At 69.8% G+C, this 43,250-nt stretch carries 39 protein-coding genes (1 of these 39 cut by a window edge); 13 read left to right on the top strand and 26 right to left on the bottom strand.

Annotation, left to right across the window (positions count from 1 at the left end):
* Positions 1 to 1,225: glycoside hydrolase family 27 protein (locus DY245_RS24840; RefSeq protein WP_147318369.1), on the top strand; the 1,225-nt coding region annotated here is incomplete at its 5' end.
* A gap of 25 nt (positions 1,226 to 1,250) precedes the next feature.
* On the opposite strand, the gene DY245_RS24835 is transcribed toward DY245_RS24840, so the two are convergent.
* From DY245_RS24835 to DY245_RS24825, 3 genes are read right to left on the bottom strand one after another with little or no spacing between them, the layout of a single operon-like run.
* Positions 1,251 to 3,362 (bottom strand): serine/threonine-protein kinase, encoded by a 2,112-nt coding sequence (locus DY245_RS24835; protein WP_128509445.1) that lies wholly within the window; start codon positions 3,360 to 3,362, stop codon positions 1,251 to 1,253.
* Between the two features lie 39 nt (positions 3,363 to 3,401).
* Entirely contained in the window at positions 3,402 to 4,310 is a 909-nt protein-coding gene (locus DY245_RS24830; RefSeq protein ID WP_128509444.1) for an oxygenase MpaB family protein, read from the bottom strand.
* A gap of 22 nt (positions 4,311 to 4,332) precedes the next feature.
* Positions 4,333 to 5,265, bottom strand: coding sequence for a LysR family transcriptional regulator (locus DY245_RS24825; RefSeq protein WP_128509443.1), 933 nt, complete (start codon positions 5,263 to 5,265; stop codon positions 4,333 to 4,335).
* Positions 5,266 to 5,349: 84 nt separating this feature from the next.
* Here DY245_RS24825 and DY245_RS24820 point away from each other — a divergent pair, with 84 nt between their 5' ends.
* The 3 genes from DY245_RS24820 to DY245_RS24810 all read left to right on the top strand — a co-directional run bounded on the left by DY245_RS24820 (position 5,350) and on the right by DY245_RS24810 (position 6,992).
* The gene (locus DY245_RS24820) at positions 5,350 to 6,111 is read left to right on the top strand and encodes a sulfite exporter TauE/SafE family protein (protein WP_128509442.1); all 762 of its coding nucleotides are present in this window, start codon (positions 5,350 to 5,352) and stop codon (positions 6,109 to 6,111) included.
* Between the two features lie 57 nt (positions 6,112 to 6,168).
* Positions 6,169 to 6,720 (top strand): hypothetical protein, encoded by a 552-nt coding sequence (locus DY245_RS24815; protein WP_128509441.1) that lies wholly within the window; start codon positions 6,169 to 6,171, stop codon positions 6,718 to 6,720.
* A gap of 83 nt (positions 6,721 to 6,803) precedes the next feature.
* Positions 6,804 to 6,992 (top strand): hypothetical protein, encoded by a 189-nt coding sequence (locus DY245_RS24810; RefSeq protein WP_128509440.1) that lies wholly within the window; start codon positions 6,804 to 6,806, stop codon positions 6,990 to 6,992.
* 56 nt (positions 6,993 to 7,048) lie between these two features.
* Here DY245_RS24810 and DY245_RS24805 read toward each other — a convergent pair whose 3' ends face one another.
* From DY245_RS24805 to DY245_RS24730, 16 genes are all read right to left on the bottom strand, one after another.
* Positions 7,049 to 8,320 carry a cytochrome P450 gene (locus tag DY245_RS24805; protein ID WP_128509456.1) on the bottom strand — a complete coding sequence of 424 codons (1,272 nt, stop codon included), beginning with the start codon at positions 8,318 to 8,320 and terminating at the stop codon, positions 7,049 to 7,051.
* A gap of 19 nt (positions 8,321 to 8,339) precedes the next feature.
* Positions 8,340 to 9,368: a C45 family autoproteolytic acyltransferase/hydrolase gene (locus tag DY245_RS24800; RefSeq protein ID WP_128509439.1), complete on the bottom strand. Its 1,029-nt coding sequence runs from the start codon at positions 9,366 to 9,368 to the stop codon at positions 8,340 to 8,342.
* Positions 9,365 to 9,961, bottom strand: a complete 597-nt coding sequence (locus tag DY245_RS24795; protein WP_128509438.1) for a GNAT family N-acetyltransferase — start codon at positions 9,959 to 9,961, stop codon at positions 9,365 to 9,367. Before DY245_RS24795 ends, DY245_RS24800 begins: the two co-directional genes overlap by 4 nt.
* Before the next feature lies 1 nt (position 9,962).
* The gene (locus tag DY245_RS24790; RefSeq protein WP_128509437.1) at positions 9,963 to 10,220 is read right to left on the bottom strand and encodes an acyl carrier protein; all 258 of its coding nucleotides are present in this window, start codon (positions 10,218 to 10,220) and stop codon (positions 9,963 to 9,965) included.
* Positions 10,213 to 11,712 carry an AMP-binding protein gene (locus DY245_RS24785; protein WP_128509436.1) on the bottom strand — a complete coding sequence of 500 codons (1,500 nt, stop codon included), beginning with the start codon at positions 11,710 to 11,712 and terminating at the stop codon, positions 10,213 to 10,215. Before DY245_RS24785 ends, DY245_RS24790 begins: the two co-directional genes overlap by 8 nt.
* A complete protein-coding gene (locus DY245_RS24780) occupies positions 11,709 to 15,032 on the bottom strand; it encodes a non-ribosomal peptide synthetase (RefSeq protein ID WP_128509435.1) in 3,324 nt (1,107 codons plus the stop codon). The genes DY245_RS24785 and DY245_RS24780 overlap by 4 nt, the downstream gene beginning before the upstream one ends.
* Positions 15,029 to 17,287 carry a class I tRNA ligase family protein gene (locus DY245_RS24775; RefSeq protein ID WP_128509434.1) on the bottom strand — a complete coding sequence of 753 codons (2,259 nt, stop codon included), beginning with the start codon at positions 17,285 to 17,287 and terminating at the stop codon, positions 15,029 to 15,031. The genes DY245_RS24780 and DY245_RS24775 overlap by 4 nt, the downstream gene beginning before the upstream one ends.
* Positions 17,287 to 18,351, bottom strand: a complete 1,065-nt coding sequence (locus DY245_RS24770; RefSeq protein ID WP_128509433.1) for an NAD(P)/FAD-dependent oxidoreductase — start codon at positions 18,349 to 18,351, stop codon at positions 17,287 to 17,289. The genes DY245_RS24775 and DY245_RS24770 overlap by 1 nt, the downstream gene beginning before the upstream one ends.
* 1 nt (position 18,352) lies before the next feature.
* Positions 18,353 to 19,654 (bottom strand): lysine N(6)-hydroxylase/L-ornithine N(5)-oxygenase family protein, encoded by a 1,302-nt coding sequence (locus tag DY245_RS24765; RefSeq protein WP_128509432.1) that lies wholly within the window; start codon positions 19,652 to 19,654, stop codon positions 18,353 to 18,355.
* Between the two features lie 88 nt (positions 19,655 to 19,742).
* Complete coding sequence (locus DY245_RS24760) at positions 19,743 to 20,849, bottom strand: cytochrome P450 (RefSeq protein ID WP_128509431.1); 1,107 nt, start codon at positions 20,847 to 20,849, stop codon at positions 19,743 to 19,745.
* The gene (locus tag DY245_RS24755) at positions 20,846 to 22,027 is read right to left on the bottom strand and encodes an acyl-CoA dehydrogenase family protein (RefSeq protein WP_128509430.1); all 1,182 of its coding nucleotides are present in this window, start codon (positions 22,025 to 22,027) and stop codon (positions 20,846 to 20,848) included. Before DY245_RS24755 ends, DY245_RS24760 begins: the two co-directional genes overlap by 4 nt.
* The gene (locus tag DY245_RS24750) at positions 22,027 to 24,198 is read right to left on the bottom strand and encodes an iron-containing redox enzyme family protein (RefSeq protein WP_128509429.1); all 2,172 of its coding nucleotides are present in this window, start codon (positions 24,196 to 24,198) and stop codon (positions 22,027 to 22,029) included. Before DY245_RS24750 ends, DY245_RS24755 begins: the two co-directional genes overlap by 1 nt.
* A gap of 30 nt (positions 24,199 to 24,228) precedes the next feature.
* Positions 24,229 to 25,119, bottom strand: coding sequence for a 3-oxoacyl-ACP synthase (locus DY245_RS24745; protein ID WP_128509428.1), 891 nt, complete (start codon positions 25,117 to 25,119; stop codon positions 24,229 to 24,231).
* On the bottom strand, positions 25,116 to 25,952 hold the full coding sequence (locus tag DY245_RS24740) for an isocitrate lyase/PEP mutase family protein (protein WP_128509427.1): 837 nt from the start codon (positions 25,950 to 25,952) through the stop codon (positions 25,116 to 25,118). Before DY245_RS24740 ends, DY245_RS24745 begins: the two co-directional genes overlap by 4 nt.
* A 28-nt stretch (positions 25,953 to 25,980) precedes the next feature.
* Positions 25,981 to 26,700, bottom strand: coding sequence for a thioesterase II family protein (locus DY245_RS24735; RefSeq protein WP_244943234.1), 720 nt, complete (start codon positions 26,698 to 26,700; stop codon positions 25,981 to 25,983).
* A 209-nt stretch (positions 26,701 to 26,909) separates the two neighbouring features.
* Complete coding sequence (locus DY245_RS24730) at positions 26,910 to 27,170, bottom strand: hypothetical protein (RefSeq protein WP_128509426.1); 261 nt, start codon at positions 27,168 to 27,170, stop codon at positions 26,910 to 26,912.
* A 590-nt stretch (positions 27,171 to 27,760) separates the two neighbouring features.
* Here DY245_RS24730 and DY245_RS24720 point away from each other — a divergent pair.
* Positions 27,761 to 28,186 (top strand): ankyrin repeat domain-containing protein, encoded by a 426-nt coding sequence (locus tag DY245_RS24720; protein ID WP_128509425.1) that lies wholly within the window; start codon positions 27,761 to 27,763, stop codon positions 28,184 to 28,186.
* 75 nt (positions 28,187 to 28,261) lie between these two features.
* Here DY245_RS24720 and DY245_RS24715 read toward each other — a convergent pair whose 3' ends face one another.
* Positions 28,262 to 29,101 carry a patatin-like phospholipase family protein gene (locus DY245_RS24715; protein WP_128509424.1) on the bottom strand — a complete coding sequence of 280 codons (840 nt, stop codon included), beginning with the start codon at positions 29,099 to 29,101 and terminating at the stop codon, positions 28,262 to 28,264.
* A 267-nt stretch (positions 29,102 to 29,368) separates the two neighbouring features.
* Between DY245_RS24715 and DY245_RS24710 the strand changes: the two genes are divergently transcribed.
* From DY245_RS24710 to DY245_RS24700, 3 genes are all read left to right on the top strand, one after another.
* Positions 29,369 to 29,566: a hypothetical protein gene (locus DY245_RS24710; protein ID WP_128509423.1), complete on the top strand. Its 198-nt coding sequence runs from the start codon at positions 29,369 to 29,371 to the stop codon at positions 29,564 to 29,566.
* Between the two features lie 276 nt (positions 29,567 to 29,842).
* Positions 29,843 to 30,670 carry an FAD binding domain-containing protein gene (locus DY245_RS24705; RefSeq protein WP_128509422.1) on the top strand — a complete coding sequence of 276 codons (828 nt, stop codon included), beginning with the start codon at positions 29,843 to 29,845 and terminating at the stop codon, positions 30,668 to 30,670.
* Positions 30,667 to 33,384, top strand: a complete 2,718-nt coding sequence (locus DY245_RS24700) for a molybdopterin-dependent oxidoreductase (RefSeq protein ID WP_128509421.1) — start codon at positions 30,667 to 30,669, stop codon at positions 33,382 to 33,384. The genes DY245_RS24705 and DY245_RS24700 overlap by 4 nt, the downstream gene beginning before the upstream one ends.
* A gap of 5 nt (positions 33,385 to 33,389) precedes the next feature.
* On the opposite strand, the gene DY245_RS24695 is transcribed toward DY245_RS24700, so the two are convergent.
* Together DY245_RS24695 and DY245_RS24690 are read right to left on the bottom strand one after the other, a co-directional pair.
* Positions 33,390 to 34,580, bottom strand: a complete 1,191-nt coding sequence (locus DY245_RS24695) for an acyl-CoA dehydrogenase family protein (RefSeq protein WP_128509420.1) — start codon at positions 34,578 to 34,580, stop codon at positions 33,390 to 33,392.
* 179 nt (positions 34,581 to 34,759) lie between these two features.
* On the bottom strand, positions 34,760 to 35,554 hold the full coding sequence (locus tag DY245_RS24690; RefSeq protein ID WP_128509419.1) for an SDR family NAD(P)-dependent oxidoreductase: 795 nt from the start codon (positions 35,552 to 35,554) through the stop codon (positions 34,760 to 34,762).
* Positions 35,555 to 35,737: 183 nt separating this feature from the next.
* Between DY245_RS24690 and DY245_RS24685 the strand changes: the two genes are divergently transcribed.
* Positions 35,738 to 36,193 (top strand): group II truncated hemoglobin, encoded by a 456-nt coding sequence (locus DY245_RS24685; RefSeq protein WP_128509418.1) that lies wholly within the window; start codon positions 35,738 to 35,740, stop codon positions 36,191 to 36,193.
* Positions 36,194 to 36,259: 66 nt separating this feature from the next.
* Here DY245_RS24685 and DY245_RS24680 read toward each other — a convergent pair whose 3' ends face one another.
* The 4 genes from DY245_RS24680 to DY245_RS24665 form a co-directional block, all read right to left on the bottom strand.
* Positions 36,260 to 36,691 carry an SH3 domain-containing protein gene (locus tag DY245_RS24680; RefSeq protein ID WP_128509417.1) on the bottom strand — a complete coding sequence of 144 codons (432 nt, stop codon included), beginning with the start codon at positions 36,689 to 36,691 and terminating at the stop codon, positions 36,260 to 36,262.
* 175 nt (positions 36,692 to 36,866) lie between these two features.
* Positions 36,867 to 37,631, bottom strand: coding sequence for a VOC family protein (locus DY245_RS24675; RefSeq protein ID WP_128509416.1), 765 nt, complete (start codon positions 37,629 to 37,631; stop codon positions 36,867 to 36,869).
* Between the two features lie 164 nt (positions 37,632 to 37,795).
* Positions 37,796 to 38,377, bottom strand: a complete 582-nt coding sequence (locus DY245_RS24670; RefSeq protein ID WP_128509454.1) for a TetR/AcrR family transcriptional regulator — start codon at positions 38,375 to 38,377, stop codon at positions 37,796 to 37,798.
* 5 nt (positions 38,378 to 38,382) lie between these two features.
* Entirely contained in the window at positions 38,383 to 39,540 is a 1,158-nt protein-coding gene (locus DY245_RS24665) for an FAD-dependent oxidoreductase (RefSeq protein ID WP_128509415.1), read from the bottom strand.
* A gap of 252 nt (positions 39,541 to 39,792) precedes the next feature.
* Between DY245_RS24665 and DY245_RS24660 the strand changes: the two genes are divergently transcribed.
* The 4 genes from DY245_RS24660 to DY245_RS24645 all read left to right on the top strand — a co-directional run.
* A complete protein-coding gene (locus DY245_RS24660) occupies positions 39,793 to 40,803 on the top strand; it encodes a FecCD family ABC transporter permease (RefSeq protein ID WP_128509453.1) in 1,011 nt (336 codons plus the stop codon).
* Entirely contained in the window at positions 40,800 to 41,864 is a 1,065-nt protein-coding gene (locus DY245_RS24655) for a FecCD family ABC transporter permease (RefSeq protein ID WP_128509414.1), read from the top strand. The genes DY245_RS24660 and DY245_RS24655 overlap by 4 nt, the downstream gene beginning before the upstream one ends.
* The gene (locus DY245_RS24650; protein ID WP_128509413.1) at positions 41,861 to 42,673 is read left to right on the top strand and encodes an ABC transporter ATP-binding protein; all 813 of its coding nucleotides are present in this window, start codon (positions 41,861 to 41,863) and stop codon (positions 42,671 to 42,673) included. The genes DY245_RS24655 and DY245_RS24650 overlap by 4 nt, the downstream gene beginning before the upstream one ends.
* A 66-nt stretch (positions 42,674 to 42,739) precedes the next feature.
* A protein-coding gene (locus DY245_RS24645) for an ABC transporter substrate-binding protein (RefSeq protein ID WP_128509412.1) crosses the window boundary here: on the top strand, positions 42,740 to 43,250 show its 5' portion. It continues 509 nt past the right edge of the window; 511 of the gene's 1,020 nt are visible here — the first part of the coding sequence; it begins with the start codon at positions 42,740 to 42,742; its stop codon lies off the right edge, out of view.

Below are 43,250 nucleotides of genomic sequence, written 5' to 3'. Positions count from 1 at the left end.
GGCCCCCGCGCCCGCCTCCGCCGCCCCCGACCCGGCCCGCGCGCCCGGCGCCCCGCGCACCGCGGCGCGGTATCCGGATCTGGCCCCGACACCGCCGATGGGCTGGAACAACTGGTCGTACTACATGTGCAACATCAACGAGAAGGTGGTGCTCGACAATGCGCGGGCGCTGGTCCGTACGGGGCTGGCGCACAGGGGCTATGACACCGTCACGGTCGACGACTGCTGGATGAGCAAGCAGCGCGGCCCCAAGGGTGAGCTGGTGCCGGACCGGACGAAGTTCCCGCACGGCATGGCGTACCTCGGAGCGCAGCTGCACCGGATGGGGCTGAAGTTCGGCATCTACGAGGACGTCGGGACGCTCACCTGTGAGAAGTATCCGGGCACTTTCGGCCACTTCAAGCAGGACGCGGAGCTGTTCGCGCGCTGGAAGGTGGACTACGTCAAGGCGGACGGCTGCAATGTGCCCACCACCCCGGGACGCAGCAAGGAGGAGACCTACCGCGGTCTGTACGGGCAGATGAGCAGCGCCCTGCGGGCCACCGGCCGTCCGATGACCTTCTCGGTGTCCGCGCCGGCCTACTTCCAGTTCGACGGCGACAGCGTCTGGCACCGTGTCATCGGCTGGTCGGCCGAGCTCGGCAATCTGTGGCGGGGCGGGCGGGATGTGGCGCTGCAACAGAGCACACCGGCCGCGAAGTGGAACTCGATCGTCTACAACTTCCGCTACAACGCGCATCTGGCCGACCTCCAGCGGCCCGGACGCTGGAACGACCCGGACTTCCTGCTGGCCGGTGACTCGGGCCTGACGCGGCACGAGATGCAGAGCCAGATGTCGCTGTGGGCGATGATGGCGGCCCCGCTGATCTCCAGCACGGATCTCGGCAAGCTGTCCCCGGCGGCGCGCGAGATCCTCGGGAACAAGGAGGTCATCGCCGTCGACCAGGATTCCCTGGGCGTCCAGGGGCATATCGTGCAGCAGGACGCGCGCTCCGCGGTGCTGACCAAGCCGCTGAGGAACGGCGACCGGGCGATCGCCCTGTTCAACTCGGGCGACTCGCCGCGCACACTGTCCGTCACGGCGGGCGCGGCCGGGCTGCCGGAGGCCGATTCCTACCGGCTGCGCAACCTGGTCACCGGTCACCGTGGGCACAGCGACGGCGGCATCGTGGCGAAGGATGTGCCGCCGCACGGCACGGTGCTCTACCGGGTCACTCCGAGCTGATGCGGTAAACGACGGGCCGCCCCCGCTACCGCCGGCGTTCGGCGCGCTCCTGGCGCAGTGCCGCGACCCGGCGGTGCAGGGCGGCCGCCTCGCCCGCGCGGCCCAGCTGCTCCAGGCACTGGGCGAGGTCGGTGTGGCTGGCCAGCACGTCGAGATGCGACGCGCCCAGGATCCGTTCGCGGGCGTCGGCGACCTGGCGGTAGATGTCCTCCGCCTCGCTCCAGCGGCCGAGCCAGCCGAGGGCCACGGCACTCTCCCGGCGGCTGACGAGGGTGTCGGGGTGGTCGGGGCCGAGCACCCGCTCGCGCGCCGCGGCCACCTCGCGGGCCTCCACGAGCGCCTCCTGCCAGCGGTTCTGCCGCCCGAGGTTGACGCCCAGACCGTGCCGGGCGCGCAGCGTGTCCCGGTCGTCGGCGCCCTGGGCGCGGGTACGGGCCGCGACCAGGTCCCGGTAGAGGGCCAGGGCATCCGCGCTGCGGCCGAGCCGGCCGAGGCAGATGCCGACCTCGTAGCGGGCGGCGAGGGTGTCGGGGTGGTCGGGGCCGAGCGTCTCGGCGCGCGCCGCCGCGACCTCCTGATACGTCTGCAGAGCGGCCGTCCACTTGCCCAACTTGCCGAGTATGTAGGCGAGTTCGTAGCGGGTGGTGAGGGTGTCGGGGTGGTTCGCACCGAGCACCCGGGCGCGTGCCCCGGCCACCTCGCGGGCCATGGCACGGCAGTCCTCCAGCCGTCCCAGCCGGCCGAGGTTGAGCGCGACATGGTGGCGGCAGCTCAGGGTGTCGGGGTGGTCGGGGCCCAGCGCGCGTTCCCGGCCGGCCAGTACCTCGGCGTAGGTCTGGTGTGCCTCGAAGTGCCGGCCCAGGCGGCCCAGCGCACGACCGGACTCCAGGCGGCTGGTGAGGGTGTCGGGATGGTCGGGGCCGAGGAGCCGCTCGCGTTCGGCGGCGAGCGCGCGATGGGCCTCGCCCGCCTCCTCCCAGCGGCCGAGCCGGCCGAGGTTCAGCGCGGCGGTGTGCCGGCCGGCCAGCGCGGCGAGGGCGGCGCGGCGGTCGTCCGGAAGTGCCGGGCCGGCGATACCGGCTGCCGGGGAGGCGTCGCCGCGCTGCGGATCGCCGCCGCTGGTCCAGGCGTCGGTGAGGACCGTGGCGGCCCGGTCCGAGGCGTAGCGGCGCGGCCGGTCGAGGCCTGCCGGGGAGCCGAGGGTCATGCCCTGGGTCCAGGAGGGCAGCCGCCGGTCGGGGGCGGTCATCACACCGGGGCCGATCGCGGGGCCCCGGCCGGGGTACGGATGGCGGGCGTCGGCGAGGCGTTTGGCCAGCGCGTCGGCGTCCCGGGGGCGGTTGTCGGGCTCCTTGGCGAGCAGTTCGAGCATGATCCGCTCGTAGGCCTCGGGCAGGTCGGGGCGGAGCGTACGCGGCGGGGTCGGTGCGGTGTCGCGGTGGCCGATGAGCACCGCCCAGGCGTCGCCGAGGTCGAACGGCGGGACGCCGGTGGCGAGCTCGTAGAGCACACAGCCGAGCGAGTAGAGGTCGCTGCGGTGGTCTATGGCGTGTGCGCCGATCTGTTCGGGCGACATGTAGTGCGGGCTGCCCATGGCGATGCCGGTGCCGGTGAGGCGGGCGGTGAAGCCGATGTCGTGGCCGAGGCGGGCGATGCCGAAGTCGCAGATCTTGACCGTGCCGTCGGTGGTCCGGACGATGTTCGCCGGTTTCAGATCGCGGTGCACGATGGATTGTTCGTGGGTGTAGGCGAGCGCGGCGGTGACCTGTTCGGCGATCTCGATGACGTCCGGGACGGGCAGCGGCTGGCGTCGGTTGTCGTCCAGCAGCTGGCTGAGGTTACGGCCGCTGAGCAGCTCCATGACGATGAAGAGGGTGCCGTCGTCCTCGCCGAAGTCATGGACGACGGTGATACCGCGGTGCTGGAGGGCGGCCGCGACCCGGGCCTCGCGGCGGAAGCGTTCGCGCAGCACCTGGAGGAACGACGGTTCGTGCCGGGGGCCCAGCGGCTTGAGGCATTTGACGGCGACCTGCCGTCCCAGTGATTCGTCGCGGGCCCGCCACACCTCGCCCATGCCGCCCCGCCCGATGGTGTCGAGCAGCCGGTAGCGCCCCTGGATCAGTCTGTTTTCCGGCATTGTGTATCGCCGTCCCCGTCCCCGTCCCCGTTGCCGCGGTCAGCCGCGCAGCTCCCCCTGCGTGTCCTCCTGCGTGCTCTTCTGCCGGTCCAGTATGGCGGCGGAACGGCGGAGCTTGTAGGGCGCTGGGCGGGCGCCGGGGCCGAGTCGCTCGACGGCGCGCAGGATGTGCCGGGGTGGCAGCTGCCAGCGGACCGTGGGCGGAATGGCGCGAAGGAGACGGCCGGTGGCGCGGAGTCTGCGGGTGACGGTGGCGGGCGGGGGCGCGGAGCGGCCGTAGAGCTGGTGTGCGTACGCCGGGAGCGCGCCGTAGGCGAGCCGTGCCACTTGCTGCCAGAGCAGTGCGCGGGCGGGGACGAGCGGGGCGGGGGTCGGTGGCCGGCGCAGGAAGTCGTCCACCTCCCGGGCCTCGCGGGTGAGCGCCAGTTCGGGCCGTACGCGGGTGAAGTAGGCGGCGAGCGCGGCCCGGTCGCCGGGGACGTCGGCCGTGTCGAGGCCGACGAGCCGGGCGCTCTCGCATTGTTCGTGGAGGTAGGCGTCGGCCTGGGCGTCGCTGACGGGGTAGCCGGAGCGGCGCAGTACGTGCAGGTAGGAGTCGACCTCGGCGCAGTGCACCCAGAGCAGCAGCGCCGGCTCGTCGATGCCGTAGCGCTCGCCGGTGGCCGGGTCGGTGGCGGTCAGCCGGCGGTGGATGCCGCGGACCTTGGCGCCGGCCTGTTCGGCGGCCTCGGTCGTGCCGTAGGTGAGGGTGCCGACGAAGTTGGCGGTCCGCATCAGCCGGCCCCAGGCGTCTCTCCTGAAGTCAGAGTTCTGGATGACACCGCGCACCGCGCGCGGGTGCAGCGCCTGGAGGTACAGCGCGCGAATGCCCGCGATCCACATCATCGGGTCGCCGTGCATCTGCCAGGTCACCGAACGGGGCCCGAAGAGCCCGGGGTCGCCTGCCATCACCACACCTCCAGTGTGACCGTCAGCGGTACTTGGCATCCCCGATACTGCCGGGGAAGGCCGGCTCGGACAGTGCCGCTTGCCGCAGGTGTTCGGCGAGCGCCGCGGTGGCCGTCGACGAGGTCCGGTCCTTGACGCCCCAGGCCAGCAGATGGTGACGGCGTGCCCAGGGATCCTGTAGTTCACACACATCGAGTGGCCGGCCGGGGTCGATGGCGCGGCGCGGTACGAGGGCGAGCCCGACGCCGGCGGCCGCGAGGGCGACGAGGACGTTGAGGTTGGCAACGCTGGTGCGGTATCGCACGACCGGTGCGTGGGGACCGAGGTGCTTCTCGATCCAGCGTCGCAGCGAGGAGTCGGCGTCGAGCCCGACGAGAGGGTGCTCGGCGACCTCGCTGTAGGTCAACGCGGTGCGGCCGGCGAGAATCCCGCCGGCCTGGCCGATCACCACGAGGGAGTCGTCGCCGAGGGGTTCCATGTCGAGGCCGCAGTCGCGGGCCTCGTCGTCGAGAACGACCCCCAGGTCCGCCTCTCCGTCGGCGAGCATCCGCACGGTCTGTGGGGTGCGGCTTTCGGAAGCCGTGACGTCGACGTCCGGGTGGGCCCGGAGGAACGAGACCAGGGCTTGCGGCACGAGCCGGTGCATCGCGGAACCGCCGCCCAGCAGGGTCAGTGGAGCGGTCGGGGACCGGGTATAGCTCGCGACGGCGCTTTCGAGCCGCGCTGTCTGGGCGAGGACCTCGCGTGCGTGCCGGGCAAGTGTCGTCCCCGCCGGGGTGGGCCGCACTCCCCGCCGGCCGCGGATCAGCAGTGCCACGCCGGCGTGGTGCTCCAGCGAGCGCACCCTGGCGCTGGCCGAAGGCAGGCTCAGGTGCATCCGGCGAGCGCCCGCCGTGATCGACCCCTCCGCCACGATGTCGAGGAAGAGCCGCAGGTCGTCCAGGTCATAGCGCACCCTCACAAGCCTATGGCACAGCCTTAGGCTGGGTACACCGATTACGCATTGTGGGCCCACCAGACACGGGGTGATGCTCGGCAGGTGTCCGAGATATTGCTTGTCCTGTTGGCCGGTGCTGCCGCCGGAGTGCTGAACGCCTTCGGCGGTGGAGGCACGTTCGTGGCGCTGCCCGCGCTGGTCGCGGTCGGCCTGTCCCCCGTGACGGCGAACGCGTCATCGACCATCGCCCTTGTCCCCGGCGCCGTGGCCAGCGGATGGGTCTACCGACGCGAACTCACCCCGGTCGGGACGGTGTCCACGACGGCGCTCACCACGATCAGCGTGGCCGGGGGCGGCGTCGGCGCCGGCCTGCTGCTGGCGCTGCCGGCAGCGTCCTTCGACGCCGCGGTGCCGTGGCTGCTCGCTTTCGCCACGGTGATCCTCGCCTTCGGGCGCCGCCTCTCCCGTGCGTTGAGCACCGCGCTGGGCCGCCAGCTCAGCATGAGCTCCCGCACCGTCCTTATCGGCCAGTTCCTCCTCGCCATGTACGGCGGATACTTCGGCGGTGCCGTAGGCATCATGATGCTGGCCCTGTGGAGCGTCGGCCTTGGCCTCGACACCGCGGTCAGCAACCCGATGCGGGTCACCCAGCTCGCGGCCATCTATCTCAGCGCGACCGCGCTGTTCCTCATCGCTTCGGACGCACTGAACGCTCCGCTGGTCCTCGCCGGCATGCTGACCGGCGCGGTGGCCGGCGGCTTCGCCGGCGCCCACCTCGCACGCCGTCTCTCCGCGAAGCTGCTGCGGGGCATCATCCTGACCACCGCCGTGACCATGACCGTCCTCTATTTCCTCCGCAGTTGACCACGCAGGAGAGCCGCAGTGACCTTCCATCAAGCATCGGAGCCAAGGCTGACCGACATGACCGACGGCGACACCGGAGCCGCTGCTCCGTACACGGAGGCGACCCGAGCGCGACTGGTGACGGCCTACGAGGCATACGAACTGGCCGACCTGGCGCGCGCCGCCGTCCCGATCGGCGAGCACGAGCTGAACCCCGATGGCACCGTCCATTCCCCGGGCTCCGTGCTGGCCGACGCCGCCCGGGTGCTCAGGGCCGCGCACCGGTTCTTCGAAGCCGCCGCCGTGTTCGAGCGACTGGGTGGCGCAAGCTGGCAACTCATCGGCGACGCCCTGGACATAGCGCCGCAAACCGCGCGGGTGCGCTTCGCGATGGCCGAGACCCGCTTCCGGGAGGAACTGCTCTCCCCCGAGGTGACCGGCTCCACCGGAGCCGACGGCGAGGTGAGCTGGTGGCGGGCCTATATGGCCAGGGAACCGCTGGAGGCAGCGCTCGACCTCGACGACTGGGTACTGCGCCACGAGGACGGGGACAGCGACCTCGGCACCGCGCCGGTGTCCGGCGGCCTGGTCCGGATGGATCCCCGGCGCCGTGCCGAGCAGCATTCCTGATCCGTCGATCCCGTGGCGTGTCCGCCGTCGTGGGCACATGGGTACGGGGGCACATGGGCACGGGGAACACCGAGGGGAGAAACGTGGACGCATCATCATCCGACGTGGCCCGGCTTCTGCGGGCATTCGCCATGCGCGCCTTTGTCCTTGCCGTTTTCGTCGGCATCGCGGGCGAATCGGTGCTGACGGTCATTTTCGCGCTTATCGGTCTCGGGCTCCTCCTCGCACCGGCCCACGCGGCGGCGGAGCGTCGAGAGGACGTCGTTCCCTGAGCGCCCCGGATCTCGCCGCCGACCGCAGCGGCGAGATCGGGGACGTCACGCACGTCTCAGAGCACCAGTTCCTCCAACTCGGCCGACACCGGTTCGAAACGCACCGGCAGGCTGCTGATCCCGGTGAGGAGATTGGAATAGATCCGCTGGACGGGCCCGACGATCTCGAACCCCGCGGTGAAGTCACGAAGCGCGAGCAGCATCTCAGAAATCTCCAGCCTCGCCAGATACGCGCCGATGCAGAAATGCGGACCGTGCCCGAACGCTATGTGCTTGTTCGGCGACCGGTCGATGAGGAACCGGTCCGGGTCGGCGAAGACGCTCTCGTCACGGTTTCCCGAGACATTCCACACCGTCACCACCTCACCCTTCTTGATCCGGGTGCCGTGGATTTCCACGTCCCGCACCGCGGTGCGGCCGAAATGCATGGTCGGTGAGGCCCAGCGCAACACCTCTTCGGTCGCCGGCTTGACGGACACATCGCCGCGCTTGAACGACGCCCACTGGTCCGGATTGGCGCCGAAACTGTGCACGGCGTCGATCATCGCGAGGCGACTGGTCGCGTCCCCGCCGAGGATCAGGCTGTAGCAGTTGAGCACGATCTCGTCCTCACTGAGGAACTCGCCGTCGATCGTGCTGCCGGCCAGCACGCTGACCACGTCGTCCCGCGGCGCGGCTCGGCGCTCCTCGACCATGCCGACGAAGTACTGCAGGATCTCGTTGCGGGCGGCGTCGGCCGCCTCGGAGTACTCCCCCTGGTCGTCCGAACTGATCGCGGACTTGGTCAGGCTGAGCATGTACTCCCGGTCCTGGCCCGGAACTCCGAGCAGGTCACAGATCGTGGCCATCGGAATCTTGCTCGCGACATCCAGCGCGAAGTCGCCTTCACCGCGGTCGATCGCTTCCGCCAGCAGTGTCCGGGTGGTCCGGCGGACGTGCTCGCCTATCCGGCTCAGCACGCGCGGCGAGAACGCCTTCAACAGCACATTGCGCAACTCCTTGTGCCGCTGCCCGTCGGTCACCGGGACCATCTTGCCGGCCGCCGAATCACCGTCGCCGAGCAGCGTGATCAGGACGTTGCCACGCTCCGAGGTGAAGGTGGCGTTGTCCCGGTAAAGGTCGACGATGTCGGCGTACCGGCTGAGCACCCAGAAGCCGGGATTGTTCCCGACCGCCGGATGCCGGTAAAGCGGCTGGTTCGCCCGTAACGTGCGCCAGAAATCAGTCAGGTCGTAATCCGCGAACGTCTGCGGGTCCGCCAGGTTCACGCTGGCCAGATCGTCCGGAGTCGCACGGATGGGCAGGTCTTCCACAGGCTTGACCTCCATTTCGAACCGGTGAAACAGATCAGAGGCGGAAAGACTGGGTTCTCGACAGCCGGGGATCACCCGGCCGCAGATGCAGCGCTCCGTTCTTCGCATCGAGGACAACGGCGGCGACGGTGCGCTCCCTGCGGATATCGCCGTCGTCGGCAACACAGATCGGCGGCTGCGACAACACCGCGAAGTGCTCGTCGGGATCCGCGTCCGCAGGCAGCGCCCGCAGAGCGGATTTCGCCATCTGGAAGCGGCGCAGCGAGGAGTTGCGGGCGAAGACGTTCAACTCGTCCCGGCCGGTGAACTCCGGGGCGAGAAAGTGGTTGGTGTGCACCGACTCCCGCGTCGTCGTCACCCGGTACTCGTCGCCGAGGACTTCCACGCAGGCGGTCCCGGTGGCATCGGCGAGCACGATCGTGCGGGAGCTGGCGAGGGGCAGCGAGCGCAGCATGGCGATCGCCGAGTCCACCGAGGTCGCGGTGTCGAGCAGATGGCGAATGGCCAGATAGGGCGGCAGCCCCGGTCCCCAGCGCCCGCCGAGCACCAGGTTCAGACCGACCGCGAGGCCACGGGAGTTGACGCCGAGGTAGCCGAGCAGTCCGGCGAAACTCAGCACCAGGGCCTTGCGGTCGCCATGGCCGACTTCGAGCACCGCGATCTGGTCGTCCAGATTCCCGTTCAGATCCACGGTTTGCGCCAGCACCCCCGGCCGGGCGTAGGTGGTGCAGTCACCCCTGGTGGGGATCCGCTGATATCCCATGATCTCGCGGCGCAACTGGAGCAGGGTGGCCTCGTCAGGGGTCAGCCCGGCGCCGGCCGCGAGTCCGGCGATCTCGTCGGCCAGCCGCGGCGTCGACCGGGTGATCTCCGCCCGGTAGGCGGCGATGTCGCCGGCCAGGCCGGCTGCCGACACGGCGGTGGGCAGCAGGTGGTTCAGCCGGGCGACGCCATCGTCGAGGAAGGCGCGCAACCGCTTCTTCAGGGCGGTGCCATGCGCGAGGCCGAGGTCGTACGGTTCGCCATGGGCGAGTACGTGCGCCACCGCGAAGGTCGTTGTCACTCAGCGTCCGCCTTGGCCGTGAGCCGGTCGCGTACCGAGGGCCATTCGGCACGCAGGACGCTGTAGTACACGGCGTCACGGCGAGTACCGTCCGGCATCGGGTTGAAGCTGCGCAGGATTCCTTCCTCGGTCGCGCCGATGTTGCGCAGGGCGCGGCGGGCCTGCTCGTTGCGCCGGTCGGTCTTGAACTCGACGCGCTCGGCGCCGAGTTGCTCGAAGGCATGCCGTAGCAACAACAACTTGGCGTGGCGGTTGACTCCTGCGCCGCGGAAGTCCCGGCCGAGCCAGGACCAGCCGATCTCCAGCCGGCCGTCCGGTTCGGACAGGTTGCCGTAGCTCATCGACCCGGCGGTGCGGCCGGTGGCCAGGTCGGTGATGTGGAAGACGACCCGCCGACCGGCTTCGTGGTCGGCGATCATCGTGTCGAAGAAGGTCTTGAAGGATGCCTCGTCGCTGACCAGCGCCACGAAGTAGCGCCAGATGGCCGGGTCCATCGCCACTGACCGGATCGGCTCCCGGTCGGCGGCGGTGATGGGCCGCAGGCGGACAACGCCGTTGTCCAGTACGGCCGGAGCGCGCTCGGACCAGCTCATCTCAACGCACCTCCGCATGCCGGGACAGCGCCTCGACGACCTGCCCGAGCGTGCGCATCGCGGCGAGGTCGTGTTCGGTGAAGTGGTGCAGCCCGACCTGGGTCCGGTCGCACACGGACGTCAGGAACAGCACCTTGTTCAGCGATGTGAGGCCGAGGTGGTCGAGTTCCACGTCGGGATCGATGGCTTCCGGTGGCAGGCTCTGCGGCAGGACCTCGGCCAGCGCGGCGCGGGCCGTTGTCTCGATGGTGTCAGGCACGGATTCCCTCCTCGGGGTCGATGACGAGGCGGCGGTAGCGTGCCTCGATCTGTTTGCGGCGGGGCTTGAACTGGGAGCTGAGCAGCCCGTTGTCGACGGTGAACCGGTCCGCCAGGACGACCTTGGCGACCTGCTCGTCGTGGTCGAGGGCGGCGTTGGCCTGCCGCAGCGCCGCCGCGATCAGCTCGGTGTCCACCGGGTTGACCGCCGGCGAGACGATGGCGACGAGTTGCCGCTGCGACGGGTTGGTCACCACGCAGTCCTCGATCGCCGTGCAGGCCTTGAGACGTTCCTCGATCGGCCGCACGATGATCTTCTTGCCGTTCTCCAGCACGATCACGTCGTCGGCCCGGCCGCGCACGAACAGATAGCCGTCCTCATCGAGATGGCCGAGGTCACCCGTGCGCACGATCCCCCCGGGCCGGAACATCGCCTCCGACTCGCCAGGCTCCGCGTGCTCATAGCGGGTGGCCACGGGACGCTCGCCACGGACGTTGATCACACCGTCCGCGTCGATGAGCACCTCCTTTCCCGGCAGGACCCGGCCGACGCTGCCGGGCCGGTGCGCGCCGGGGTGGTTCTTGGCCACGATGCAGGTTTCGTTGAGACCGTAGCCCTCGAAGATCGGCAGGCCGGCATCGGTGAAGTAGCGCAATGTGGCCGGGTTCGCGGGCGCGGAGCCCGTCCACAGGTAGCGGATCCGGTCGCCGAAGACCTCGATGGCCACCTCGGCCGGGGAGGCCCCGGTACGGGCGGCCCTGGCCTGCAGATGGGCGCCGGTCGTCTCGTAGAAGCCGGGCACGCCCATCACCACCGTCGGCCGCGCCGTGCGCAGGGTGGCGAACGCGGCCTCGTAGGTGCTGATCGTGACGTCGTGACCGAACACCAGCGCCGAATACACCCAATACCGTTGCTGGAGCAGGGAGAGCGGCAGGAACACGAAGATGTCGTCACCGGGACCATGGGCGAACATCTCCTGCACCGCGGCGAGCGAGCTGTCGATGCTTCCCGCGCTCGCCAGCAGCGACTTGGCCGGGCCGCTGCTGCCCGAGGTGAACTTCAGCGCGGGTGTCTCGCCGGGTTCCCACACCACGTGCGGCAATACCGCGTCGGACGGCGGGAGTTCGCGCACGGCGGCGATCGGACGCACCCGGTCTGCCGTCTCGTCCTGGTCGGTGAAGAGCACCGCAAGGCCGTAACGGGCGACGAGCTCCGCCCCGGTGGCGTCGAACTTGCCGGGGTCGAATCCCGCGGTCACCGCCTTGATCCGCAGTGCGGCCAGATCGAGCAGCACCCACTCCAGCGAGTTCGCCGCGAGGATGCCGATCCGGTCACCCGGCCGGACGCCGAGGCCGAGCAGGTGCCCGGCGACCCGTCCCGACAACTCCCAGACCTCGGTGAGGTCCCAGGATTCGGCCGCGCCCAGCCGGGCGACGGACAAGCGGTTGCCCGGCCGCGGCGGACCGCTGACCACCCGGTTGATCACACTCATTTCGCACCGCCGATCCGGGCGGCCATCGCCCGTACCGTGTTCACCCGGACCAGCTCCGACAACGGGATGGTGACCTTGTACCGCTTGCGCACTCCGGCCAGGATGCGCGCCGCGGCGAGCGAGTCGGCGCCGATGTCGGTCAGCGGGGTCAGGGCGTCGACATCGGGCACTTTGAGCACACCCGCCCACAGCTCGGCGAGCTCCCGCTCGATGCCTTCCGCCGGTACGGCGTCGCCGGACGGGGCGGCCTCGGCCTCGGGCACCTCGTCCGAGGCCAGCCGCGGCCGGTCGACCTTGCCGTTGGCGGTCAGCGGCAGGCTGTCGTGCCACACCACGACGGACGGAACCATGTACTCCGGCAGTTGGTCGCGCAGCGCCGCACGGAGCTCGTCCTCCAGGCGCCGTCGCTCGCCGTCCGGCATGGGTGCCGGCTGGTCCTGTTCGCCGGGAACCAGGTGCGCGACCAGCCGGTCGCCCCGGCTGCCCGGCCGGCGGACCACCGCTGCCTGCCGCACGCCGGGCAGCGCGACCAGCCGCGTCTCCACCTCGCCGGCTTCGATCCGGTAGCCGTTGACCTTGATCTGGAAGTCCGCCCGGCCGAGGATGTCGATCTCCCCGGACGGCAGGTAGCGCCCGAGGTCGCCGGTTCGGCAGAGCCGTACGCCCCGTCGTCGGTCGAAGAAGAACTTCTCGCCGGTCGCCTGCTCGTCCTTCCAGTACCCGCGGGCCAGGCCGGTTCCCGAGGCGAAGATCTCGCCGGTCACCCAGTCCGGCAGGTCCAGCCCGTCCTCGTCGAGCACATACGCCCTGTTGTTGTCGTTCGGCCGCCCGTACGGGATGCTCCGCGAGCCGTCCTCGTCCGGACCGATCGGGTGGACGATGTTCCAGACCGTCGTCTCGGTCGGTCCGCCGAGCGAGACCACGTCGAGTCCGGGCAGGCTCGCCCGCAGGGCCGGCGGCAGTTCCGGCGGGATGCGGTCGCCGCTCATCATCACCAGCCGCAGGTCGGCGAGCGGGGTAAGACCGTCCGCGCCTGCCTGTTCGTGCAGCAGGGCAACGATCTGCGGCACCGAGTTCCACACCGTGACCCCGCCGCGCGCGCACATCTCCAGCCAGTGCGCCGGGTCGGCCGCCTTGTCGTGGTCGGGCAGCACGATCGCGGCACCGGCGGACAGCGCGCCGAACACGTCGTAGACGGACAGATCGAAGCTGAACGCGCTGATCGCGAACAGCCGGTCGCGCGGACCGACGCCGAACCGGCGGGTGCAGTCCGCGACGACGTTGGCCACGCTGCGGTGGCTGACCATGACGCCCTTCGGCGTGCCGGTCGTGCCCGAGGTGGGCAGCACATAGGCGAGGTCGTCGGGGTCCGCCCCGGCGATCGGCCCGGGCTCCGGACAGTCGTCGACTCCACTGCCGTCGAGTTCGGTGCCGCAGTCCAGCGCCAGCACCGTGCGCCGGCCGGCCGGGTCGCTCCAGCCGGAGTTGGTGAGTACGCACCGCACCTCGCCGGCGTCGAGCAGTTCCCGCTGCCGGCGGGCGGGCAGGTCCGCGTCGACCGGCAGATAGGCCGCGCCCGCCAGGAGTGTGGCCATGATCCCGACGATCTGCTCGGGGCCTCGGGTCATGACCAGCCCGACGAGCTCATCGCGGCCGGCCCCGCACGCACGCAGCCAACTCGCCGCGGCGCGGGCCCGCCGGTACAACTCGGCATAGCTCAGCTCACCGGTCGAGGTGATCACCGCCGGCGCCCCCGGACTGCGCCGCGCCTGTGCCACGAACGGTTCCTGCAACAGCTGTTGGGGCAGCGGCCGGTCGGTGTCGTTGGCGGCGCGCCTGCGGTCCCGCTGCTCGGCGGGCAGCAGGTCGAACCGGTGGTGGTGCCACTCGCTCGCGTCGGTGAGCAGATCGAGCAGGCGCTGATACCCCTGTGCCAGATCGTCCAGCAGGCCGTCCGGGAACAGTTCGTCGACGCCGTCGAGCTGGACGACGACGCCGCCGTGCTGCTCCATGGCGAACACGTTGAGCCAGGTCTGCGGTGTCTGGCTGATCGTGTGCACCTCGGGTCCGAACAGCTCCAGCGCGGAGCCGTCCACATCCGCGAGCGGATAGCCGAGGGCGCTGTTGAAGGTGAAGGGCATACGCGGCTGCCCGCCGCTGCGCAGGCCGAGTTCCCGCAGCACCTCGATGCCGGAGAAATGCCGGTTGTCGAGGTCGGTCCGCAGCCGCTCCTGCACCGCCTTGGCCCGCTCGGCGAAGGGCACGCCACGATCGAGGTCGACCGCGACGAGCATCGGGTCGCTGTACTGCCCGATCGACTCCAGGATGCGCGGGTGGATCGGCGGCCGGTTGGCCACCGTGGTGGTCAGGGTGAACCGGGGGCCGGCGCCCCAGCACGCGAGGGTTTCGGCGTACGCGGTGAACAGCAGGCCGGAGGGGGTGACACCGGCCGCGGCGGCGTGCTCCTTCAGCACCGCCCACCGCTGTGCCGGCACCCGGACCACGCGCTGGGAGAAGCGTGGTGTGGTGATCGCGGACGGGCTCTTCGCCAGCGGCAGCTCCGGATGTCCCCACAGGCTGCCGCTGTCCAGCCGCTCCAGCCAGTACGCCTTGGCCCGGGCGTACGGCTTGCGGGTGCGGGCGACCTCAAGACCGGCCACGTACGACGCGAACGAGGCCTCCTCACCGGCCGGTTGCTGCTCTCCCTCGTACCGCGCCCACCAGTCACGGAAGAACAGGAACATGCTGATCCCGTCCATGACCAGGCCGTCATGACCGACGTGCAGCACCATCCGGTCCCCGGCCAGCAGCGACACCTCGGCCGCCAGCAGCGGCGCCTGGGCGGCCGGCAGCATCCGGTGCGTCCAGCGCGCGCGTTGGGCGGCCAGCCCGGTGCCGTCGTCGTCCCGCAGGTCGACCCGGTTGATCCGGACCTCGGCCCGCGGTTCCTGTACCTGGGTCTGTGCCTGGGTGAACCGGGTACGCAGGCAGTCGTGCCGGGCGACCACGGCGTCCAGCGCGGCCTGGAGCCGGTCGACGTCCCAGTGGCCCTCGATCTCGTGGTAGACGTAGCTGGCCACGTTGCCCAGCTCGAACACCTCGTCCCGGCCGGCCAGGTAGCCCTGCTGCAACGGGGTCAGCGCGATCCCGGGGTCCGGGGTGAGGTGGGCGATGAGCTCGGACTTGACGGCCTTGATCCGGCCGACCAGCTCGGCGTCCACGCGCTCGCGCGGACCCTGCAGCCGCAGATCCGCGCCGGCGGCGACGATGCTCAGGCCCCGGGCGCTGATCTCTTCCAACACCGTCAGGTAACTGGTCATCGGGCCACCTCCTCGGTCAGCTGCCGGCTCAGCTCGGCGACGTTCCGTTCGGAGAGCAGCTCCGACATCGGCACGTCGAGATCCAGCCGCTCCAGGATCTGGTACTGCACCGCGACCGCCTGCAACGAGGAGGCGCCGAGCTCCCGCAGGGTCTTGTCCGCCACCGCCGCCTCCGCCGGCAGCCCGAGGGTGCTCCGGACCAGGTCGGCGAGCCAGGGCAGCGGGTCCGGCGCGGCTTCGTGTGGTGCGGGGACCGCCGGTTCCTGTGGTCGGTGGGTCGCCGGCTCAGAGGCGAAGAACACCTGGCCGGCCAGGTCCACCCTGGTCCCGGCGGGCACCAGGTCCACGGTGGACGGCCAGGCCGGCTCGCTCTCGCCGAGCAGGGCGGCCAGGCGACCGGCGAAGCGCGGCATGACCGGCGTGGCGACCCTGGACAGCAACCGGGCCGCCGCCACTTCCAGCGCCATCGCCGTCCGGTTCTCGGACTGCCACCCGGACGCGCCGGCGAGCACCTCCTCGCGCTCGGCGAACGCGCGCGCGTCGGTGACGATGCCCTCCAGTTCCGCGGTGGCCGCCCGTAAGGAGAACCCGTCCTGGCCGAGGTGCGCGGTCACGGCCGCCAGCCGCCCGCCCAGCCGGGCATAGAACGCGGTGTGTTCGGGGGTCCAGATTCCGGCGTCCGGAACCACGCCGCCGAACCGTGTGTTCAGCCGGCGGCCGAGGTCGTCGAGCCAGCCCTGCCAGCCGTCGATCAGCACATCGCGCACGGTCGCGGTGTAGGCCTCCCGCTCGAAATTGGTGCGCTCGCCCTCGGAGCGGGTGCGGGACAGGTAGAAGCGCACCGCGTCCACCGTCTCCGGCGCGAGGATGTCCTTGCCCCACACCGCGTGCCGCCGGCTGGTGGAGAACTTCTGGTTGTCCAGCAGGTAGAACTCGTTGACGTGGTAGTCGATGTCCGGCTCCCAGTCCGGGAACGCGAGCCCGTACAGCACCGGGTAGAGGATCGAGTGGTAGAAGCTGTTGTCGTAGCCGAAGAAATGAACGATCTTCCAGTCCTGCTCCGGCTTGTCCGCGTGCCATGTCTCGCCGATCCGGGCGCCGAGCTCGGCGATGCCGTGCAGGAAGCCGTAGGACATCTCCGGCCACACCCAGATCACCTGGTCCTCGACGCCGCGCGGCGGCACCCCCCACTGCGCGGAGTGGCTCAGCGGCAGTTCGAAGGTCTCCCGCGCGAACACCCGCTCGGCCAGTTCACGCAGTCGCGCGGGCACCCGGCCGAGCCGGTGGTGCGTGGCGACGGCCTCGCGGAACTCGTGCAACGGCAGGGCGAGCCGCGCCAGGCTGCCCGTACGGGCCGAGCCCGAGATGTTGCTGCGCGCCTCGACGAGATCGGCGACGAGGTTGGGCTCGCCGCACTCCTCGCAGATGTTGCCGCTGGTGGCGGCCGCGCAGGAGGGGCAGGTGCCGGCCACGTCGACCTCGTAGAGGTACTGGCCGGTCTCCTCGTCGAAGAGCGCGGGCAGTTCGTGCCGGGCCACCTTGCCCGACGCCTCCAGGCCGGTGAAGAAGTCGCGCAGGCCCTCGCGGTATCGGGGATCCGTGCTGGTCACGGTGAACTGGTCGGGCCGGATGTCCATCAGCTCAAGCGTTCTGGCGATCTCGGCGCTGTAGTGCGCGGCGACCTGCTCGGGCGTGCTCTGTTCCTGCGCCGCCCTGGCGACCACATAGCTCTGGTGGTCGTCGCTGCCGGTCAGGTGCCAGGCCCGCACCCCGTTCATCCGCTGGAACCGGACGAACGCGTCCGCGCCGAGATACGGCCCGGACAGATGCCCGAGGTGCAGGTCGCCATTGGGGGTCGGCGGGGTGGAGAAGACGAACACCGGCCGCTCGGCGAAGCGCCGCCGGTCGGGACGGACGGCCACCTCCCCGGCATGCCGGGGCTCACGCCAGTAGCAGGTCACGAACACGACATCGGCATCACCGGTGTTGTCGAGCACATGCGTCTCGAACGGGTCGAACTTGATGACCGTGCCCGGCCCCACCGGATGCCGCGCGCCGTCCACCACGACCTCGCCGCTGCCCGACACGATGACAAACATCTCGATCTCGTCGTGCTGGTGCGCGTCGGAGCGCTTGCCCGGCGCCACCCGGCCCCAGCCCGCCCCCAGCCCGACGACACCGGGAAGATCGATCGTGCTCATGTCGATGCCGAAGGCGTCACTGAGCGACGCGGGGTCGAAGGTGTCGATCCTCATCACACACTCCCTTTCACGCTCGTGCCCAACAACTGGACGGCCTCGGCCGCGATGGCCGGGGCGAGGCGGTAGCCGGATCCGTTGGCCGCGCCCGCGAACACCACCCGGCCATCCGGGTCGAGCCGGCGCACCAGCGGCTGCCCGGAAACGCTGTAGGCGTCGCAGAACACGCGCCCGGACGTGCAACGCAGCGCGAGCGAGGGCGCGTAACGGCTCAGGCATGCACGGGCCCGCTCCACGTCGTGCGCGACAAGATCGGCATCGACCTGGTCGGGGTCGACGTCCCAGTCCTGGCAGGTGTAGCTGAACAGCCAGTGCCCCCGGTAGGCCAGGGGAAGCAGGAAGGCGTCCTCGTCGTGGAAGACCAGCGCCCGGTCGGTCTCGTCCGCGGGCTGGTCGATGTGCAGGGCGACGATCTTCTTGATGCGCGCTCCGATCGGCGCGACCAGATCGGCCCATGCGGGCGCGTTCAGCCACGGTCCCGGCGCGAGCACCACCCGGTCGACGGTCAACCGCTCACCCGTGCTGAGCGAGAGCCCCACACCGGAGCCGCCCGGATCGAGCGCGGTGACACGGACTCCCTCGCGTACGCCGACACGCGGGCGCAGATCGGTGACGAGCGCCTGGACCAGGCGGTGCACATCGGCATACTGCGCGCCCTTGACGTCCCACACCGACAGGTGCGGCGGCACACGGACCTCGGCGCCGCAGGCATCCAGCGCGATCGGGGAATCGTCACGGCGGACCGGCTCGGTGTAGATCCTTTCCAGATCGCCCTGGCCGGCTTGCGACAGCACCGACATACCGACGGGATAGATCGGTGAAGTGGGCCGGTCGGCCTTGAGTTTTTCGTAGAACTCCTGGCTGTATCCCGACATCCGGCGCACCCGCTCGCTCGCGCCGCGCGGGAAGTGCAGTCCGGCCGAACGCCTGCTGGCGCCGCAGCCGACCGAGTCCCGTTCGAGGAGCAGCACCGTGCCGGCCGGGTGCTGATGGATGATCTGCCTGGCCACCAGGGAGCCGATGATGCCCCCACCGATCACCGCGACTGTGCCCAGATCCATCTCATACCCTCCCTTGCAGCTCGCCGTCCTCGCTGCCCTCGTTCGCCCACTCGACGAAGGAGGAGAGCTGTTCTTCCCGCTGCACACCGCGCAGGCGGTCGACGATGCGCTGGCTGCGCCACGCCAGCAGGCTCAGGTTCTTGTCGGCGAGACCACGCTGGGCGGGGGTCCCGTTCTGGATGAAGATGTTGTGGTCCTCGGGGCCGTCCCAGCGCACCGCGTAGTCCCGGTCCACCTGGTACTCGCCGTCGTACCGGTCGAGCCGGTCCGCCAACGGGGCGAGCAGTTCCAGCAGTCCGGTGCGGAAGCCGGTCGACCAGACGATCACGTCGGTCGTCACATGCTGGGGTCCGTCGGGCCGGTCCTTGTTGACCACCGTCAGCTCCCACCCCGCACCGGCCTGGGCCACGCCCGTGATCTCGCGGTTCGGGTACAGCCTGATCAGACCGGGCGAGCGCGCGATGAACCGGTGGTGGTAGGTCTGCTGGTAGATCGCGCGCAGCGTCGACTCGGAGATGCCGTCGCTGGAGAGGACGTTCTCCTGGTTGATCCGCTCACGGGTCGCTCGCTCCAGGCCGTAGAAGTACTCCGAATAGGACGGCATGTAGAAGTCATTGGTGAACGGTGAGTCGTCGATCGGCAGGAAGTTGCTGCGCCGGGAGAACCACGAGACCCGGCTGGGCAGTTCGCCGCCTTGACGGGAGATCAGATCGAGGAACGCCTCGGCGCCCGACTGCCCGCCACCCACCACCACGACGCGCTTGCCACCGAGATCGACGGCCTTGTCGACGAAGTCGCACACATGGAACTGGCTGGGCGCATGCCAGCCCTGTCCGGCCGGCGGAATCCATGGCTGGCTGCCGACGCCGAGGGAGATGTTGTCCGCGGTGAGCACCCGTTCGTCGGTGCGCACCTTGAACACGCCGTCGAAATCGACCGACCGTACTTCCTCGCCGAACACGATGTTCTTCATGCGCCAGGTTGCCCATTCCAGGTAGTTGCGGAACTCCTGCCGGGGCACGGCGTCGAACTGGGCATTGATGAAGTGATAGATCCGCCCCTGGTCGTGCAGATAGTTCAGGAACGAGAACTTGCTGGTCGGATCGGCCAGGCTGACCAGGTCCTTCAACATCGACACCTGCAGTGACGTGCTGGGGATCTGCTGGCCGTCGTGCCAGCCGAAGGCTTCCTTGCGGTCGAGGAACAGGCTGGGCAGGTCCCGGTGCGGGTACAGCAGCGCGGCCAGACTGAGATTGGCCGGACCGGCACCGATGCCGAGCACCCCGAAATGCTTGTCGGTCATTTTCCGACGCCCCCGTTTCCGGTCGAGGACAGTGTGAGTTCCGCTCTCCGTTCGGTGCCGCGCTCCTCGTACCTGAGCCGTGATCGAGTCATCCGAGTTGCCCTTTCAGGACGGGGATGCGGGCGTTGGGTGAGGGCCGGTAGCCCTTGGGTGAGGGCGCCCCGGTCACCGTGGCGGTCACGCCGATGGTGATCGCGGCGGCCACGGCATGTCCGGGACACCGGTGGGCACCCCGGCCGAAGGTGAACACCTGCGGGTCCGCCCGGCCGGGGCGGAACGCATGGGGATCGGGGTTGGCCATCGGGTCGCGGTTGGCCGCGGCGAGCAGCAGCAGGATCGCCGAGCCCGCCGGGACTTCGTGGCCGGCGACGGTGGTCGCGGTCGCCACGAAGCGGCGGGTGTTCTGGATGGGCGCGTCGTGGCGGACCACCTCGGCGACGAAGGCCGGGAGATCGTCCGGCTGTCCGTGGCGGGCCAGCGCGAGCAGGGTGTTGCCGACCAGCCCCGCTGTGGCGTCATAGGTCTGCGACAGCAGGCCGATCACATTGGCGAGCAGCGGAGCGGTTGTTGGCCAGTCGTCGCGGGCGGCGAGGCGGACCAGCTCGCCGATCAGGCCGCCGCTCCCGGCGCGCAGGTGCGGGCCGAGCAGGTCGAGCAGCCGTGCGGCCGCGGCGGCCGCGGCCGCCTGGTCCTTTGCGGTGGCCGAGGCGGGCACGCACCGGACGAACTCGCCGATGAGCCGGGCCGCCTCATCCGGGAGGTCCCCGGCAAGGCCGAGCAGCGTGGCCACCACCCGTGCGGGCACCCCGAATTGGAGGTCCGTCCAGTCGGTCGCCTTGCCCGCCTGCTCCGCGGCCAGCGCGACGACCTGCTCCTCGCTGATCGTGTTCAGCGCCGATAGCAGGGCCTGCTTGCGGCGCACCTGCGGGGCACCGTCGGTCATCCGGACCAGCTCGCCGAACACCTCGCCGGCCGGGGTGCCGAGGATGCCGCGCGGCACCGGCTCGGTACCCGGCCGGACCCGGCAGGCCGGATCGGCGAGCACCTCGGACACCGCCGACGCGCCGGCCGCCACCCACAGCCCGCTGCCGGCGTCGTAGCCGAACGGCCGGTTGGCCACCAGGTCGGCATAGAACGGATAGGGGTCGGGGTGGGTGGCCGCCGTGGTCGGCGTCGCGGGATGTGGCTGCGTCATGGTGCCCCCCGGTGTGTCCGGTTCGGATCGATCGCCGACGCGATGATCGCCTGCTGCACTTCCGAGGAGCCCTCGTAGATCCGCAGCGACCGGATCTGCCGGTACAGCCGCTCCAGCAGACTGTCGCGGACCAGCCCGGCCGCTCCGAAGATCTGCACCGCGCTGTCCACGATCTCCTGTGCGGCCTCGGTGGCGTAGAGCTTGGCCACCGAGGAGTGCCTGGCGTAGCGGGGGCCGCCGTGGTCGATCTCCCAGGCCGACCGGGCCACCAGCAGCGCGGCCGCGTCCAGCTTGACCTCCATGTCGGCGAACGTGGCGCGCACCGTGGGCAGGTCGAACAGCTTCCCGCCGAGCATCGGCCGGTCCCGGGCCCTGGCCAGCGCCGCGTCGGCGGCCCGGCGGGCGAAGCCGAGCGCGGCGGCGCCGACGGTCATCCGGAACCGGTCCAGCACCTCCATCGCGATCGGGAACCCGCCGCCACGCCTGCCGAGCACCGCCTCCCGCGGCAGCGGGCAGTCGTCGAACACCAGGTGGCCGAAGGCCCGCGGAGCGATCATCGGCACCGGCTCGATGTGCAGGCCGGGCGTGGTCGCGGGCACCAGGAACGCGGTGAGCCCGAAGGCGCCCGGCCCGGGACCGGTACGCGCGATCACCGTGTACACGTCGGCGACACCCGCGTTGGCGATCCACGCCTTACCGCCGTTGAGCACCCAGCCGGCCTCGGTCTCGCGCGCGTCCAGCCCGATCGCGGCGACATCCGAACCCGCCGACTCCTCGGACACCGCGAAGGCGCCGCACAGCGTGCCCGCGGCAAGGCCCGGCAGATACCGGCGGCGCTGGTCGTCGGTGCCCAAGCGGCGGATCGGGGTGGCCGCCAACGCCTGGATGGAGAACGCGAAGTCGGCGAGATCTCCGCAGTACGCCAGTGCCTCCCGCGCCAGGCACAATGCGCGGTAGTCGTCGGGGCCGCCGTCGAGGAACGCCAGCCAGCCCGCGTCGCCGAGCGCGCGGAGGATACGCAGGCCGGCCGCTTCCGGCCGGCCGTCACCGGCGAGCAGGGCCCGGTGCTCCGCACACCATGTCACCAGGCGCTGGGCCAGCTCGCGGTGGTGATCCTCGTACAGGGGCAGTGCGAGTATCCGTGTGTCGAAGGTGCTCGGGGGCACGGTCGCGGTCATCAGATGACCACGTCCACCGGCTCGCGCCGGGCGAGGCCGGCCACCAGCTCGTGCTCGACGAAGTAGGCGAACGAGGCGTAGCCGCGCCAGATCCGCCGCCAGTGCGAGGCCACCGCGTCGGCTCCGGACAGCGTCGCCACATCGTGCAGGTAGGCGATGATGATCTCGGCCGACTGCCGTGCGTGACCGGCGGAGAGGTTGTCGATGGAGAGATGCGCCTCCTCGTAGGCGACGTCGAAACCGTGGCGGCGCAGCTTCTGCATCTCGTGCATGCGCTGGGTGCCGAGCCCGAACATCTCGATTCCCAGGTTGTAGCCGAGGATCTCGTCGTAGAGCGAGTCCGGGAACAGCGCGAGGCTGAGCTGGAACAGCGAGAACCCGTAGAGGTGATCGGGCAGTTCGTCCTGGTCGAGGAAAGCGGTGTCGCGGATGTGCGGCACCTCGATGCCCAGACTGGCGAGCACCTGGTAGATCAGGGTGATGTGGTTCTTGCCGACGTCGCCACGGCCCATCTCGTCGGCGTAGATCGAGTAGAGCATGCCGTCACTGCGGCGGGTGTAGCGGCCGGTCGCGCCGATGCGGTGGGCCCATGCGCCGTCGATCATGCTGCCGAGCGCGAAGGTCTTCTGACCGAAGACCACCTCGTCGCGGTCCGGGATCTCGGTCAGTGGCTGGTACGGGTTGACCAGCTTGTCCCAGTAGATGCGGTCGACGCGCTCGTTCAGCGCCGAGGGCGAGTAGTCGAACCAGCTCGCGTCGGTGAGGACGCCGTCACCGCCGTGCTCGAAGAGGACTTCGGCGCGGGCGAGTCCTTCCTCGGCGTTCGCGCGGGCGAGGGCCAGGGCGTTGGGGAAGTTCTCGATGTTGACCAGCCGGTGGAGGAATGCGCGGTCGTCGCCGCGGGTGGCGGTCCGGACCTCTACGTCGGGCGGGGTCGGCCTGATCGCCGCCGCGAGCGCGCGCGCTGCGTCGTCACCGGCCGTGTTCGGGGTGAGCTCGATGTCGGGCGGGTCCCCCGCGGCGATCGCCTCGGCCCACCGCTGGAAGGTCGCCGCTTCGCGCTCGTCGAAGATGCCGAACATGGGACCGCCGAACTTGATGGCCCGCAGGAACCGGCACCCGCCGTCACGCGGCTTCATCTGGGGCGACGCCCGGAAGTCGGCGAGGAACGCGGCCAGGTCGAAGGCGGGATCGTCGAACCGTTCGGTCAGCGGCCTGCCGCCGATGCGGACGTTGCGGTGCTGCTTGCCCGCGAACGGGGCATGCCTGGCCACGATCCGCGCCACCTGTGCGTCCAGGGAAAGGCCCGCATGCCATTCGGCGACGTCGGCGAGCAGGCGCGCATGGTCCAGTTCCATCGCCAGGGTGCGGGTGACCGCGGCGTACAGCCTGCGCCTGACCGGCGGCGGGGCCAGTGCGAGGTAGTCGGCGAGGGTGGCCCGCAGGTCGGCTTCGGTGAGCATGGGCCGTGTGCCGAGCAGCAGTTCGTCGATGCCGAGCGCGGCCATGACGTAGTGCGTGCCGACCACCTCGGGCAGGAATGTCGCCGGCAGCTTGGCCAGGCCGAGGTAGTAGGCGCCGTGCCACGCGGTGAGCGACCGGGCCTCCGCCTGCCGCAGGAAATCCGGCGCCGTGACATCCGGCAGGAACACGCCCTGTTCTTCCAGTGCGCGCCCGCGCAGCTGGTGCAGCCCGCGCCGGGGGTTGCCTTCGCCGCGCCAGACGAACTGATGGCGCACCAACTGGTTCACCACGGTCGCGGGTTGGGTGGCGGGCTGGGAGACCGAGTCGAGCCAGCAGCCCCCGATCAGCGCCAGCGGCGCACGCTGTGCCAGCACGGCGTCGCGCACCCGGGTTTCGGCTTCGCGCAACGGTTGCAGCATCCCGGTGATGTGCCGGCGCACCTGGGCTGTCCGTGCGGCGATGCCCTCGGCCTTCTGCTCACCGGCGTCCTGGACGGTCGGCTCCTCCGAGGCGCTGAAGAAACCTTTCAGCACGTGCCGGGCAAGGAGGAACACCACCTCGGACTCCTGGTCGCCGACCAGCCGGTGGTAGACGGACTCGGGGCCCGCGGCGATCACCTCGTCGGCCAACGCCGCGGTGGCCGGGTCGAACTCGGAAGTGGACAGCTGCGCTACGACGAATGGGTCGGGTAAGGCGAAAGCAGACATGGAAACCTCCGGACACTGTCCTCAGGCTGTTCAGCTCATGGCCGTGGTGGGTTTGTGCAGCAACATGGCGGCGCGGGAACCCGGCACGCTCGCGGCGAGCAGGTAGTACCCACCTGGTTCGGTGCGGCGGTCGACGAGATTGATCAGCGGGTCGGCGGCGAAGCAGTGGCCGGTCCGGGCGGTGTTGGCGGTGTCGAGTTGCGCGAGCGTGAAGCCGGCCAGCCGTTCCTTCATCACGACGATCGGGGTGTACAGGTTGCTGTGCAGCACACCGGCCAGGTCGCCGGGGGCCAGTCCGTGTGGGGTCAGCAGGATGTCGTTGACCTGCCGCGACAGGTCCGCGCTGATTTCGTTGCCCCAGTCCAGTGTCCGTATGTCCTGTGCTCCGGCCGAGCCCAGGATCTCGTAGTCACCCGGTCGCGCGGTGACCAGGCAGCCGGCGGCGCCGTCGCTGAAGAGGGCGAAGTTCTCCATCCGTTCGGACTCCGTGGCGCAACGGTCCGCGGTGATCACCAGGACGTTGCGGTACGTGCCGGTCCGGACGAAGGCCTCGGCCACGCCGAGCCCGGTCACCAGGTTGGTGCATCGGTTGAGGGTCAGGCCGAGGAAGGCGCAGTCCAGACCGAGGCCGCTCATGATCGTCTCCATGAACCCGCCATGGGTGTGCGCGTCGCCGGGGAACCGCGTCGAGCACAACACCAGGAAGTCCACGTCCGCCGAGTCGATGACCGTCTTTCCGGTCTCGATGACCAGTTCCTCCAGCGGCTTCTCGGTGCGGCGGACCTTGCCCCAGCCCCACAGCCGTGCGTCGGGCTGCATGCCGTACTCGCGAGCGCGCGCGGCGAAACCGGGGATCTCGTGGTGGTCCTGCTCGATCTCGCCGAGCAGGTAGCCGGGTGCGGTGAGGTAGGCAGGGGTCATGACCTGCCCAGCAGGGCGTTCGATTCGGCGTAGCCGAGTGCGGACTTGGCGAAACCGAACGTGCCCGGCCCCGCGAGTTCGGCCGCCGCGTCGAGCACCGTGGTCAGCGCGGCCCTGGGCAGCGCCGAGCCGAGGCTGATCCGGCGGACACCGAGGGCGCCCAACTCGGCGACCGACCGTTGGAGGAGGGGGCCGGCGGCGAGCACATTGACCGGCTTGTCCAGCGAGGAACAGACCGCCTTGACGGCCTCGATGCTCGGCAGCGCCGGTGCGTAGAGCACATCCGCGCCGGCTTCGGCGAATGCCTGCAGCCGGCGGATGGTGTCGTGGAGGTCGGGGCGCCCGTGGAAGAAGTTGTCGGCCCGGGCGGTCAGGGTGAACGGAAACGGTTGCGCGCGGGCGGCCTCGACCGCGGCGGCGATGCGGTCGACCGCTTCGGCGACATCACGGATCTCTTCGCCCGGCTCGCCCGCCTCACCCGTCGAGTCCTCGATCGACGCACCGACCAGCCCCGCCTCGGCGGCGCGTCGGATCGTCTCGGCCACGTCCTCGGGGCTGCTGCCGTACCCGCTCTCCAGATCGGCGGTCACCGGCAGATGGGTCGCCTCGACGATCGACCTCGCGTTGGCCAGCGTCTCGTCCCGGCCGACCAGCTGGGCGCCGTCGGCGTGGCCCATGCTGAAGGCGAGACCGGCGCTGGTCGTCGCGAGCGCGGAGAAGCCGTAGCCGGACAGTATCCGCGCGGTTCCGGCGTCCCATGGATTCGGCACCACGAAGGTGCCTGTGCGGTGCAGTTCGGCGAACCTGACGGCCTTACTACGTTGGTCGGTCATGCGTCCCCTTCTCAGGCGCCGCCCGGATCTAAATGAGTTCGACCGGTAACGCCTCCGCCGCGCGGCGGATGACGTCGGTGACCGCTTCCGGATGTTGCTCGAAATAGAAGTGGCCACCCTCGGACCAGTGCATCTCGGGCTCGACGACACACTCACGCGACCAGTCCGCCAGATCGTCACGACGGACCATCGGATCGTCGACGCCGTTGACCAGCGAGATCCCGAACGGCAATGCGGCAGCGGGGCGATATCGGTACTCCGCGACCATTCTGAAATCGGCTCGGACATCGGGCAAGATGAATTCCTGCAGTTCTGGATCGGCCACAATCTCCGGCCGCATTCCCCCGTAGAGCGCCACCGCCTCGGTGAGGCTCTGCCCGTCGAGCCCCGCCACCTCGACCATCCGCGGTGTCGGGTGCAGGGCCGGCGCGACACAGCCGGAAGCGATCAGATGCGCGGGGCGATCGCCGAGCCTGCGGGCCACCTCGAAGGCGATCAGCGCGCCAAGACTGTGGCCGAACAGCAGAAACGGCCCGGTGCGGTGCGCCGCGATCCGCTCGGCGATCTGATCGCAGACCGTCTCGATCCCGATACGCTCGGGCGGAACGACCGCGACCAGCGCGGTCACCCCGGCCAACGCCTCCTGCCACCCGACGAACGCCTGCGCCCTGCCACCCGCATGCGCAAAGCAGTAGGTACGGGGCCACCCCGATGGCACGGCACGCGCCATGTCGAACCATGAATCCATCGGCGTTTCCCCCCTCTGTCGAGCCCCGGGCAAAACAGGGCACCGTCCGGACGGTGAACTCGGGCAAAGCCTCACTTGTCGACCGCTGTTGACGAGCGGATCAACGGAATACTGATCCAATTAGTTGACCACGGCATGGACTTGTCAAGACCAGATGACCATGCCCGGGGAACATTCAGAAAATTCTCGATCATCAAATTCAGCCATGGCTAAAAATGTTCACAGAAACCCCCTGATCGCAAAAATCCAGCCATGATCGAAAGTGCCCCATAGGCTCCTTGCCGTGAAAATTCAGCCATGGCCGAAAACGCGGGCGGCGCTCGCGCTTGCGCCAACACCAGCGCTGACAACGAGCGTTCGTTGTCCAGCATGGATGCGGTGAGGAAGACCTCTGCGCCGTGCGCCAGGCCGGGCGGGAGGAGCCCCTGACAGGCCATCAACCTGCCGTCGCGCCCGACCTTCTCCGCCACGCACCCTCGTCAACCATGGCCGGACAGTCGCCCACCAGAGTCGGCCGGGATGGCCGGGATCTCCCCTGGACGGCGCAGAATGCGCGCAAGCCGCGCCACAACGGCGAGGACCCGGTCCTGCCGAAGCGGCACGGGGCCGGAAATCCGAAGCCACCAACGACTCGACCGGGGCGGGTGACCAGACCGGGCGACCGGAAATCCGCCTCGCGGAGCATCGACCACGTCCCCCACCGCGGTTCAGTGGCTCCGGACGCCGGCCGCTTGACTGGCTCAACACGCACTTGACCGACGCGGAGTGCGCGAACGGACCTGGACAACAGGCGGACGCAAGGTGAAATCGGCGCGGGGGCGGCGAGGGTGTGCCGACGCACCACCAGGGCCTGTTACGAAAGTCGATCAAGGTCTAGATGATCAAGAGCCATGGGCACGCGGAGAACTGACGAACATCCATTGGGCTCAGAGGCATCGAGCCGTGGCAACAAGACACGACCAGCTTGTCGTTCGCTACGTAGCGAACGTGCTGGTCGCCGCCATCAACGAGTGGATTTTGACTGGCCCCGCCGCGTCCCCGGTCGCTAACCTCGGCACCCATGAACCAGCGGCAGCGGAAGAAGCTCTCCCGGCATCTCTTCGAAGCAATTCTGATGGGTGACACCGCCCGGGTGAAGGCGCTTCTGCGGTCCGGGGCCGACCCGGAGCGAGCGGACAGCGAGGGCACCACCCCTCTGTACGCGGCATCCGTGAACGGAGAAGCCGCCATCGCCCGCCTGCTCCTGGTCGCCGGGGCCTCCCCGGACACCGAGAGCAGCGGACTCGGCTCGGAGGGCACGCCGTTGTGCGCAGCCGCCTGCTGGGGGCACACCGAAACGGTGCGCGAACTGTTGGCGCACGGCGCCGATCCGAACCTCCATGAAGATCACGGCACGGGCCGCTCCCCCCTGGACTGGGCGAACGACGGCCCCCATCCCGAAACTGCCGCTCTCCTCACCACAGCGGGAGCAACCCCCACGGGGTGACCACGTAGTATCGCCGTCCGTCATCAGAGATCCAGCCAGCTCGATGGATCTCAAGAGCCACTTTCGCAACAGGCCCTAGTTCCAGACCCCGGCCAGCGCCGGCGCCGCACGCAGACCCTGGTCGTGGCCGGCGCGGGCAGCGGCCTCTCGCACGGCCGGGTCGAGCAGGTTCGGGCCGATCGACGACGCCGCGGCGTCATCCGGGCGGATCACCGAGACCTTCGATCCCTGCGCACGCAGCGCGGCGACCTGGTCGTCGAGGTCGGTGTTGCCAAGAACGGCCATGACCTGAATCACGAGTATCTGGTCGCACCCCGCCGCGAGGTCTGCGTTTTCCGATGTGCGGATCTCGCCGTCGATGTAGCGCCGCCCGTCGATCGTGACCGGCGGCCAGGCTCCCGGCACCGCGCAGCTCGCCGCCACGGCGTCCACGAGATCAACGCCCGACGTCGGGTCGAACACGCGCTCCTCGCCGGTTTCCGCGTCCACAGCCACGATCTTCATGTCGGCCCGCGGCCAGCTGTGCGAGGGCAGCCGGGCCTCGATCACCGCGCGTCGCTCGGCCTCCGCGACGGTCGGCGCCGCCAGCGCCATGGCGCCGATCCGGCGTCGCAGGTCGACGGCGTCCGTGGCGCCGTCATGGGCGTCGAGAGACAGCATCATCAGGTCCTCGGCGCCGATGACAGGCGACAGTTCGGGTGCCTGGAGCGCCGGATCGACCTGGCGGTCGAGGAGTTCCTTGAGCGGGGTGCCACTGGTGATCTGCGCGGCCACCGTCGACCCCGCGGACGTTCCGACGATCACGTCCGCGTCCAGGACGTCGACGTTCCCTTCGAGAAGTCCGGCCAGCAGACCCGTCTGCCACGCGATTCCCGCCACACCGCCGCCGCCAAGTACCAGTCCACGTCGAGTCATTCGCCGATAATACGTTTTCGCGATTCCGTGGCACTGCCGGTCCCGGAGAGCGTCCGAAAAGCTTGTCAGCGGGCTGAATCCTGCCAGGCCCGGTCGTCAAACTCCCGCCTGCCCCGCGACGCTCCCCCAGGCAGGGAAGGTGCAGGTCACCGCCGTCCGTTCGGCCGGGCGGTCCGAGCCGTGCCAGGTCATGCCACGGGCGACATCGACGGGCCTGTAGTTGGCAGCTACTCGGGGGGGGACCCGCGCATTCGCCCGGCACCTGCTGTGGCGACGCTGCTCGGGCGTGGACATGTCCGGGCCGCTCACGGACAGGATCTTGATCCGTCGGGCGCCTCGCACGGAAAACCGTTCATGAAGGTCACCTCTCCCCTCACCTGGGAATTGGTAATCGACTGCGAAGCGATCGTCAACGGCACGGAATGGCAGGCTGAGGCGTCGAGTCGCTTCATGACGAAGCCCTGACTTGGCGAGGCCGGCCCGTTCTGCGATATGCTTGACGAGAATCTCTGTGCCCGCCGGTCCTTCCTTGAGCAGTTCGACCGCAGCGGCCAATAATTTGATTCTGTCGCGCGAGGTTGTGCCGCTTCCAGCGCGCATGGTGACCCGTCGACATTCGACGAATGCATCGAGCCGAATGTCCGCAATCGAAAAATGAACGCGAGCAGCGCCACGCGCTGGTTGATCGAGTTCGGTAGGCGGTCGTCGCACGATTATCCCTCGTGAGGGAGATCAGTTCCCATGGATCTCAACACCATCACCGAAGTCATCCGGCGACCATCCGATCGGCCAGGCGTGGACTGGCGCGAAGGCGACGCTTGGCTCGCAGGCGGAACGTGGCTGTTCTCCGTGGAGCAGCCACACCTGCGCCGCCTGATCGACCTGACAGCGTTGCGTTGGGATCCCCTCGTCCCGAGCGACGCGGGCCTCGAAATCGGCGCAACGTGCACCATCCGCGACCTGTATGCCTTTGCGCTGCCACGTGATTGGATCGCGGGCACCCTTTTCGCGAAAAGCTGCGAGGCGTTCTTGTCCTCGTTCAAAGTCTGGAACTCGGCGACCGTCGGCGGCAACATCTGCATGTCTTTGCCTGCCGGCCCAATGATCACGCTGACGGTCGCACTCGAGGCAGAGTACGAGCTGTGGGCTCCTGACGGGTCCACGCGCATCGTCGATGCCCTCGACTTCGTGACCGGCGACAATCAGAACGTTCTTGCTCCCGGGGAAATCTTGCGGCGCATCGACATTCCGGCACGCGCCCTGAGGAAACGCACCGCGCACCGCCGCTTCACACTGACCCGGCTCGGCCGTTCGACGGTATTCCTCATCGGTACTCAAACGCCGGCAATGGGTGACCTACTGCTCACGGTCACAGCCGGCACCACACGGCCTGTGCGCATTGCTTTCGACACCGTGCCCGATGCCCGAACTCTGCGGCAGAGCATCGACGTTATCCCCGCCGACGTCTGGTTCGCCGATCCCAATGGGACCCCCGACCACCGTCGCCACCTGACAAAGCATTTCGCCGAAGAGATTCGTCGCGAACTCATAGCTGGGGACCGGGCATGACATACCTCGTGAACGGCAAGAGCTTCGACGAAGAACCGGACCCCGGCCAGTGCCTGCGCACTTTCCTCCGTTCACTCGGCCACTACGGCGTCAAAAAGGGGTGTGACGCAGGCGATTGCGGCGCATGCACGGTGTGGTTGGACGGCGATCCGGTACACAGCTGCATCACCCCTGCTTCCCGCGCGGACGGTCGTGAGGTGACGACGATCGAGGGGATCGGGTCACCCGGCAACCTCCATCCGATGCAGCGACAGTTCCGCGACGCCCCGGGGTTCCAATGCGGTTTCTGCACCGCAGGAATGATCATGACATCGGCAACGTTCACCGAGGCCCAGAAAGAGGACTTGCCGCGGGCGTTGAAGGGCAACCTCTGCCGCTGCACCGGCTATCGAGGGATTGAGGATGCCGTGCAGGGCGTCGCCGGCGTAGAGACGGCCGAGCCAGGACAGGCCGTCGGGACGAGCGTCAATGCGCCGGCAGCCGACGATGTGGTAACCGGCCGCGCCGAGTTCACGATGGACACCCACATCGAAGGCATGCTGCACCTCAAGGTGCTGCACTCACCCCACGCGCACGCCCGGATCGTCTCGATCGACAAGACCGCTGCACTCGCAGTTCCCGGCGTGCATCGCGTGTACACCTGGGAAGATGTGCCGCGCAAGCGTTTCACTACGGCGATCCACACCGACCATCTTGTCGATCCGGACGACACCTTCATCCTCGACAACACGGTCCGCTTTGCCGGCCAACGCGTCGTTGCGGTCCTGGCCGACACGGTCGGAGCGGCAGAAGAGGGCTGCCGCAAGGTCGTCGTCGAATACGAGGTGATGCCGGCAGTGTTCGACCCCGAAGCGGCAATGGCCGAGGGGGCACCACAGCTACACAGCGCGGACGATCCTTTCGTCCGCGATCCCGTCCACAACATCTTGCTCGAAATCCATTCGCATATCGGCGATATCGAAGCAGGGTTCGCCGAAGCCGACGTGATCCACGAGGGAACGTATTCCTCACCGCGAGTGCAACATGCGCATCTCGAAACTCATGGCTCGATTGCCTGGATGGAGAACGGTCGTCTGAACGTCCGTACCAGTTCGCAGTCGCCGTCGATCGCGAAAGGCAAACTCGCCTATCTGTTCGCGCTGCGCCCGGACCAGCTCCGCGTGTTCTGCAAACGCGTTGGCGGCGGCTTCGGCGGCAAACAGGAAGTGATCTCGGAGGATCTGGCCGCGCTCGCCACCCTGGACACCGGGCGACCCGTCTGCTTCGAGTACACCCGTGAGGAGGAGTTCACCACGGCTTCGCCACGGCATCCGATGACGTTGACGGTCAAGCTCGGCGCGAAGGCGGACGGAACGCTCACGGCGTTCCAGGTGCGCAATGTGGCGAACACGGGCGCCTATGGCAATCACGGCGGTGAAACGCTGCGTGCGGGCGGTGCTGCCGTCATGATCTACCGCTGCCCCAACAAGAAGTACGACGCCTTCTCCGTCTATACGAACACCGTTCCGAGCGGGGCACTGCGCGGTTACGGAATGACGCAACCGGCGTTCGCCGTGGAATCGGCGATGAACGAACTGGCACTCGCCTTGCACCTCGATCCGCTCGAACTGCGGCGACGCAATATCGTGCGGCCGGGTGATCCGCTCGTCGCCATGCATGACGGCCCCGACGACGTGATGTTCACCGAGGACGGACTCGCGAAGTGCATCGACCTGGTGGACGACGCCATGGCCCGTACAGCCGATGAGCCGTCCCCCGGCCCCGGGTGGCTCGTCGGGGCCGGCGTCGCGAGTTCATTGCACGAGACCGCGCCGCCGACCGAGCACATCTCCGAGGCCTGGGTCACGCTTGGCGACGACCTCATGTACGAGTTGGCCGTCGGAACCGTCGAATTCGGCGAGGGTACGTCGACCGCGCATGTCCAGATCGCGGCCAACCAGCTGGGCACGACCCCGTCGCGGATTCGCCTGGTGCAGTCCGACACCGACCGCACGGGATTCGATACCGGCGCCTTTGCCAGTGCAGGTCTTTTTGTGTCGGGCAATGCGGTACTTCGAGCGGCAAATGCTGTGCGCGACCGCATCCTGGAATTTGCTGCCGCGCAGACGGGTGTCCATGTCGTGATGTGCTCGATGGACGACGAGGATGTCGTCTGCGGCGACCAGCGCGTGTCGTTGGCCGAGCTCGTCGCATGGGCCCGAGCGCGCGGAATTCGGTTCACTGCCGCCCGCAAGGCCTACGGCTCACCTCGAAGTGTCCTCTCCAATGCGCAGGGGTTCCGTATCGCCGTCCATCGGGTGACGGGTGAGATCCGTATCCTTTACAGCGTCCAGGCGACCGACGCAGGCGCGGTCATCAACCCCGCGCAGGTCCGGGGACAGATAGAAGGCGGTGTCGCCCAGGGAATCGGCTTCACGCTGACCGAGAATTACCATGTCGACGCGAACGGTGTCATGGTCAACCCGAACTTCCGCAACTACCGCATCCCCACCTACGCCGATATCCCCCGCACCGACGTGCTCCTGGTGGACTCGACGGATTCCGTTGGGCCCATGCGATCGAAGGGGATGGCGGAATGCTGTATCAACCCGGTGGCCCCCGCGTTGGCCAATGCGCTCCACGACGCCACGGGCGTTCGCTACCGCGCGCTGCCCCTGACTCCGGAACGCATTTACAGCCGACTCAACGAAAACCGGTCGGTGTCGGCGGTCTGAGCCGGTCAGCGCCGTACGCGGGGCATCCCGAGGCCGATCCACGAGATGATCTCGCGTTGGATCTCATTGTTGCCGCCGCCGAAGGTGAAGATGACGGCGGAGCGGTAGCCGCGTTCCAGTTCGCCGTGCAGCACCGCGCCGGCCGAGCCCTCCTTGAGGGGGCCCGCCGACCCGACGACCTCCATCAGCCAGGCGTAGGCGTCCCGCCGGGCCTCGGAGCCGTAGACCTTGACCGCGGAGGCGTCCTGCGGAGTGAGCGTGCCCTGCTGGAGTGCGTCGACCATCTGCCAGTTCAGCAGCTTCATGGCGTCCAGTCTGGTGTGGGTACGGGCCAGCCGTCCACGTACCCAGCCCAGGTCGATGACCCGGCGGCCGTCGGCGAGTTTGGTGTCGGCGGCCCAGCGCTGGACGTTGTGCAGCGCGCGGATGGCCATGGTGCCGTGGGCGGCGAGGGTGACCCGCTCGTGGTTGAGCTGGTTGGTGATGATCCGCCAGCCCTTGTTCTCCTGGCCGACCCGGCGGGAGGCCGGGACGGTGATGTTCTCGTAGTAGCTGGCGGTGGTGTCGTGCGAGGCGAGGGTGTTGATCAGGGTGCAGGAGTAGCCGGGGTCGCTGGTGGGGACGAGGAGCATGGTGATGCCCTTGTGGGGCGGGGCATCGGGAGCGGTGCGTACGGCGAGCCACACCCAGTCGGCGGTGTCGCCGTTGGTCGTCCAGATCTTCTGGCCGTTGACGACGTAGTGGCCACTCTCCTCGTCGCCCTCCCGTACGGCGCGGGTCTTGAGGGCGGCCAGGTCGGTGCCGGCGTCCGGTTCGCTGTATCCGATCGCGAAGTCGATCTCGCCGGAGAGGATCCTGGGCAGGAAGTAGGCCTTCTGTTCATCGGTGCCGAACTGCATGATCGTCGGGCCGACGGTGTTCAGCGCCATCAGCGGCAGGGGGACGCCCGCCTGCGCGGCCTCGTCGAAGAAGATGAACTGTTCCATCGGGGTCATACCGCGCCCGCCGAACTCCTTGGGCCAGCCGACGCCGAGCCAGCCGTCGGCACCCAGCCTGCGCACCGTCTGACGGTAGAAACGCTTCTGGGCGGCGGTGTCGGCGTACCGTGCGTAGGCGTTGTCCGGCACCAGCTCGGCGAAGTAGGTGCGCAGCTCGGCGCGCAACTCCTGTTGCTCAGGGGTGTATTCGAGGTGCACGGCCCCTCCAGTTCGTCCGGTCCGGTCGTCCGGCCCGACGGCGGCCGCGGTTCTGACGGTCCGTCGGATACGGGATCGAGGGGCACAGTAGAACTTGTTCCAGAAATACGGAAGGGCGCGGGCGCGGGGCGGCACCGCGTATGCGGCCGGAGTGGCCCCGGGCGAGCCCCGGCCGGCCGTCAGGGAATGATCGAGTCGACGTACCCGCCGTCGACGCGGATGGCCGCGCCGGTCGTTGCCGAGGCGAACGGAGAGCTGAGGTAGACCACCATGTGCGCGATCTCCTCCGGTTCGATCATGCGCTGGATCAGCGACTGGGGGCGGTACTGCCGCATGAAGGTCCGCTGTGCCTCGTCCCACGGCACATCGCGGCCGACGATTCCATGGACGAAGTCCTCCACCCCACCGGTGTGGGTCGGCCCCGCGATGACGGAGTTCACGCACACCCCGCTGCCCGCCGCCTCCTTCGCGAAGCCGCGGGACACCGCGAGCAGCGCCGTCTTGGACATGCCGTACTGAATCATCTCCGCCGGAATCACCACGGCGGAGTCGCTGGCGATGTTCTGGATGCGGCCCCAGCCGCGTTCCTTCATTCCCGGCAGATAGGCACGGATCATCCGGACGGCGGTGAGCACATTGACCTCGAAATAGCGCCGCCATTCGGCATCATCGATTTCCAGGGCGGGCCGGGGCCCGAAAATGCCCAGGTTGTTGATGAGAATGTCCGCCTGCGGTACGGCATCGACGACCTGCTCGAATCCGCTGTCGGTGCTGATGTCGCCGGGCGCCGCGAGAAACGTCGCACCCGGATCCTGCGCACGCATCCGCTCCAGCGCCGCGTCCACGGACCCGGCACTGCGGCCGCTGACCGCGACCTCGGCTCCGGCGCGGGCCAGCCCCGTGGCGATGGCGGCGCCGATGCCCTGGGTCGAGCCGGTCACCAGGGCGGTCCTGCCGGTGAGATCGATCTGCACGGTCCTGCTCCCTGTCGTCGCCTGCCCGGCCATGGAACGGTGCGCCTCAGCCTTGCACGCCGCGGCGCGCACCGCAGCGGAGAGCCGTTGGCCCGACGAGGCGGAACAGCCCACCCGCGACGGCCCGCCGCCCTACCATTTCGAGCGATCACCGATGCGGTGATCTCAACGGAGGGGACCCCCATGACCGAGCGACCGCGCACGCTGCTGGCAGCGATCGGCGGCATCGACGTACTGCGCCGGCTGAGCAACACCTTCTACGAGGCGGTGCTCGCCGACCCGTTGCTGGCGCCGGTGTTCGCCGATTTCACCCGCACCCATATCGAGCATGTCGCCGTCTGGCTCGGCGAAGTGTTCGGCGGCGAGACCCGGTTCACCGACGAGCTGGGCGGCCATCAGGCGCTGCTGCGCGCGCACCTCGGGCTGAAGATCACCGAGGAGCAGCGGCTGCGCTGGATGGAGCTGATGACGGCCGCCGTCGAGAAGGAGCTGCCGGACGACGAACTGCTGCGCCGCCGGGTCGTCGAGTACTTCGACTGGGGTACCACGATCGCCCGTGAGGTGTCCGCCGACCCGGAGGGCACCGACCTCGGTGACCCGGGCCCGACGCCCCGGTGGGGCTGGGACGGCCTGGTCTGATCCCGGCGCGCACGAAGGCCCGGCCCGGCACCTTCGGGTACCGAACCGGGCCTTGCCCGGGCTCCATCAGCCCACGGCGTGCTTCGCCGCGTTGTTGTGGGGCTGCATCCGGCTGCGCTGCACGTCCTTGCAGTACTTGACGAAGCCGCTGTTGGTCACGTACTTCGCCGAGACCCAGGTCGCCCGCTCCTCGCGGGTCAGGTACCAGACGCTGTTGCCGCCCACGCTCTGGGTGCGCACCTTGCACACCAGGCCGATCTGCGCGCGGTGGCGGAAGTAGCCCTTCACGGAGGAGTCCGTGCTGGGGTACTGACGCGCACTCAGGCCCATCTTCGTGGTGACGATGCCGTACGGCTTCGCGGTGGTGGTGGGCCCGGGCGTCGCCTGGGCCGGGGCCGCGATGGACAGCGTCGCACCGAGGGCGGCCGCCGCGGTCAGTGCGCCCGCGCCGGCTGCCAGCTTTTTGCCTCGGGCCACGAGGATTTCGGTCGTGGACATAGGGGTCTCCTGTTCTTGACGCGCAATGCCACCCATTGGCGCGAAGTGGACATTACGCGTAAATCACCCTCGGAATGTGGTGAAACGACGAACAGGCCGCCGATCGTGTGACAAGTACAAGTGCGCCCGGACCGCGGGCAGTCGCCGTCGTCCGCGCACGACGGAGCCGACGAGGTCAGCCCTCGGTGCCGGCGCGGTGGATCCCGAAGGAGGCACCTTGCGGATCCCGGATCACGGCGACCCGCGGCCCCTCGGGTACGTCCGTAGGGGGCACCAGCAGCATGCCCCCGGACTCGGCGGCCCGGGCGGCCGTCTCGTCGACATCGGCGACCGCGAAGTACGGCAGCCAGTGCGCCCGGACATCCTCCGGGTAGAACTCGTCCAGCGCGCTCATGCCGCCGAAGTCGGCGCCGTCGATGCCCCATTGCGGGTAGTCCTCGTGGGTGCCCACGGTCCAGCCGAAGATCCGCGTGTAGAAGGCCTTCGCGGCCTCCTCGTCCCGGGTGGCGAGCTCGACCCAGCCGAGCGAGCCCGGCGCGCTCAGCAGGGCGGCGCCGGCGAAGGAACGGGCCTGCCACAGCGAGAAGACGGCCCCTTCCGGGTCGGCCAGCACGGCGAAACGGCCCAGGTCGAAGACGTCCATCGGCGCCATCAGCTGCCGCCCGCCGGCCTCGGCGACCGCCGCGGCCTGCGCATCGGCGTCCCGGGTCGCGAACGACACGGTCCAGGCGGTCGGCTGCCCGGGGGCGTAGAGCGGGGTCAGCGCGGCGACCGGGGCGTCGCCCAGGTACAGCATGGTGTAGCCGCCCGCCTCGGCCCGCGGGTCGGTCTCGGCGCGCCAGCCGAAGACCTGGCGGTAGTACACCTTGGCGGCATCCACGTCCGAGGTGCCCAGCTCCACCCAGCAGGGCGCGCCGGGCGTGGGCTCAGTGATCTTCACGGTGTGTTCCGTCCCTCCGCACCGAACCATGGCCGGGCCGCACTGCGGTCGCGTCCGTACGCTGCCGACCGCTGTCCCTACGCAGCTGATCGTCCGATGGGCACGAGAGGGCCGCAACCGGAGGGCGGACGTGGACCAGGCGTCGGGACGGCGGACGGGACGGCTCAGACGCCCAGGTCGGACCAGCCCTTCTTCAGGTGGGTGAAGATCTCGTCCACGGCGGGCCCGGGGTCCTCGGAGCCGGCGGCGAGCCGCGGCGCGGCCAGCACATAGCGGGCCAGCGCCCGCACCGACACCGCGTCCGCCGCGGCACCGCTCTCCGCGGCGATCGCGCAGGCCAGCGCCGTCTCGTGCCGCAGCCACATCTGGTGGGCGTACTCGGTGAGCGCCGGGGTGCCGTCGATCAGCTCCCGGAACGCCCGGAACCCCGGCGTCTCGTGGGTCGAGACCAGCAGACCGCGCAGGTGTGCCTGTAGTGCGTCCAGGACCGTGCTGCCGGGTTCGCGGTCGCGTACGGCCGAGACCAGAGCGGCGCCGTGCTCGGTGTCCTGGTCGAACACCAGGGCTTCCTTGCCGGAGAAGTGCTTGAACAGGGTGGTCACCGAGACGTCCGCGGCCTCGGCCACGTCCTTGACGCTCACCTGGTCGTAGCCGTGCTCCAGGAACAGCCGGAGGGCGGCATCGGCCAGCGCCTGGCGGGTCTGGGCCTTCTTGCGTTCGCGGCGTCCGGGGGTCGGCTGGGTCATGTCGGTCACGGCCTTTCCTGTCCGGCCATCTGGCGCAGATGGCGGAGCGAGCCCTGCGGGGCGTCGGGGGCGATGGCGTTGGCCAGGCCGCGGGCGGCGGCCTCGGCGGCCCGGGCGGAGCGGGGCAGCATGGCCGTTTCGTAGGCCCGTACCGCCCTCCCCGGGTCATCGTGTTCGGTGAGTGCCAGGGCGAGTTCGCAGCCGTCGAGCATGGCGAGGTTGGCGCCCATGCCGGAGAACGGCGTCATCAGATGGGCGGCGTCGCCGAGGAGGGTCAGGCCCGGGGTGTGGGTCCAGGTGTGCGGCACCGGCAGGGCGAACAGCGGCCGGTTGATGAACCCGCCGTCGTTCTCCCTGAGCAGCGCCAGCAGCCGGTCGTCCCACCCGGCGAAGCCGTCGAGCAGTACGGCGCGGGTGGCTCCGGTGTCCGTCACCTTCACCCCGGCCGCCAGGGCCCAGTCCTGGGAGCCCCGGAAGGCGGCGTATCCGCGGATGTGGCCACGACTGTTGCGCTGGGCCATCAGGGCCTTGTTGGCGAAGCTCGCCATCATGCTGCCGTTGCCCACCAGACGGGCGATCTCGGGGTGGCGGGCGTCGGCGTCGTCGAATCCGAACTCGACGAAGGTGACGCCGGAGTAGTGCGGGGTCGCGTCGGACAGCAGCGGCCGCACTCTGGACCAGGCGCCGTCGGCGCCGATGACCAGGTCGAAGGTCTCGGTGTGTCCGTCGTCGAACTCGGCCTTGTGGCGGCCGTCGCCGAGCGGATGAAGGGTGCGCAGATAGTGGCCCCAGCGCACGGTCCCCGGGGCGAGGGAGTCCAGCAGCAGGCGGCGCAGCTCGCCCCGGTCGATCTCGGGGCGGTCGGTCGCATCGGGGGCCGGGGCGTGCTGGAAGAGCACGGTGGCGGTGCGGTCGAGCAGCCGCATCTCCTGCCCCTCGGGGCGGGCGAGGGCGGCGAACTCCTCGTGGAGGCCGGCCTCGCGCAGCGCTGTCTGACCCGTCGCCATATGGAGGTCCAGCGTGCCGCCTTGGGGGCGGGCGTCGGCGGTGGCGTCGCATTCGAAGACGGTGACCGGTACGCCGTGCCGCTGTAGGACGCGGGCACAGGTCAGCCCACCGGGGCCGGCCCCGACGATCGCGATGCGAGGAGGGGTGACGTTCATGCCATCCAGAAAACCACAGCGACTAAGAAAGTGCAATCGATACACCTTCCTGGACGCTCGGCCGACGGTCGCGGTCGAGCGTACGAGTGAGCCCATCACCCCAGGCCAGCGGCGCGCAGGGCGAGTTGGGAAAACCTCGCCGACAAAAAGGACAGTTGATCATTTCCCGAAGGGACGCTTGCAGATTTAGGTATGCCTAACCTAATATAGCGACGCGTGTCAACGACCGAACCACCTGCCACCGCACCCCCTGTGCCCGATCCGCGCCCCGCCGCGAACATCCTGCGGCGCTTACCGCTGTTCGTGGCCGGGCTCTGCGCGCTGGCGGTCTGCGCCGCCCTGAGCCTCGCCCTCGGTGCCCGATCCGTACCGCTGTCCACCGTGCTGGACGCGCTCTTCGGAACCGCTCACGGGCGGGACGCCATTGTGGTGACGGGGCTCCGGCTGCCGCGGACGGTGGTCGCGCTCGCGGTCGGCGCGGCGCTCGGCGTCGCCGGGGCGGTCGTCCAGGGCATCACCCGCAACCCGCTCGCCTCCCCCACCACGCTGGGCATCAACGCGGGCGCCGGTTTCGCCGTCGTCACCGCGATCTATGCGCTGCATCTGACCCGGCCCGTCGAATACCTCTGGTTCGCCTTCGCGGGCGCCGCGGCCGCTGCACTGTTCGCCCAGGCGCTGGCCCGGCGCGCCGGCGACCTCGACCCGGTACGCCTCGCACTGGGCGGCACCGTCCTGCAACTCGTACTGCTCTCCTGGACGTCGACGGTCATGCTGGCCAGCAAGCGCTCACTGGACGAGGCCCGGTTCTGGCTGGCCGGTTCGCTGGCCGAGCGCCCACTGGCGGTGCTCTACCCGGTGCTGCCGACCCTGGCGATCGGTCTGGTCATCGCGCTGGTCATCGCCCCTGCCCTCAACGCGCTGGCGCTGGGCGACGATTCGGCCCAGGCGCTGGGCGTGCCGGTGTCCCGGATCCGGACCGCCGGCGGTCTGGCCGTCGTCCTGCTCGCGGCGTCCGCGGTGGCCGTGGCCGGTCCGCTCGCCTTCATCGGACTGGCCGCACCGCACCTGGTCCGCCAGCTGCTGCGCACCTCCGACCACCGGATCGTGGTGCCCGGCGCTCTGATCGCCGGCCCCCTGCTGCTGCTCACCGCCGACATCCTCGGACGGCTCGTCATCCGGCCGTCCGAGCTACAGGTCGGCATCATCAGCGCGTTCCTCGGCGCGCCGCTGCTGGCGCTGCTGGCCCGGAAGGTGGCCCGATGAGCGACGTCGTACGGAACGGGAAGCCGGCCGGCGCCCTGTCTCCCGCCACCGGGCACCGGCCCGGGCGCCGCCGGACACCGCTGCTCGCCGTCGCCGGCGTCGTGGTGCTCTGCGCGCTGGTGACGGTGGCGGTGGCCAACGGCGATATGCCGCTGCCGCCCGTCGACGCGGTCAAGGGCCTGTTCGGCGTCGGTGATTTCGCGACCGTGCTGGTGGTCCAGGAGTTCCGGGCTCCGCGGATGGTCGCGGCGATCGTCGCGGGGGCGGGGCTGGCGGTGGCCGGCGCCCTGCTCCAGCGGCTGTTCCGTAATCCGCTGGCCTCCCCCGATGTGATGGGGGTGACCGGCGGCGCCTCGTTCGGCGCGGTGGCGATGCTGGCCGCCGGGGCCTCGCAGGCACTGATCCCGCTGGCGGCGCTCGGCGGCGGGCTGCTCGCCGCGGTGCTGCTGGGGGTGTTCGCCTGGCGCGCCGGGGTCAGTGTGACCCGGCTGGTGCTGGTCGCTCTCGCGGTGCAGGCGGGCCTGTACGCGGCGGTGAACTTCATGGTCGTCCGCTTCCCGGCCGAGCTCGCCGGCTCGGCGCTGCAGTGGACGACGGGTTCGGTGTACGGGCGGACCTGGACCGAAGTGTGGTCGGCGGGCGGGGCGGTGGCCGTGGCGCTGGCCGTCGCGTTCGCCCTGCACCGCCGGCTGGCCGTACTCGACCTGGGCGACGACTCGGCCGGCGCGCTCGGCCTGAACACCCACGCCGCACGCCTCCAGGTCCTGGTCGTCGCCATCGTGCCGGCCTCGCTGGCCGCCTCGCTCGCCGGCCCGGTCGCCTTCGTCGCGCTGGCCGTCCCGCACATGGTGCGGTTCCTCGCCGGGCCGCCGACCGCGGGGACGACGGCGCTGTCCGGCCTCGCCGGTGCCGTACTGCTGCTCGCCTCCGATCTGGTGACGCAGCATCTGCTGCCGGTCAGCGGGCTGCCGGTCGGGGTGGTCACCGCCACTCTGGGCGCGCCCTGGCTACTGGTGCTGATGATCCGTCAGAGCAGTTCCGTCAACAGGAGTGTCCGATGACCGCCAACCAGCTCTCCACCCACGGACTCGACCTGCGCTACGGCGACCGGCTGATCGTCGGCGGCCTCGATCTGGTGCTGCCCGGCGGCGCCGTCACCGCCGTCGTCGGCCCCAACGCCTGTGGAAAATCGACCCTGTTGCGCGGTCTGACCCGGCTGCTGGCGCCGGCCGCCGGCACCGTCGCGCTGGACGGCGCCGATATCCACCGGATGCCGGCCCGTGCGCTCGCCCTGCGGATGGGGCTGCTCCCCCAGCAGCCGGTCACCCCCGACGCGATCACCGTCGAGGCGCTGGTACGGCTCGGCCGCTACCCGCACCAGCGGCTGCTGAGCCCCTGGTCGTCGGCCGATCACCAGGCGGTGGAGGAGGCGCTGCGGCGCACCGGCACCGCCCCGCTGCGCGATCAGCCCGTAGACCAGCTCTCCGGTGGCCAGCGCCAGCGCGCCTGGATCGCCCTGGCGCTGGCGCAGGACACCGATCTGCTGCTGCTCGACGAGCCCACCACCTTCCTGGACCTGCGGCACCAGCTCGATGTCCTCGATCTGGTCGCCGCGCTGCACTCCGAGGCGGGGCGCACCGTGGTGATGGTGCTGCACGACCTCGGGCAGGCCGCCCGCTACGCGGATCACCTCGTGGTCCTCAAGGACGGGCAGCTGGCGGCGGCCGGCGCCCCGGCGGACGTACTCGACGCGGAGCTGGTCAAGTCCGTGTTCGACGTGGACTGCCGGGTGATCCCCGACCCCGAGACCGGCACCCCGCTGGTCGTCCCCAAGAGCAGCGCGCAACGGCACCCCGCCGTGACCGCCTGACCCGACCGCTCTCCCCCACGAGCGTTTCCCTCTCCGCTCCGTCCCCTCCCAGGAAGTCGAACCCTCATGCTGGACCGATCCGTTTCCCCTGGCCTTGGCCGGCTGCCGGCCGCACTGCTCGCCGTCGCCCTGGGCACCGCCGCCCTCTCCGCCTGCGGCGGCGCCACGTCCCCCGCCGCCGACGACTCGGCGAAGGGCGGCGCCGACGCCGGTGCCTTCCCGCGTACGGTCAAGAGCGCTCTCGGCGGCGAGGTGAAGATCCCCGACCGGCCCAAGCGCGTCGTCGTCCTGGACACCGGTGAGCTCGACGATGTCACCACGCTCGGCGTCAAGCCGGTCGGTGCGGTCTCCCCGCACATGAAGACCGAGGGCGGCTTCCCCTCCTACCTCAAGGACGAGATCGGGGGCGTGACGGACGTCGGTCCGCTGCTGGAGCCCAACCTTGAGAAGATCATCTCGCTCAGGCCCGACCTGATCCTGTCCTCCAAGGTCCGGCACGAGAAGATCTACGACAAGCTCAAGGACATCGCGCCGACCGTCTTCACCGAGACCACCGGCGGCCCCTGGAAGGCCAATC

It is taken from the genome of Streptomyces inhibens, assembly GCF_003389455.1.
Lineage (GTDB): Bacteria > Actinomycetota > Actinomycetes > Streptomycetales > Streptomycetaceae > Streptomyces > Streptomyces inhibens.
This window is presented reverse-complemented; position numbering and strand designations above follow the sequence as displayed.

Bases quoted from the DNA above. Each gene is read 5' to 3' on its own strand.
- DY245_RS24835 (WP_128509445.1), bottom strand. From the start codon at position 3,362: ATGCCGGAAAACAGACTGATCCAGGGGCGCTACCGGCTGCTCGACACC.
- DY245_RS24830 (WP_128509444.1), bottom strand. From the start codon at position 4,310: ATGGCAGGCGACCCCGGGCTCTTCGGGCCCCGTTCGGTGACCTGGCAG.
- DY245_RS24815 (WP_128509441.1), top strand. From the start codon at position 6,169: ATGACCGACGGCGACACCGGAGCCGCTGCTCCGTACACGGAGGCGACC.
- DY245_RS24805 (WP_128509456.1), bottom strand. From the start codon at position 8,320: ATGGAGGTCAAGCCTGTGGAAGACCTGCCCATCCGTGCGACTCCGGAC.
- DY245_RS24795 (WP_128509438.1), bottom strand. From the start codon at position 9,961: ATGAGCTGGTCCGAGCGCGCTCCGGCCGTACTGGACAACGGCGTTGTC.
- DY245_RS24785 (WP_128509436.1), bottom strand. From the start codon at position 11,712: ATGAGTGTGATCAACCGGGTGGTCAGCGGTCCGCCGCGGCCGGGCAAC.
- DY245_RS24780 (WP_128509435.1), bottom strand. From the start codon at position 15,032: ATGACCAGTTACCTGACGGTGTTGGAAGAGATCAGCGCCCGGGGCCTG.
- DY245_RS24775 (WP_128509434.1), bottom strand. From the start codon at position 17,287: ATGAGGATCGACACCTTCGACCCCGCGTCGCTCAGTGACGCCTTCGGC.
- DY245_RS24770 (WP_128509433.1), bottom strand. From the start codon at position 18,351: ATGGATCTGGGCACAGTCGCGGTGATCGGTGGGGGCATCATCGGCTCC.
- DY245_RS24765 (WP_128509432.1), bottom strand. From the start codon at position 19,654: ATGACCGACAAGCATTTCGGGGTGCTCGGCATCGGTGCCGGTCCGGCC.
- DY245_RS24760 (WP_128509431.1), bottom strand. From the start codon at position 20,849: ATGACGCAGCCACATCCCGCGACGCCGACCACGGCGGCCACCCACCCC.
- DY245_RS24755 (WP_128509430.1), bottom strand. From the start codon at position 22,027: ATGACCGCGACCGTGCCCCCGAGCACCTTCGACACACGGATACTCGCA.
- DY245_RS24750 (WP_128509429.1), bottom strand. From the start codon at position 24,198: ATGTCTGCTTTCGCCTTACCCGACCCATTCGTCGTAGCGCAGCTGTCC.
- DY245_RS24745 (WP_128509428.1), bottom strand. From the start codon at position 25,119: ATGACCCCTGCCTACCTCACCGCACCCGGCTACCTGCTCGGCGAGATC.
- DY245_RS24740 (WP_128509427.1), bottom strand. From the start codon at position 25,952: ATGACCGACCAACGTAGTAAGGCCGTCAGGTTCGCCGAACTGCACCGC.
- DY245_RS24735 (WP_244943234.1), bottom strand. From the start codon at position 26,700: ATGGATTCATGGTTCGACATGGCGCGTGCCGTGCCATCGGGGTGGCCC.
- DY245_RS24720 (WP_128509425.1), top strand. From the start codon at position 27,761: ATGAACCAGCGGCAGCGGAAGAAGCTCTCCCGGCATCTCTTCGAAGCA.
- DY245_RS24715 (WP_128509424.1), bottom strand. From the start codon at position 29,101: ATGACTCGACGTGGACTGGTACTTGGCGGCGGCGGTGTGGCGGGAATC.
- DY245_RS24705 (WP_128509422.1), top strand. From the start codon at position 29,843: ATGGATCTCAACACCATCACCGAAGTCATCCGGCGACCATCCGATCGG.
- DY245_RS24700 (WP_128509421.1), top strand. From the start codon at position 30,667: ATGACATACCTCGTGAACGGCAAGAGCTTCGACGAAGAACCGGACCCC.
- DY245_RS24685 (WP_128509418.1), top strand. From the start codon at position 35,738: ATGACCGAGCGACCGCGCACGCTGCTGGCAGCGATCGGCGGCATCGAC.
- DY245_RS24680 (WP_128509417.1), bottom strand. From the start codon at position 36,691: ATGTCCACGACCGAAATCCTCGTGGCCCGAGGCAAAAAGCTGGCAGCC.
- DY245_RS24670 (WP_128509454.1), bottom strand. From the start codon at position 38,377: ATGACCCAGCCGACCCCCGGACGCCGCGAACGCAAGAAGGCCCAGACC.
- DY245_RS24665 (WP_128509415.1), bottom strand. From the start codon at position 39,540: ATGAACGTCACCCCTCCTCGCATCGCGATCGTCGGGGCCGGCCCCGGT.
- DY245_RS24655 (WP_128509414.1), top strand. From the start codon at position 40,800: ATGAGCGACGTCGTACGGAACGGGAAGCCGGCCGGCGCCCTGTCTCCC.
- DY245_RS24650 (WP_128509413.1), top strand. From the start codon at position 41,861: ATGACCGCCAACCAGCTCTCCACCCACGGACTCGACCTGCGCTACGGC.